Origin of the sequence: Actinocorallia longicatena, assembly GCF_039534125.1 — a bacterium.
Lineage (GTDB): Bacteria > Actinomycetota > Actinomycetes > Streptosporangiales > Streptosporangiaceae > Actinocorallia > Actinocorallia longicatena.
In genome coordinates, this window is record NZ_BAAAUV010000036.1 from 1 (window position 1) to 57,671 (window position 57,671).

General features: G+C 71.3%; 45 protein-coding genes (1 of these 45 running past the window's edge). 16 read left to right on the forward strand and 29 right to left on the reverse strand.

The genetic code is table 11. From position 1 onward, the window contains the following. Positions 1-159 precede the first annotated feature (159 nt). From ABD785_RS37050 to ABD785_RS37060, 3 genes are all read right to left on the reverse strand, one after another. On the reverse strand, positions 160-2,373 hold the full coding sequence (locus tag ABD785_RS37050; protein ID WP_344838278.1) for a HelD family protein: 2,214 nt from the start codon (positions 2,371-2,373) through the stop codon (positions 160-162). A 212-nt stretch (positions 2,374-2,585) separates the two neighbouring features. Continuing rightward, on the reverse strand, positions 2,586-3,263 hold the full coding sequence (locus ABD785_RS37055; RefSeq protein WP_344838281.1) for an acetoacetate decarboxylase family protein: 678 nt from the start codon (positions 3,261-3,263) through the stop codon (positions 2,586-2,588). A gap of 19 nt (positions 3,264-3,282) precedes the next feature. Further along, positions 3,283-3,768, reverse strand: coding sequence for an SRPBCC family protein (locus ABD785_RS37060; protein WP_344838283.1), 486 nt, complete (start codon positions 3,766-3,768; stop codon positions 3,283-3,285). Positions 3,769-3,799: 31 nt separating this feature from the next. On the opposite strand from ABD785_RS37060, the gene ABD785_RS37065 reads away from it, so the two are divergent. Beyond that, positions 3,800-4,390, forward strand: coding sequence for an HD domain-containing protein (locus ABD785_RS37065; RefSeq protein WP_344838287.1), 591 nt, complete (start codon positions 3,800-3,802; stop codon positions 4,388-4,390). On the opposite strand, the gene ABD785_RS37070 is transcribed toward ABD785_RS37065, so the two are convergent. The 3 genes from ABD785_RS37070 to ABD785_RS37080 form a co-directional block, all read right to left on the reverse strand. Further along, positions 4,367-5,287, reverse strand: a complete 921-nt coding sequence (locus ABD785_RS37070) for a glycosyltransferase family protein (protein WP_344838290.1) — start codon at positions 5,285-5,287, stop codon at positions 4,367-4,369. The two genes, ABD785_RS37065 and ABD785_RS37070, sit on opposite strands and share 24 nt — an antisense overlap. 58 nt (positions 5,288-5,345) lie before the next feature. Then, a complete protein-coding gene (locus ABD785_RS37075) occupies positions 5,346-6,170 on the reverse strand; it encodes a sulfotransferase family protein (protein ID WP_344838293.1) in 825 nt (274 codons plus the stop codon). 132 nt (positions 6,171-6,302) lie between these two features. After that, positions 6,303-7,850, reverse strand: coding sequence for an arylsulfatase (locus tag ABD785_RS37080; protein WP_344838296.1), 1,548 nt, complete (start codon positions 7,848-7,850; stop codon positions 6,303-6,305). A 162-nt stretch (positions 7,851-8,012) separates the two neighbouring features. Here ABD785_RS37080 and ABD785_RS37085 point away from each other — a divergent pair, with 162 nt between their 5' ends. Genes ABD785_RS37085 through ABD785_RS37095 form a run of 3 tightly spaced genes read left to right on the forward strand, consistent with a single transcriptional unit; the run spans position 8,013 to position 11,088 of the window. Beyond that, the gene (locus ABD785_RS37085; protein ID WP_344838298.1) at positions 8,013-8,975 is read left to right on the forward strand and encodes a hypothetical protein; all 963 of its coding nucleotides are present in this window, start codon (positions 8,013-8,015) and stop codon (positions 8,973-8,975) included. Continuing rightward, the gene (locus tag ABD785_RS37090; protein WP_344838301.1) at positions 8,972-10,147 is read left to right on the forward strand and encodes a DUF6716 putative glycosyltransferase; all 1,176 of its coding nucleotides are present in this window, start codon (positions 8,972-8,974) and stop codon (positions 10,145-10,147) included. Before ABD785_RS37085 ends, ABD785_RS37090 begins: the two co-directional genes overlap by 4 nt. A 26-nt stretch (positions 10,148-10,173) precedes the next feature. After that, on the forward strand, positions 10,174-11,088 hold the full coding sequence (locus tag ABD785_RS37095) for an acyltransferase family protein (RefSeq protein WP_344838403.1): 915 nt from the start codon (positions 10,174-10,176) through the stop codon (positions 11,086-11,088). Between the two features lie 3 nt (positions 11,089-11,091). Here ABD785_RS37095 and ABD785_RS37100 read toward each other — a convergent pair whose 3' ends face one another. The 6 genes from ABD785_RS37100 to ABD785_RS37125 all read right to left on the reverse strand — a co-directional run bounded on the left by ABD785_RS37100 (position 11,092) and on the right by ABD785_RS37125 (position 18,011). Continuing rightward, a complete protein-coding gene (locus ABD785_RS37100; RefSeq protein WP_344838304.1) occupies positions 11,092-12,042 on the reverse strand; it encodes a glycosyltransferase family 2 protein in 951 nt (316 codons plus the stop codon). Continuing rightward, entirely contained in the window at positions 12,042-13,442 is a 1,401-nt protein-coding gene (locus ABD785_RS37105; protein WP_344838306.1) for an alpha-2,8-polysialyltransferase family protein, read from the reverse strand. The genes ABD785_RS37100 and ABD785_RS37105 overlap by 1 nt, the downstream gene beginning before the upstream one ends. Further along, positions 13,439-14,398, reverse strand: coding sequence for a glycosyltransferase family 2 protein (locus tag ABD785_RS37110; RefSeq protein ID WP_344838309.1), 960 nt, complete (start codon positions 14,396-14,398; stop codon positions 13,439-13,441). The genes ABD785_RS37105 and ABD785_RS37110 overlap by 4 nt, the downstream gene beginning before the upstream one ends. A gap of 35 nt (positions 14,399-14,433) precedes the next feature. Further along, entirely contained in the window at positions 14,434-15,309 is an 876-nt protein-coding gene (locus tag ABD785_RS37115) for an N-acetylneuraminate synthase family protein (RefSeq protein WP_344838311.1), read from the reverse strand. Positions 15,310-15,315: 6 nt separating this feature from the next. Next, positions 15,316-16,434 carry a cytidylyltransferase domain-containing protein gene (locus tag ABD785_RS37120; RefSeq protein WP_344838314.1) on the reverse strand — a complete coding sequence of 373 codons (1,119 nt, stop codon included), beginning with the start codon at positions 16,432-16,434 and terminating at the stop codon, positions 15,316-15,318. 122 nt (positions 16,435-16,556) lie between these two features. After that, the gene (locus ABD785_RS37125) at positions 16,557-18,011 is read right to left on the reverse strand and encodes a glycosyltransferase family 39 protein (RefSeq protein ID WP_344838316.1); all 1,455 of its coding nucleotides are present in this window, start codon (positions 18,009-18,011) and stop codon (positions 16,557-16,559) included. A gap of 138 nt (positions 18,012-18,149) precedes the next feature. On the opposite strand from ABD785_RS37125, the gene ABD785_RS37130 reads away from it, so the two are divergent. After that, on the forward strand, positions 18,150-20,015 hold the full coding sequence (locus ABD785_RS37130; protein WP_344838319.1) for a glycosyltransferase family 2 protein: 1,866 nt from the start codon (positions 18,150-18,152) through the stop codon (positions 20,013-20,015). Here the strand turns inward: ABD785_RS37130 and ABD785_RS37135 are convergent. Next, positions 20,000-21,394 (reverse strand): glycosyltransferase family 39 protein, encoded by a 1,395-nt coding sequence (locus ABD785_RS37135; protein ID WP_344838322.1) that lies wholly within the window; start codon positions 21,392-21,394, stop codon positions 20,000-20,002. The two genes, ABD785_RS37130 and ABD785_RS37135, sit on opposite strands and share 16 nt — an antisense overlap. A 73-nt stretch (positions 21,395-21,467) precedes the next feature. Here ABD785_RS37135 and ABD785_RS37140 point away from each other — a divergent pair, with 73 nt between their 5' ends. The 3 genes from ABD785_RS37140 to ABD785_RS37150 are packed head-to-tail and all read left to right on the forward strand — an operon-like array spanning position 21,468 to position 25,674. Further along, positions 21,468-22,922, forward strand: coding sequence for a hypothetical protein (locus ABD785_RS37140; RefSeq protein ID WP_344838324.1), 1,455 nt, complete (start codon positions 21,468-21,470; stop codon positions 22,920-22,922). Positions 22,923-22,934: 12 nt separating this feature from the next. Then, complete coding sequence (locus ABD785_RS37145) at positions 22,935-24,431, forward strand: MptA/MptB family glycosyltransferase (protein WP_344838326.1); 1,497 nt, start codon at positions 22,935-22,937, stop codon at positions 24,429-24,431. Then, complete coding sequence (locus tag ABD785_RS37150; RefSeq protein ID WP_344838329.1) at positions 24,391-25,674, forward strand: FG-GAP-like repeat-containing protein; 1,284 nt, start codon at positions 24,391-24,393, stop codon at positions 25,672-25,674. The genes ABD785_RS37145 and ABD785_RS37150 overlap by 41 nt, the downstream gene beginning before the upstream one ends. A 10-nt stretch (positions 25,675-25,684) precedes the next feature. Here the strand turns inward: ABD785_RS37150 and ABD785_RS37155 are convergent, their stop codons facing one another. The 6 genes from ABD785_RS37155 to ABD785_RS37180 form a co-directional block, all read right to left on the reverse strand. Beyond that, the gene (locus ABD785_RS37155) at positions 25,685-26,938 is read right to left on the reverse strand and encodes an FG-GAP repeat domain-containing protein (RefSeq protein ID WP_344838332.1); all 1,254 of its coding nucleotides are present in this window, start codon (positions 26,936-26,938) and stop codon (positions 25,685-25,687) included. A gap of 27 nt (positions 26,939-26,965) precedes the next feature. Continuing rightward, positions 26,966-28,339 carry an FG-GAP and VCBS repeat-containing protein gene (locus ABD785_RS37160; protein WP_344838335.1) on the reverse strand — a complete coding sequence of 458 codons (1,374 nt, stop codon included), beginning with the start codon at positions 28,337-28,339 and terminating at the stop codon, positions 26,966-26,968. Next, positions 28,336-29,598, reverse strand: a complete 1,263-nt coding sequence (locus ABD785_RS37165; RefSeq protein ID WP_344838338.1) for an FG-GAP repeat domain-containing protein — start codon at positions 29,596-29,598, stop codon at positions 28,336-28,338. The genes ABD785_RS37160 and ABD785_RS37165 overlap by 4 nt, the downstream gene beginning before the upstream one ends. Continuing rightward, on the reverse strand, positions 29,595-30,941 hold the full coding sequence (locus tag ABD785_RS37170) for a VCBS repeat-containing protein (protein ID WP_344838340.1): 1,347 nt from the start codon (positions 30,939-30,941) through the stop codon (positions 29,595-29,597). Before ABD785_RS37170 ends, ABD785_RS37165 begins: the two co-directional genes overlap by 4 nt. After that, positions 30,941-32,272, reverse strand: coding sequence for an FG-GAP and VCBS repeat-containing protein (locus tag ABD785_RS37175; protein WP_344838342.1), 1,332 nt, complete (start codon positions 32,270-32,272; stop codon positions 30,941-30,943). Before ABD785_RS37175 ends, ABD785_RS37170 begins: the two co-directional genes overlap by 1 nt. A 72-nt stretch (positions 32,273-32,344) precedes the next feature. Next, entirely contained in the window at positions 32,345-33,529 is a 1,185-nt protein-coding gene (locus ABD785_RS37180) for a phospholipase D-like domain-containing protein (protein WP_344838345.1), read from the reverse strand. A gap of 159 nt (positions 33,530-33,688) precedes the next feature. Here ABD785_RS37180 and ABD785_RS37185 point away from each other — a divergent pair, with 159 nt between their 5' ends. Further along, positions 33,689-34,867 carry an FG-GAP and VCBS repeat-containing protein gene (locus tag ABD785_RS37185; protein WP_344838347.1) on the forward strand — a complete coding sequence of 393 codons (1,179 nt, stop codon included), beginning with the start codon at positions 33,689-33,691 and terminating at the stop codon, positions 34,865-34,867. Here ABD785_RS37185 and ABD785_RS37190 read toward each other — a convergent pair. The 5 genes from ABD785_RS37190 to ABD785_RS37210 all read right to left on the reverse strand — a co-directional run bounded on the left by ABD785_RS37190 (position 34,864) and on the right by ABD785_RS37210 (position 44,053). Next, positions 34,864-38,232: a bifunctional glycosyltransferase/CDP-glycerol:glycerophosphate glycerophosphotransferase gene (locus ABD785_RS37190; RefSeq protein ID WP_344838349.1), complete on the reverse strand. Its 3,369-nt coding sequence runs from the start codon at positions 38,230-38,232 to the stop codon at positions 34,864-34,866. The genes ABD785_RS37185 and ABD785_RS37190 overlap by 4 nt on opposite strands. Before the next feature lie 13 nt (positions 38,233-38,245). After that, positions 38,246-40,441 carry a bifunctional glycosyltransferase family 2 protein/CDP-glycerol:glycerophosphate glycerophosphotransferase gene (locus ABD785_RS37195; protein WP_344838352.1) on the reverse strand — a complete coding sequence of 732 codons (2,196 nt, stop codon included), beginning with the start codon at positions 40,439-40,441 and terminating at the stop codon, positions 38,246-38,248. 230 nt (positions 40,442-40,671) lie between these two features. Further along, positions 40,672-41,748 carry an acyltransferase family protein gene (locus ABD785_RS37200; protein WP_344838354.1) on the reverse strand — a complete coding sequence of 359 codons (1,077 nt, stop codon included), beginning with the start codon at positions 41,746-41,748 and terminating at the stop codon, positions 40,672-40,674. A gap of 125 nt (positions 41,749-41,873) precedes the next feature. Beyond that, entirely contained in the window at positions 41,874-43,307 is a 1,434-nt protein-coding gene (locus ABD785_RS37205; RefSeq protein ID WP_344838358.1) for an LCP family protein, read from the reverse strand. 17 nt (positions 43,308-43,324) lie between these two features. Continuing rightward, positions 43,325-44,053, reverse strand: a complete 729-nt coding sequence (locus ABD785_RS37210; RefSeq protein WP_344838360.1) for a TIGR03089 family protein — start codon at positions 44,051-44,053, stop codon at positions 43,325-43,327. A gap of 80 nt (positions 44,054-44,133) precedes the next feature. On the opposite strand from ABD785_RS37210, the gene ABD785_RS37215 reads away from it, so the two are divergent. Beyond that, a complete protein-coding gene (locus ABD785_RS37215; RefSeq protein WP_344838364.1) occupies positions 44,134-46,167 on the forward strand; it encodes a hypothetical protein in 2,034 nt (677 codons plus the stop codon). Positions 46,168-46,174: 7 nt separating this feature from the next. On the opposite strand, the gene ABD785_RS37220 is transcribed toward ABD785_RS37215, so the two are convergent. Then, on the reverse strand, positions 46,175-47,053 hold the full coding sequence (locus tag ABD785_RS37220) for a glycosyltransferase (protein ID WP_344838366.1): 879 nt from the start codon (positions 47,051-47,053) through the stop codon (positions 46,175-46,177). 59 nt (positions 47,054-47,112) lie between these two features. Next, positions 47,113-48,495: an LCP family protein gene (locus ABD785_RS37225; RefSeq protein WP_344838368.1), complete on the reverse strand. Its 1,383-nt coding sequence runs from the start codon at positions 48,493-48,495 to the stop codon at positions 47,113-47,115. Between the two features lie 250 nt (positions 48,496-48,745). On the opposite strand from ABD785_RS37225, the gene ABD785_RS37230 reads away from it, so the two are divergent. Both ABD785_RS37230 and ABD785_RS37235 read left to right on the forward strand, forming a co-directional pair. Then, on the forward strand, positions 48,746-49,654 hold the full coding sequence (locus ABD785_RS37230) for a glycosyltransferase family 2 protein (RefSeq protein WP_344838370.1): 909 nt from the start codon (positions 48,746-48,748) through the stop codon (positions 49,652-49,654). Next, entirely contained in the window at positions 49,654-50,706 is a 1,053-nt protein-coding gene (locus tag ABD785_RS37235) for a glycosyltransferase family 4 protein (RefSeq protein WP_344838373.1), read from the forward strand. The genes ABD785_RS37230 and ABD785_RS37235 overlap by 1 nt, the downstream gene beginning before the upstream one ends. On the opposite strand, the gene trxA is transcribed toward ABD785_RS37235, so the two are convergent. Together trxA and ABD785_RS37245 are read right to left on the reverse strand one after the other, a co-directional pair. Continuing rightward, positions 50,703-51,035, reverse strand: a complete 333-nt coding sequence (gene trxA / locus ABD785_RS37240) for a thioredoxin (RefSeq protein ID WP_344838376.1) — start codon at positions 51,033-51,035, stop codon at positions 50,703-50,705. The two genes, ABD785_RS37235 and trxA, sit on opposite strands and share 4 nt — an antisense overlap. Further along, a complete protein-coding gene (locus ABD785_RS37245) occupies positions 51,032-51,904 on the reverse strand; it encodes a lysylphosphatidylglycerol synthase domain-containing protein (protein WP_486303554.1) in 873 nt (290 codons plus the stop codon). The genes trxA and ABD785_RS37245 overlap by 4 nt, the downstream gene beginning before the upstream one ends. Before the next feature lie 151 nt (positions 51,905-52,055). Between ABD785_RS37245 and manB the strand changes: the two genes are divergently transcribed. From manB to ABD785_RS37265, 4 genes are read left to right on the forward strand one after another with little or no spacing between them, the layout of a single operon-like run. Beyond that, entirely contained in the window at positions 52,056-53,123 is a 1,068-nt protein-coding gene (gene manB, locus ABD785_RS37250; RefSeq protein ID WP_344838381.1) for a mannose-1-phosphate guanylyltransferase, read from the forward strand. Between the two features lie 45 nt (positions 53,124-53,168). After that, a complete protein-coding gene (locus ABD785_RS37255) occupies positions 53,169-53,597 on the forward strand; it encodes a GNAT family N-acetyltransferase (RefSeq protein ID WP_344838383.1) in 429 nt (142 codons plus the stop codon). Further along, entirely contained in the window at positions 53,594-54,460 is an 867-nt protein-coding gene (locus ABD785_RS37260) for a DNA-3-methyladenine glycosylase family protein (RefSeq protein ID WP_344838384.1), read from the forward strand. The genes ABD785_RS37255 and ABD785_RS37260 overlap by 4 nt, the downstream gene beginning before the upstream one ends. Before the next feature lie 57 nt (positions 54,461-54,517). Further along, positions 54,518-57,058, forward strand: coding sequence for a bifunctional FO biosynthesis protein CofGH (locus tag ABD785_RS37265; RefSeq protein ID WP_344838388.1), 2,541 nt, complete (start codon positions 54,518-54,520; stop codon positions 57,056-57,058). 60 nt (positions 57,059-57,118) lie between these two features. Here the strand turns inward: ABD785_RS37265 and ABD785_RS37270 are convergent, their stop codons facing one another. Then, on the reverse strand, positions 57,119-57,671 hold the 3' end of the coding sequence (locus ABD785_RS37270; protein WP_344838391.1) for a coenzyme F420-0:L-glutamate ligase. It continues 719 nt past the right edge of the window; only the last 553 of its 1,272 coding nucleotides appear in the window; its start codon lies off the right edge, out of view — the gene reads right to left on this strand; the stop codon is at positions 57,119-57,121.

Below are 57,671 nucleotides of genomic sequence, written 5' to 3' on the forward strand. Positions count from 1 at the left end.
TGGTACTGCACGGGAGACTGTGTGGGAGAGTAGGACACCGCCGCAATCAACATGCTGAAAGGCCCCGGACAAATGTCCGGGGCCTTTCGCATTTCTGTGGGCTTTCCGGTGCCGAGAAACGGCCCGATCCAGATGGATCAGGCCGTGGCGTGGAGCCGGTCAGTCCTCGGTGAGGGTGGTGTGCCATTCCTTGGAGGTGGTGAGGACGGTCAGGCGCTGGGTGGCGCGGGAGACGGCCACATAGAGGGTGCGCAGGCCCATGGGCGACTGGGTGGCGATCTCCTCCGGGGAGACGATCACCGCGGCGTCGAACTCCAGGCCCTTGGCCTCGAGGACGTCCAGGAGCTGGACACGATCGGGGACGTCCCATTCCTCCTGCGGCCAGCCGAGCGGGAGGATCACGCCGATGGTGCCCTCGACCTGGCCGAGGAGGTCGATGACGGCGTCGCGGGCCGAGTGCAGCAGGGCGGCCTGTGAGGCGTCGGGAAAGGTCAGCACGGCGGCGTCGTGTCCCGAGGTGCGGACGGCACGGGCGGGCCGGGCCTCGGGGACGGCGCGTGCCAGGACCCGGGTGGCGACGGCCGCGATCTCCACGGTGTTGCGGTAGTTCGTGGTCAGCTCGAAGGCGTGCTGCGGCCGGACGTTCTTGCGGTTCCCCGCGGTGCCGAGGGCGGCGGCCATGGCCTGGCGGGAGGAGTTGAGGTCCTCCCACGCGCTCTGGGCGGGATCCTCGACGACGGTCCAGGTGGCCTGGCGGCCGCGGCGGCCGAGCATCCGCCACTGCATGGGGGACAGGTCCTGGGCCTCGTCGACGACCACATGGCCGTAGTCGGTGGCCTCCTCGGCCTCGTCGTCGACCCGGCGGGCCCGGTCGTAGCGGTCGATCGACATCGACAGCTCACGCATCTCGGGCTCCCAGTCGGCGACCTCCTCACCGGTGATGATGTTGACGCCGTCGATGACGTACGGGTCGTCCTCGCGGACCTGACGGGTGGGGCGCGGTGGCTTGCCGAGCAGGGAGTCGATCTCGTCGAGCAGGGCGACGTCCTGGTAGGACCAGTCGGTCTCGTGCGCGAACGAGGAGGCGAGCCGGCCGATCTGGGCGGGCTTGAGGTCGCGGCCCGCGGCCCGGCCGAGCCGGTCGGGGTCGGCGAGGGAGCGCAGTACCTCTGCGGGGGTGCGGATGGGCCACCAGGCGGTGAGGAAACCGCCGAACTGGTCGCGGGCGTTCGCGACGAACTCGTGCTTCTTGATGCCGGGGGCGTCGACGAGGCCGCCGATCTCGACGAACCGGTCCCACAGGGCGTCCATGAGGGCGTCGGCGGCCTTGCGGCGGGCGGTGTTCGCGGTGCCCTGGCTGCGCTGGTGGACCTGGTTGCGGATCTTGTCGAGGCGGGGGCGGTCGAGGCGGACCACGACGCCCGCGTGGACGACCGTCAGCAGGTCGGGGGCGCCGGGCGGGTGGTCGGTGACGGCCCTGCGCAGCAGCCGGGTCATCGAGCCGGCGCCCTTGATCCGGGTGAGCTCGGGGGAGTCGTGCCGGGTGGCGGCCGCGCCGGGGACCAGATCGCCGAGCGAGCGCAGCACGGCGGAGCCCTCGCCGAGCGAGGGCAGGACCCGTTCGATGTAGGCGGTGAACCGCGCGTTGGGGCCGACGATCAGGACGCCGCGGCCGCCGAACCTGCGGCGGTGCCGGAACAGCAGGTAGGCCACCCGGTGCAGGGCGACCGCGGTCTTGCCGGTGCCGGGACCGCCCCGGACGATCACCGTGCCGTCGGCGGGGGCCCGGATGACCATGTCCTGTTCGCGCTGGATGGTGGAGACGATGTCCCGCATGGAGCCCTCGCGGGTCCGGGCGAGGGAGGCGAGGAACGCGCCGTCGCCGACGACCGTCAGGCCGTCGGAGAGCGACGGCTGCAGCAGATCGTCCTCGATGTCGATCACGCGGTGGCCGCGGGAGTGCAGGACCCGGCGGCGGATCACCGAGTGCGGGTCCTCCGGGGTCGCGCGGTAGAAGGCCTCGGCGGCCGGCGCCCGCCAGTCGATCACCAGCGAGTCGTGGTCCTTGGTGCGGACGCCGATCCGGCCCACGTACAGGGGCGCGTGGGCGGTGAGGTCGAGGCGCCCGAAGACGAGGCCGTCGTCGGCGACGTTCAGCGCCTCGGCCCGCAGGGACGCCTGGTAGACCATGGCGTCGCGGTCGACCAGGGAGCTCTTGGTGCCCGCCTGGGCCGTCCGGAAGCCCTCCTGGAGCATCCGGTGGGCGTCCTCGCGCATCTCCTCGAGGCGCACGTAGGCGACGTCCACGCGCTCCTGCTCGGCTGCGATCTCCGCATCCTTGACCTGCCCGTTGGCAGTACCGGTCGCAGACATCGATCTCCTTCAATTCGGGCAGAGAGCAAGCTTAATCGCCACGGCTCGCTCAGTCGCCCTGCACAGGCGCACAACCCTCGTCCGCCACCGCGCGGATTCCTCACGGCGGACGCCGGGGGCGGTGTCCTCCCTGACTCCTCCTCGAAGTCTGCCGTCACGGAGGTAGATCACTGGTCACGGGGCGCCCGGCGGCGCCGCGCGACCGTCCGGGCTCAGATCGGGACGGCGTCGCCGAAGCTCATGGTCAGATGGCCGACGGTCGTGCTGCTGAGCGCGGGAGTGCGGTCGAGGCCGAGGCGGCGGAGATCTTCGGCGGCGGGGTGGTCGCCGAGGCTGACCGTCGCGCCGCCGGGGCGCATCCGGACCGAGGAGGGCGCCATGGTCCAGGGGGTGCGGCGGGTGACGCCGTCCAGGCAGGAGTAGGCGTCGATCTTGGGTGCGCCCGCCCCGTCGGGGACGGGCAGGCCCGGCTTCACCTGGACGGACAGCACATGGCGGCCGTCCTGCCAGACGGCGGCGCGGTTCGGGGCCGACCAGTCGATCGGGAGGTGGGTGAGGACCTTGGGGAAGCCCCAGATCCCGCGCCCGGCGGCGAGGGTGAACTCGCCGTCGACCGGGAGCCAGTGGATGAACGCTCCGGGGGCGGGCGTGTCGTCCTGCCTCACCAGGAAGGCGACGGCGAGCTCGTGGTAGGGCCCGAGGTCGCCGTCGATGTACTCGACGAACGCCAGGGAGCACAGGGAGCGGCCGAGGGCCGCGGAGACCGTGAGGCCGCTGTAGTCGACGATCCGCTGGGCGGTGCGGGCGGGTACCGGGAACATCGCGGACGCCACACGGGCGCGGCGGATCTCGACCGGCATGGTGATCTTCTGGCCCTGGATCACGTGCATGCCTCTAGTAGAACAGGTTCTAGACTCGAGTCTCAAGGGCTGTCTTGATGCGGTTCAGGGTGGTGCGCATCCCCTCGCGGTTGAGCGCGGACCTGTCCTCGCCCTTCACCCCCGTGAAGATCCGGCCGAGCAGCGTCACGAACCACGCGGCCCGGTAGTCGCGGCGCAGGTCCTGCCAGTACTCGGTCAGCCGGGTGCCGTCGCCGACGGGCTCCAGACGGTAGCCCCACAGGGCGACCTCCATGCCGAAGCTGTAGACGCGGAAGGCGAAGGCGGTGTCCGGGACGGCCGCGGTCACGTCGCAGTTGGTGAACCACAGGAAGGGGCCGCGCCGGTTGAACCCGACGAAACGGCTGTCGACCTCGATCGGCTCGTCGCGGACCCAGACCCGGAAGACCTCCGGCGACCACTCGACGGCCCGCCGGGGATCGGCCACCGCCGCGTAGACGTCCGCGACCGGCGCCTCGATCAGGACGCTCTCCTCGATGACCCATTCACGTTCCACGGGACAGATCATCCCGCATACGGTGGGGTCCATGGACTACCTGAGCTGGCGGACCGTCGGCGAGGCCGAGAACGATCTCCGAAGGGAGCTCGATCCGGAGACGTTCGCCCTCGTCAGCCGGGCGGCGAGGGCGGCCGAGCGCTGGCACGGGGACCAGAAGCGGCCCACCGGCGAGCCCTACACGGTGCATCTGCTCGAGGCGCTGGAGATCATGGTCAGGGGCGCGGGCGTCACCGACGGGGAGGTGCTCGCGGCCGTGCTGCTCCACGACGTCGTGGAGGACACCCCGGTCACGCTCGCCGAGGTGGAGGCCGAGTTCGGGCCGGTCGTCGCCGAGTACGTGGACTGGGTGACCAAGCCGCCGGCCGCGTCCAGGAAGGACAAGCGCGCCGCGAAGGTCTCCTATCTGCGCCGGCTCCGCGACGCCCCCGAGCAGGCGATCTGGATCAAGCTCGCCGACCGGGCGAGCAACGTCCAGACCCTGGCGAACATGCCGAAGGACTTCCGGCAGCGCTACGCGGCGGAGACCACGATCTACGTGATGCCGCTCGCGGAGGGCCATCCGTTCTTCGGGCCGTGGTTCGCGGCCTGGGCCGGCTCAGGCGCGGGCCAGGGCCTCTAGCCCGGCGACGAACCGGGGGGCCTCGTCGGCCCAGTCGAAGCGGCGTCCCGCGGCCTCGTGGCCGCGCTTGGCGAGGTCGGCCCGCTCGGAGGCGTTACCGAGCAGGCGGGTGACGGCCGCGTGGGCGTGCGCGACGTCGCGGACGATCAGGCCGGAGCCGATCTCCTCCAGCAGGAAGGCCGTGGACGGCTCGGGCGTCGAGATCACCGGGACACCGTGGGCCATGTACTCCAGGACCCGGGTCGGCGCCTCGCCGCGGGCGGTACGGGGGAAGGAGAGCCCGGCGGAGGCGCCGGAGATGATCCTCAGGGCCCGGTCGTTCGGCACGTATCCGTACCAGCGCAGGACGCCCCGCCGCTGGGCGTCGCGGAGCAGGGGCCTGACCGCCTCGTCGGCGGGGCCGATCAGCTCGGTCGCCACGCCCTGCCCGGACAGCAGGTCCGCCAGCTCGATGATCTCCTCGGCGCCGCCGTCGAGGCTCAGCCGCCCGAGGTGGACGACCCGGCGGTCGTCGGGGGAGCGCAGCGGCGTCGGCGGGACGGGCGTGAGGGTGGGCGAGTCCACGGTGCCGGCCGCCCTGCGGGTGCTCCGCCCGTCCATGACCACCGGGACCCGGCGCGGCGCGACCACCCCGAGCTCGGGGTCGTGCAGCAGGACGAGGTCGGCGTGCGGGGCGTGCTCGTTGAACGCCCGCCGGACGAGCCGCAGGGCCCGGAACCGGTCGGAGAGCCGGGGCACGTCGACCGGGGTGAGGCCGGGCCAGGGCGTCACGTTGTGGGCGCGGAAGGGGGCGAGATAGGTGACCTGGTGGCCCGCGTCGAGCAGGGCCCGGATCTGGCGGTGCAGGATCCGGGCGTCCTCGGGGTGCTGCCCGGCGGTGCAGACACATACGCGCATGCCGGGCATTGTGACCTGCGGATATGGCCGGGAGCTGAACCCCGGCCATCCGGGCCGTTTAGTCCAGGTATCCCCAGGATCGGGTGATCTCCAGGAGGGGCTCGGCGATCTCGCCGGCCTTGGGGAGGGGGCGCGCGGCCTTGACCTCGCCGGACTTGATGTTGGCGCTCCAGTCGCCGAAGACCGGCTTGATGGGGCCGTGGTCCTGCTTGCCGTAGTCGAGCATCTCCGGCTCCCACTCGACCCCGAGGTAGTCGCAGATACGGCGGGTCTGGGCGGCCGGGTCGGCGGTCAGGTCCTCGTAGCGGACGGTCAGGCCCTCCAGGTGCTGGCGGGCCTCCTCGACGCCGGTGATGTAGCCGAGGATCTCCTTGACGACCGCGTCGGGCTCGCTGCCCTTGCGGCGGGTCAGGACCGACTCCACGACGGACTGCGGGTGGCGCAGCAGGAAGATGTAGCGGGCGTCGGGCCAGGCGGAGGAGATCCGCCGCCAGATCATCGCGTTCGCGGGCGTCTTGTCGACGACGATCTTCTTGCCGCTGCGCTCCAGCTCGTGGTGGAGGACGCGGTCCCAGAGCAGGTGCTCCAGTTCCTTGCGGGAGAGCCCGAGCGCCTGCATGACGTCCTCGGTGTAGTCCCGGTTGGGCCGGACCTCGAGGGTGCGCAGGTGCAGCTCGTGCGGGGCGCGGATCTCCGAGTGGGTGTTCATCAGGACGCGCAGGAGCGTCGATCCCGCCCGCACGGACGACAGCACGAAGACGGGCGAGGGGACGAGCCGCTCGGCGCTCCGGTCCGGGAGCAGCACCTTCTTCTTGGTCTTCACGCCGGGCGGACGCAGGGCCTCGGCCAGGTGCTCGCTACGGCGTCGGATGGCCCGCTTCATGGCAGTGCTGCGTTGTGCTTCCTGCATCCTCAGATCCCGGTTAGACGGCGCGTCCTAGCGACGATAGCGACAGATGGTGGTATTTCGGACCACTGTTGCTGAATATTAACTAAGAAAGATGCAACCTCAGCGTCACTTCGGGTGTCGCCAGGAGCTGATCGCGTAGGCCTTGGCCTCTTTCACCAGGTCAGGACGGTCGGCGGCGAGGTTGCGCTTCTCGCCGGGGTCCTTCTTGAGGTCGTAGAGCTCGAACTTCCAGCGCCGTCCGGGCTTGCTGTACTCCTTGCCGGGGGCGAATCCGACGAGTTTCCAGTGTCCCTTGAACCGGACCGCAACGGCAGCCCTCCGGCCCCGATTGTGATCTTCTTTCCGGTGCGTGGGGGTCTGCCCGGCATGGGTCCTGGCCCAGTAGAGGAACTTGTGCTGCGGGGCCTTGCCCTTGCCGGTGAAGACCCGGCGCAGCGACAGGCCGTCGTTGGCCGGGGCCTGGGCGCCGGAGAAGTCGGCCAGGGTGGCCATCAGGTCGTAGTGGGCGGTCGCGTGGGCGGTCTTCTTGCCCGCGGTGTGCTGGAGCAGCCGGGGCGACCAGACGATGAAGGGGACCCGGATGCCGCCCTCGTAGAGGTTGCGCTTGATCCCCCGGTAGGGGCCGTTGGCGTTGAAGAAGCCGACGCTGACGCCGTCCTCCTCGTGCGGGCCGTTGTCGCCGGAGAACATGACGATCGTGTTGTCGTCGAGGCCCTGCCGCCTGAGCTGGTCGATGATCAGGCCGACGTAGCCGTCGAGCGTCGTGATCTGCTCGGCGTGCGCCTTGTTCTGGGGCTTCCAGTCCTTGCCCGCGTACTGCCCGAAGGACGGCACCACGCTCGGCGCGTGCGGCAGCGGCAGGGACAGCATGAGGAAGAAGGGCGCCTGGCCGTTCTCCTGGCGCAGGAAGTCCGCCACCCGCTGCATGATCAGGTCGGGGCCGTAGATCGCGCCGAAGTCCCCGGTGTTGCCGGGCAGGATCACCTTGCGCTGGTTGTCCCACAGGTGGGTCGGGAAGTAGCTCTTCGACTGGTGGTGGGTCAGGTACCCGAAGAAGTCGGTGAAGCCCTTCTCGTTGGGGTGGCTCGGCTGGCCGGAGCGGTCGGGCCCGAAGCCCCACTTGCCGAACAGGCCCGTGCGGTAGCCGCGGTCGCGGAGCATCTGGCCGATCGTGACGTCCTGGGGGCCGAGCGGGATGTCGCCGGCGGGCGGTGGGTTCCTGCGGACCGTGGTGTGCCCGGTGTGCAGGCCCGTCAGCAGGGACGAGCGGGCCGGGGCGCAGACCGGGGCGGAGGAGTAGGCGTCGGTGAAGCGCAGGCCCTGGGAGGCCATCGCGTCGATCCGCGGAGTCTTGATCTTCTTCTGGCCGTAGCAGCCGACCTCGCTCCAGCCGAGGTCGTCGGCGACGATCAGGATGAAGCTGGGGAGGCCGCTCTTGCCGCCCGTCGTACCGGGCTTGGGCTCCACCGGGCGCTGGAGATCGCTCTGCGGGGTGACCACGGCGTCGGCCGTGGAGGCCTCGGTCGGGGCCGGCGGCGGGGCCGCGCTCTGCGCCTTCCGCGGTGAGCTCGAGGTCGGCCAGACGGCCGCGCAGGCCGAGGCCCCGACGGCCAGTGCTCCCGCACCGAACAGAAATCGGCGTCTGTCAGTCAAGGGAGCACTCCAATGGGGAATCCGGGGGGACCGGGAGGAAACTCTACCGACACTTCAAGCCCTGGGGATTCCGAACCTCCCGCGTCAGCTCATGTTGGTCTCGCGTTCATGCTCGCATGTGAGGCTGATTCCTCACTGAGCGTCAGGATCGAGACCTTTCCCATGACTGATCTGGCCTGGGCGGAGTCACCGCTCCAGTTGCTGTCGGCCGTCGAGGCCCGCCATGCCGGGCTGCTCGGCCCCGCCGAGATCCTGGTGCGCGCCGGGAGCGACGCGCTGACGGCGACCGCCGCCGAGCTGGTCCGGCTGGGGCCGCCCGCCGGCACCACCCTGGAGTTCGCCTCCCGTGCCCGTGCGGGCCGCCGGGTCTGGGCGGTCGGCGACGCGTTCTCCGGGCAGGTGCAGGCCAAGCTGCTGACCTCGCTGCCGTCCAGGATCGTGCTCGTCGACGACGGCCTGGCCACGATCCACCTGCTCGGGCTGCTGGCCGGGCCCTGGCGTCAGCCGCTGATCAGGGCGAGGGCCCGGGCGGGGCGGGTCCGGCGGATCCTCGGATCGGCGGCGGGGGCGCGGCTGCGCTCGGCCGCCCGCGAGGGCAGGGTCACCGTGTTCACCGGGCTTCCGGTCCCCTCCGCCGTGCTGGCCAGGGCGCACCGGGCCGGGATCGAGGTCGTCCAGCACGACTTCCCCTACCTGCGGTCGCTGGCCGCCGACCCGGCGCCGGCCGAGCGGACCGTCGTGCTCGGCACCTCGCTGGTCGCCAACGGGCTCGTCGACCGGGGCTCGTTCCTGGGCTGGATCAACGGGATCCTCGCCGGGGAGCGGGTCGCCTACTACCCGCACCGGCGCGAGGACCCGGAGATCCTGGCGATGCTGCGCGACGACCCCCGGGTGACGCTCGTCGAACGCGGTCTTCCGGTGGAGCTGAGCCTGCGCGGGCTGAGCCCGCGCCACCGGGTCCTCAGCCTGCCGTCGACCGCGCTGACCTCGCTGCGCGTCCTGCTCGGGCCGGACGGCCCCGCGATCGAGGGCGTCACGGTCCCGTCGGCCTGGTGGACCGACCGCGCCGACCAGTCGCTCCGGACCCACCTCAGCCTGTTCACCCTCGGACCGGAGCTCGTGTGAAGCTGCTCGCCATCGCCGATTCGGACTCCTATCTGAAGTGGGCGGCAGCGCTGCTGCGCGGGCTCCCGGCGGGGTACGAGCACCGGCTCGTGGTCGTCCGGTCGCCGATCGCCCCCTCGCGGGAGCAGCGGGCGGCGGCCGTCAGCGGCAGCGGCCAGGACGTCCCGCCGGTGCTCAGCGGCCGGGCCCTGCGCGCCCTGCTGCGGTCCTACGACCCCGACGCCGTGCTGCTGGCCTCGACCGGGCCCGTCGTCCGGGTGCTGTCGGAGTACGTGTGCAGGGACCGCCGCCGGATCCTGCTGACCGGGCTGCCCGGCATCTCGGTGCCCGCCAGCCCCAAGGCGTGGCGGTTCCGTTCGAGCTGCGACCTGTTCATCGTGCACAGCACCCGGGAGGTCGCCGAGTTCACGGAGATCGCCGCCGGGCTGGGCATCCCCGGCCGGGTCGTGAAGGCGACGCTGCCGTTCCTGGCCGGGGCCCCCGCGGACGACGACGGGGAGCGGGACCGGGTGGTCTTCGCGACCCAGGCCAAGGTGCCGGTCCTGCGCGAGGAGCGGGAGCGGATCCTGTTCGCCCTGGCCGGTCTCGCGGCCGCGCGCCCCGATCTCCGGGTGGTCGTCAAGCTCCGGGCCCGCGCCCACGAGGAGCAGACCCACCGGGAGTTCCTGCACTACGAGACCCTCTGGGGCGAGCTCGACGTCGATCGTTCGCTGCTGACCTTCGACGCCGGGCCGATGCACGCCCAGCTCGCGCACGCCGCGGGGTTCGTCACGGTCAGCTCGACGGCCGCGCTCGAGGCGATCGCCGCCGGGGTCCCGGTCAACGTGCTGTCCGACTTCGGCGTCAGCGCCGAAATGATCAATCTCGTGTTCGAGGACAGCGGCGTGCTCGGCACGCTCGGCGACCTCGCCCAGGGGACCTTCCGCGCGCCCGATCCCGCGTGGCGCGCCGCCAACTACTTCCACCCGGCGGCGGAGAACGACTGGGTGCGACGGCTCGAGGAGCTCGCATGCACGGAACTGCCGCCGGTGGTGTTGCACAGCCCGTCCCGCTGGGGACGGGCCAGGGCGGGACTGCGGGTGGAGCTCCCGCCGGTGGCCTACCGGCGCCTCGTCAAGGCCAGGAACGCCCTGCGCGGGACCCGCTCTTCGACAACGCCAAGTTCCTTCTGATCGTCCTGGTCGTCGTCGGCCACACCCTGGAGCAGGTCCGCGACATCCACGGGACGCTCGCCGCCTACACCTTCATCTACCTGTTCCACATGCCGCTGTTCATCATCGTCACCGGCTACTTCTCGCGGTCCTTCGGGGTCGCGAAGGACCGGTCGGTGAAGCTGGTGACGTCGCTGGTCGTGCCCTACCTGATCTTCCAGACGGCCTACATCTGCTTCGAGCGGTACGTCGGCGGGGCGCACGTGCGGTTCAGCCTCTACGACCCGTACGGGCTGATGTGGTTCATCCTCGCGCTCGTGGTGTGGCGGGCCTCGACGCCGTTCTGGCAGAGGGTCCGCCGGCCGCTGGCGATCGCGGTCGTGGTCTCGGTGACGTCGGGGCTGTTCCCGCTGCCGGGGGAGTTCGACCTGCACAACACCATCGGGATGATCCCGTTCTACGTGCTGGGGCTCTGCCTGCGGCCGTCGCACTTCGAGGTGCTGAGGGAGCGCGGGGTGCGGATCGGGTCGGCGGCGCTGCTGGCGGCCGTCGCGGTCGCCTGCTGGCTCTGGGTGCGCGAGGTGTCGATCAAGCCGCTGTTCTGGGGCGACCCCTACAAGGAGATGCGGTTCACCGCGCTCGAGGGCATGACCGTCAAGCTCGGCCTGCTGGCCGCCTGCACGGTCATCTCCTTCGCGGTCCTGGCGGTCGTGCCCCGGCGGCACACCTGGTTCACCCGGCTCGGCGCGAACACCCTCTACGTCTACCTGCTGCACGGGTTCGTCGTGTACTTCGCCCGCTACCAGGGGCTGTTCGAGGAGGACTGGACGCACACGATGCCCGGGGCCCTCGTCCTGGCGGCCGGGGCGGCGGCGCTGGCCGTCGCGCTGTCCCTGCCTCCGGTCGTCCGGGTCTTCCGGCCGGTCATGGAGCCGGAGCTCGGGTGGGCCTTCCGGCGCTGACGCTCAGACGCGGATGCCGAGGAGGCTGGCGAACAGGTCCTGGCGGTACTCGGTCATCGAGGGCAGGAGCTGGGTCCTGGTCTCCGGGGGCACGGCGGAGATCGTCGATCGGGCCCGGGCGGTGAGGACGCGCTGGAGCTCCGCGGGGAGGCGGTCGCGGCGGCTCAGATGGAAGGCGATCATCGCGAAGTAGGTGGTGAGGGCCTTCGCCCGGTAGCGGTCGGGCTCGGGGTCGTCGTCCAGGTCGCGCAGGACGCGGTCGAAGGCGTCGAAGAAGTGCAGCATCCGGGCGTCACCGCGCTGGGTGAGCGAGCCGGGGGTGCGCCGGTAGAAGACGCCGCGCAGCGCGACCGTGGCGTAGGTCGCCGGTTCGCGGTACAGCCGCCAGAACCACGGACGGTCCTCGGCGGTGTGCAGGGCCGGATCGAAGGTGAGCAGGCCCCGGTCGGCCAGCGAGCGGGAGTACACGCCCGCCCAGGTGTAGGGGTAGTCGACCATCGAGGGCTGGGTGACGGGCAGGATGCCGTCGCGGGAGCGCAGGACCTCCCGGCGCCGGCCCTGCGGGGTGCGCCTGACCACCCGGCCGGTGTCGGTGACCCGGACGTGGTCGGACATGACGAAGTCGCAGCCCAGCGCCTCGATCGCGGCCAGGAGTTCGTACAGGTAGCCGGGCCGGATCCAGTCGTCGCCGTCCAGGTAGGTGATGTGACGGCCGGTCGAGGCGGCGAGGCCGGTGTTGCGGGCGGCGCCGGGGCCGAGGGGCCGCGCGTGGCGCAGCAGGGTCAGCCCCGGGATCTTCGCGGCGGTCACGATCTCGGGGGTGCGGTCGATCGAGCCGTCGTCCACGACGATGAACTCGATGTCGTTGCGGGTGTTGCGGGCCAGGCTGAGGAGCAGGTCCGTGACGTAGCGCTCGACGTCACGGACCGCGATCACGACCGAGAGGGCCGTCATCAATCGTCTTCACCGGCGGGGCGGAGCGGGGAGCCGGGCAACCGGGTCGCGGCGAGCGTCGCCAGCCTGCGGCGCCTGCTGCCGCCCGGCAGGGCCGCCGACAGGAGCGTCGCCTTGCGCGCGGCGGCCGGCGGGAGCCCGCCGGGCAGGCCGAGCGAGCTCAGCCGCCGCTTCTTGAAGTAGCGGCTGAGCGGGCCGGTCCCGTGCTCGGCGAGCCACGCCTCGGCCTCCTTGCGGCGGTCGGGCAGGAACGCGGCGCGCATCGCGTACCCGACGGCCGTCAGCAGCGCGGTGAGCGCCGCCACGTCGTCGAGGACGGGCTCGGACAGCGTCCCGTCCTCGGCCAGGTGCGGCAGCGTCGCGTCGACGATCGTCACCGGGACGCGGTTGCTGTTCTGGTACGGCGCGATCACCTTCAGCAGGTTCCGGGTGCCGACGGTCGCCGCCGGGATCCCGTAGAAGTGCCGGGCGGTGACCAGGGCCGTGGAGAACGAGCCGACGATCAGGGACGGCCGTACCTTCGCGCACCAGGACTCCGCGGGGACCGGCTGGTCGATGACCAGGAGTTCGGCTCCCAGCCGCACCGCTTCCGCGGTGAGGTGCTCGGTCGCTCGCACCGGGCTCGCGGGGTGGGGCTTGAACAGCACCGTCGTGTGCCCTCGGGCCACGACGCCACGCAGCATCGCCACATGGAGTTCATCTTCCTCCTGTGCGGTGAGGATCTCCAGTGCCGCGAGGTACTGACCGACGATCAGTGCCGGGTTCTCGAGTTCGCCGACCGAGCCGAGCAGGGGGGACAGGGCCCCCGACATCTTGTCGAGCACGTCGACAAAGGCCTCGTCAGGGATGGTCTCGGGCGCCACTCCGTGCTCCGAGAGCAGCATCGGCGTCAGTCCCGGGACCAGATCGAGATGGAGCAGCCGGGTGATCCGGGTCCCAACGCCGTCCGGAAGTCCCTCTCTGGTCGGACCGTAACTCATGAGGCCCTCGGCGTAGACCGTGATCAGCGCGTCGCTGAAGATCGAGGTGAGGGCGCGGGCGGGACCCGCGGCGATCGTCTCGACGGCCAGTTCCAGCGGCTCGGCGCCGGGCTCGCCGAGATTCCAGCGGCCGCGCAGGAACCGCTCCCACACCACGAGGTCCTCGGTCCGCGGCATCCACCCCGACGGATGCAGGGGCGCGATCTCCTCGTTCCAGGAGATGATCTCGTCGTAGCGGCCGGCGATGGTGTCGAAGCCGGGCGCGGCGTCGAGCGGGTCGACCAGCTCGGGGATGGCCGCGTTGTTCGACACCAGGAGGATCCTGCGGCGCAGGCCGCGCGGGCCGAACCGGCCCGCGTCGATCGCCGCGGTCACGGTCATGGCCCCGTACAGGGTCGAGGCGAGGAAGATCTGAGTCACGCGCTGATTCCCAGGAGTTCGGCGAAGAGCTGACGGCGTTCGGGCCCGATCCCCGGCATGACCTCCTGGAGGTTGCTCTCGGGGAACGCCTCGAAGGTGGTGCGGGCCCGCTCGACCAGCCGCCGCCGCAGCGGCGGCAGCAGCCGTTCCCGCTCGGTCAGATGGAACGCCATCATCGCGAGATAGTTGCGGACGGCCTTGGACAGGAACCTGGCCCCCTCGTGGTCGCGCTCCAGCTCGGCGAGGACCAGATCGAAGGCGTCGAAGAAGTGGAGCTGCCGCTCGTCGCCGATCTGGGTCAGGGACCCGGCGACCTCGCGGCGGTAGAACACGCCGGGGAAGGGGACCACGGCGTAGGAGGCGGCCTTCAGGTGCAGCCGCCAGGTCCACGGCCGGTCCTCGCAGGTGAGCAGCCGCTCGTCGAACAGCAGGACGCCCGACTCGTACAGCTCCCTGCGGTAGGCCCCCGACCAGGCGTTCGGGTAGTCGACCATGGCCTTGCCGTGCGAGGGCAGGATCCCCTCGCGCGGGTCGAGCACGACGTTCCGCAGGCCCATCGGGGCCCGTTCCGGGACGCGCCGCCGCCCGTACACCTTGATGTGGTCGGCCTTGACGTAGTCGACGCCGAGGGCGTCCATCGAGGCGGCCAGCTTCGGGAAGTAGCCGGGCAGCACGTAGTCGTCGCCGTCCAGGAAGGTGAAGTGACGGCCCTCGGCCACCCGCATCCCGGCGTTGCGGGCCGCGCTGAGGCCCACGGCCTTCTCGTGCCTGACCACGCTCAGCCGGGGGATCCGCGCACGGTGGTCGTCGATGATCCGCGGCGTTCCGTCGGTGGATCCGTCGTCGACCAGGATGAACTCGATGTCCTCCGCGATGTTGCGGGTCAGGCTGAGCAGCATGTCGCCGACATGCCGCTCGACGTCGCGCATCGGCACGATGACCGACAGGGCAGTCACTCCGCGAACTCCTTCTCCTCTGGCTCCGGACGCGTTCAGGCCGTGGTGCGGCGCAGGCGCTCGCGCGGCTCGGCCTCGCCGGGGAAGACGCGCTTGACGCCGTCGCCGAGGGCGGACTCGATCACGCGGATGTCGCGGACCAGGTGCTGGAGGCCGGTCGGCTCCAGCGAGGCGGCGTGGTCGGAGCCCCACATGGTGCGGTCCAGGGTGATGTGCCGCTCGATCGCGCAGGCGCCGAGGGTGACGGCGGCGAGGCTGATCTGGAGGCCGCGCTCGTGGCCGGAGTAGCCGACCGGGACGCCGTAACGGCTCTGCAGCGTCGCGATGGTGCGGAGGTTGGCCTCCTCGGCGGGCAGCGGGTAGGTGCTGGTCGCGTGGAGGATGACCAGGTTGGAGGTGCCGAGGATCTCGACGGCCTCGTCGATCTCCTCGATCACCGACATGCCGGTCGACAGGATGATCGGCTTGCCGGTCGCGGCGAGGGCGCGCAGCAGCTCCTTGTCGGTGATCGACGCGGACGCCACCTTGTGGGTCACGACGTCGTACTCCTCCAGGAAGTCGACCGAGGGGACGTCCCAGGGGGAGGCGAACCACTGCAGGCCGCGCTCGGAGCAGTACTTGGCGATCTCGCGGTACTCGTCGGCGCCGAACTCGACGCGGTGCTTGTACTCGAGGTAGGTCATCTCGCCCCACGGGGTGGAGCGGATCTTCGACTGCTGCTCGACCGGGACGCAGATCTCCGGGGTGCGCTTCTGGAACTTCACGGCGTTGCAGCCGGCGTTCGCGGCGACGTCGATGAGCTGGCGGCAGATCGACATGTCGCCGTTGTGGTTGATGCCGATCTCGCCGATGACGTAGACCGGCTGGTCCTGGCCGACCAGGAGGTCGCCGATGGGAACTACCGAGGTCATATCTTTTCAACCCTTGCTGTCGAGGATGAGCTCGCAGACCTCGCGGACCGCGCCGCCGCCGCCGGGGCGGGACAGCACGAGCCGCGCGGCGGCGAGGACTGAGGGGTGCGCGTCGGGCACCGCGATCGGCCAGCCCACGAGGGCGAGGCAGCCGAGGTCGTTGACGTCGTTGCCGACGTAGGCGACGCGGGCGGGATCCCAGCCCGCGTCGTGGAGCCACTTCTCCAGCACGGCCGCCTTGTCGGCGATCCCGTGCAGGACGGGCACGCCGAGCTTGTCGGCGCGGGCACGGACCACCGGATTGACCTCGGTGGACAGGATCAGGACGGGGACGCCGGCCTTCTTCAGCAGCGCCACCCCCATGCCGTCCTCGCGGGAGACGGCCACCGACTCGTGGCCGTCCTGGGTGACCTGGGCGCGGTCGTCGGTGTGGACGCCGTCGAAGTCGGTGACGAGGGCGTCGACGTCCAGCGGTTCGGGCCGGTCGACGATCCGGGAGACGGCCCGGACCAGGTCGAGTTCGAGGGCGGTGTCGACCTCGACGGCATGGGACTCGGGGACGGGCTGGACCGCGATCCGGCCGAAGAAGCGGTGGCCGTGCTCCAGCAGCCCGGCCGTCCGCATCACGTAGAACGCCCCGGTCTCGCGGTAGTGCGGGGCCCGGTCCTGGCGGCGCGGCCGGAACGCGGCGCTGTGGCCGACCCCGAACACCTGGCCGTCGGACAGGGCCCACTGGAACTCGTGCGACTCCAGGGCGGAGAACACCACGTCGGCCTCGTCGTCGGCGACCCGCCGGATCGCCTCGGCCAGGTCGGCGGGGGCGATGAACGGCGAGGTGCACTGGACGAACACCGTGACGTCGGGCTGGTCGTCGAGCTGGGACAGCGCGTGCAGCAGGGCCGACTCGGAGGTGGCGGTGTCGCCGCTCAGTTCGTCCGGCCTGACCACGACCCGGGCGCCGGCGGCACGGGCCACCGCCGCGATCTCCGGGTCGTCGGTCGACACGACGACCTCGTCGACGACCCCGTGCGCCGCCTGGACGGCGCGGACCACCAGCGGACGGCCGCCGACCCTGGCCAGGTTCTTCCCCGGAACCCCCTTGGAACCGCCCCTCGCGGGGATCACACAGACCGCTCGCACACCCGTTCCCAACTCTTTTCACCCGGTGGTCGGGCAGAGGCCTCAAAAGCTAGGGAGTGCAGGTGGCCCGGTCCGAGAGGTCAGGTGAACGGGCGGCGACGAACCCTCTAAGACACGGTGCGGTCCTCGATCCAGCCGTCGCGCTCCTTGAGCCAGTCCTCGCGCATGAGACCGGACTTGAGGGTGAGCGGACGGCGTTCGAAGAGGTAGAGGGTGCCGCCGCGGAAGGTCCACTGGCCGATCCGCGACCAGGTCCTGCGGCTGGCGGACAGGAGGGCGTCGGTGGCGACGGTCTCGACGACGTCGGGGGAGCGGCTGTGGACGTAGAAGACCCGGTCGAGGCCCTCCAGCCGGGCGGCGTACTCGGTGACCGGGACCTGGTCGCCGTCCAGCCCGTCGCCCCGCGCCGCCAGGAGGGGGTCCTTGAGGCCCCGGTAGGCGGCGGGGTAGGCGCCCATGATCCGCCGGTAGTTGGGATGGTCGAAGACGATGGCGTCGCCGGGCCGCCGCTCCGCCGCGATCACTTGGGCCGGAAGGCGCAGATCGTCGGGGCGGTCGTCGCCGTCGCGCAGCCCGGTCAGGACGGGCAGGGCCAGCCCCAGCGCGACGGCCAGCGCCGGCAGGGAGATCAGGAGGCGGATCCGGGCGAGCCCGGCGCCGACCAGGATCGCCCCGGCCGGCAGGCAGAACAGCAGGTAGCGGAAGACGTAGTACGGCTCCTCGTTGACCGAGTAGAGGGTCAGGGCCAGCGGCGGCAGGACCAGCCAGGGCAGCGCCACCCGCCAGGCGTCCGCGCTGCGGCACAGGAGGATCGCGGCCAGGGAGATGCCGAGGAAGCCGGGGGTCCCGGCCAGCCGGTCGATCATGATCGTGATCTCGGTGGCGTCGGGAGGCTTGATCCAGTCGACCTGGCCGGTCTGCCCGCCCGCGACGGAGGCCAGGCACAGGACGGGGAGCATCGCCGCCGCGGTGGCCAGGGCCCAGCGCAGGAGGAGCCTGCGGCCGTCCGGGCGGGCGGCCGCGAGGGCGAGCACGGTCACGAGATGGGCGAGCAGGAGCAGCAGGGTGAACAGGTGGACGGCGCCGACCGCGACGAGCGCCACCGCGTACCAGCGGAAGCCCCTTCCCCGATCGAAGGCCCTGACCAGCAGCAGCGTCGCCAGGACGGCCAGCGCCGTGGTGATCGTGTACTGGCGCGCCTCCTGGGCGTACCGGGTGACGGCCGGGGCGATCGCGACCAGGAACCCGGCGAACAGTCCCGCCCTGGCCCCGGCGAGCCGGCTGCCGAGCAGCGCGGTCAGTCCCGCGGCGCACCCGGCGGCGATCACCGACGGCAGCCGCAGGACGGTCACGGATCCGCCGAACAGCCCGACGACCTGGTGCATGAGCAGGTAGTAGGCCCCGTGGACGGCGTCGACCGAGCCCAGCGTCGTGAAGATCCGGCCGATCGGGCGGGCCGCCATGCCCGCGGTGACGGCCTCGTCCCGCCACATCGGGGGCCGCTCCAGCCCGAGGAGATTGACGACTATGCAGAGCGCACCGGGGACCGCGAAGATGATCACGTCGAGAGGGCGTGGTCCAGGAGATTTCAAGGGGAAAGCGCGCACGTGCCAGAACCTTAATGGCGGGAACTTCGACTATCGTGCTAGGGCTCCCAGTTGACAGGATTGCTCGTTGTGTCAGACCCGATGGTCAGCGATGTGACAGTCAGTGTGATCGTTCCGGTGTACAACTGCCGGTCGACCATCGCCCGTTGCGTGGATTCCGCGCTCGGACAGACCCTCACCGACCTTGAACTCATATGCGTCGACGATGGTTCCACCGACGGCAGCGGCGCACTCCTCGACGCCCTGACCGACCCCCGGGTGACCGTCGTCCACCAGGCGAACTCCGGCGGGCCGGGAGCCCCCCGCAACGCCGCCCTCGAGGTGGCCCGCGGCGAGTACGTGTTCTTCCTCGACTCCGACGACTGGCTCGGGCCCGAGGCCCTGGAGCGGATGGTCGCCGCGGCCCGGGAGAACGACACCGAGATCGTCATCGGCCGGTACGTGGGCGTCGGGCGGCAGGTCCCGGTCAGGCTGTTCCGCGAGACCGTGGCCAGGACCACGATCGAGGCGCCGGTGCCCGACCTGTACGCGACCCTGGCGCCGCTGAAGCTGTTCCGCCGCGACCTGATCAAGGATCTGCGGTTCATCGAGGGCCTGCTGTCCCACGAGGACCAGGAGTTCACGGCCACCGCCTACTTCCGGGCCCGCGGCGTGACCGTCCTGGCCGACTACGACTACTACTTCTGGGTGGAGCGCGAGGACGGCACCAGCGTGCTGCAGCGCGGCGGGGCGCCCGACCACGACTTCTTCCCGGCGATCGAGCGCGTCATGCGGGTCGTCGAGGAGCACACCGAGCCGGGACCGGCCCGCGAGCGGATGCTGCGCCGCAACTTCCGGGTGGAGATCATGCCGCGCTTCGGAGCCGGCTACCTGGCCTCGGACGACGCGGACAGAAGGGTGACGGAGGAGGGCGCACTCGCCCTGGTCAGGGCGCACATGACGCCCGGGATCGCGGCACGGCTCTCCCCGTTCGTCCGGCAGGTCGCCCACTGCCTGGAGCACGGGTCGCGGGAGCTCCTCAGGGAGATCGTCGCCTTCGCCGAGTCGGGGGAGGTGCCCGCGCTGGACGTCAGGGACGGGCACGCCTACGAGAGGACGCCCGGCTACGGCACCCTGCCGGACTCCTGCTTCGACGTGACCGACCGGCTGCCCTTCAAGCCCGCCCTGAAGGCGCTGGAGTGGTCCGGATCACGTCTGGTGATCACGGGGGTCCTGGACTTCCCGCATGACGGCCTGAGCCCGCTGAGCCTCGTCCTGCGGGATCGCCGGCACCCGGAGCGGGAGCTGTCCTTCCCGCTGGAGGGGATCGCGGAGTTCCGGTACGGGCTGGACCTGGAGGGCGTCCGGCTGGAACGGGGCCTGTGGGACGTCCTCGTCACGGCGGACTTCCGCGGGATCCCCCTGGCCGAGCGGCTGGCCGAGGGCGAGGCCGGTGAGCCCGGACTGCGGTTCGCCCAGGTCGCCGGGGCGGGGCAGCCGACCGTCCGGCCCTACTTCACCAGGGTCTGGCGGAACCTGAGCATCGACGCGGGCGGGGCCCGCGGCCCCGAGGAGATCGCGGCGACCGCCCAGGTGGAGCGGGGCGAGCTGACCGTGCACGGCCGGATCCCGGCCGCGGGCCGCGAGGCGGTCACGCTGCGGCTGGTCGGCAGGCTGCGCGGGGACGGCGCGACCAGGGGCCTGGGCACGACCCTCGCCGAGGACGGCACCTTCACGGCCGTGACCTCGATCAGGGACTGGCAGATCGGGATCTGGCGGCTGGACTTCGAGGTGGCGGCGGGCGACGCGGCGGCCCGCGGGAGCTGTGTGCCGGTGGGCTCGCTGGAGTCGGGGTCGGCGGGCGTGCGCCGCAAGGGGATCCCGTATCTGACCAACGGCGGCAAGCTCGCGATCAAGATCGCCGACCGGCCGCTGATGCCCCGGATCGTCCGCCGGCTGACGGGTCAGCGCCGCCGGTAGAGGGACACGTAGCCGCCCTTGAACTTCCAGCCCTTGACCCGTCCGAAGTCCTGCTGGAGTGCGGCGACCCTGGCCGTGTCGACGTCCTGGCCGGGGGCGTTCGGGTTGACCTGGCGGGAGACCAGCCAGACCCGGTCGACCCCGGCGAGCCGCGCGGCCAGCGCCCCGGGCGGCTCCATGATCCCGGCCAGGGTGCCCGACCGCTCGCCCGGGACGGCCACGGCCAGATCGTCGAGGCGGGCGAAGGGACCGGGATAGGCGCCCATGATCATCCGCTGGGACGTGATCGCGAACAGCAGGCCGTCGCCCCGGTGCTCGTGCCGCCGCAGGATCCCGGCGAGCGCCCGCAGGTCGTCGGCGCGGTCGTCCTGGCGGTGCTGGGTCACATGGACGGGCAGTGCCGCGGCGATCAGCACGGCCGTGCCCAGCAGCGGCACCGGGCGCGGCAGCCGGGTGAGCCCGCCCGCCGCCAGCAGGAACAGGGCGGGTGCGCAGAACAGGACGTAGCGGCTGGTGTAGAGCGGGTGGACCAGGGAGACGAGGATCAGCACGGCCGGGGGGACCAGGAGCCAGCCGAGGGCGGTCCGCCGCAGGTCCGGCAGGGCCGCCCCGAGGACGGCCAGGATCAGGACGGGGGCGATCAGCCACCCGGCCCCCGACATGATCTTCACCAGATAGCCGACCTCGGTGAGGGTCGGCCTGGCCAGCCAGTAGACCTGCTCGTCCCGCTGCCCGGCGGCCAGCGCGACCAGCGGCAGCAGCGGGAGCAGGGCCGGGCCCGCGGTCAGCGCCCACGGCCTCCACCGGGGCAGCGCGGTGATCAGATGGGCGCCGAGCAGCAGCAGCCCGAAGACGTTGAACAGCCCCAGCAGGACGATCGCGGCGCCGTAACCGGCCCAGTCCCGTCGCCGGTCCAGCTCCAGCGCCCGCAGCAGGAGCAGGGTCGCGACGACCGCGGCGGCCGTCTCCATCGCGTACGGCCTGGCCTCCTGCGCGTACCGGATCAGCAGCGGGGAGGCGGCGGTGAGCAGCCCGGCGACGATCCCGGTCGCGTCGCCGCCGAGCCGGCGGCCGATCGCGGCGGTGCCCGCCGCGGTGACGGCCCCGGCCAGCACGGAGGGGAACCGGAGGGCGAGCTCGCCGTCTCCGAAGAGGGTGCCGAAGAGATGGACGACCAGGTAGTAGAACCCGTGCACCGCGTCGATGTGGCCGAGCAGGTCGAGGATCCGGGGGACCGTCCGGCGGGCGACCTCCGCCGTGGCGGCCTCGTCGCGCCAGAAGGACGGGCCGGTGACGCCCCACAGGCCGAAGCCGAGCGCCGCCGCCGCGGGCGGCGCCCAGACGAGGCCTCCGCGGGACGATTCCGGTGAAATTCGCACAGTGGTTCATACCGTACTCACGCCCGGAGATGCCCGGAGCGAAGCCGATTACCCACTGTTACGATGCGTGACCATGGTGACCAGGCGCCTCCTCCTGCCCGCCCTGGTGCTGGCGTGGGCCGCGCTGGTCACCCTCAGGCACACCTGGGCCGGTGACATGCGGCTGCACGAAGGGGTGCTGCACGCCCTCCTGCGCGACACCTGGTCGCCCGTCGACCCGATGGTCGGGGCCGTCGAGGGCAGCCCCTACTTCTCGCCGCCGATGGTCGCGCTCGCGGCGGTGGCCAGGCTGCTCCATCTGCGGGTCCAGACCGTCCTGGAGCTGTCCGGGCTGGTGAACGTCGCGGTCTGGCTGTGGGCGCTCACCCGCTTCTGCCGCAGGCTCGGCGGTCCGGCGGTCGCCGTCCTGGCCATCGTCTTCGAGCTGCTGCTGTGGGGGTTGTCGCCGCGGGAGTGGAGCGGCTTCCCCGGCCTGTTCTCGCTGTCGTGGACGATGGCCTACCCGAGCCTGCTGGCCACCGGGCTGATGCTGCTGGCCTGGGACCTCTACCTCGACCGGCGGTGGTGGCCGCTGGTGCCCGTCCTGGCGCTGATCGCGCTGACCCATCCGTTCACGGCCTTCAACACCGGGCTCGGGCTGGCCGCCTTCGCCCTGGCCCGGCCGGGGCGGCTGAAGGACCGGCGCGCCTACGCCGCCGCCGCGGCCGCCGCCGGGCTCGTGCTGCTGTGGCCGTGGTCGGATCCGGCGGCCCTGGCGGGGGCCGCGGGCGGGCTCTCGGAGATCCACCGCCGGCTCGCCCTCGACCTCGGCGGGGACTTCGGGTTCTCCCACTTCGGGCTGGCGCTCGCCGGGCTGCCCGCGCTGGTGTCCGGGGCGTCCCGGCGGCCGATGGGGCGCGAGCTGCTGCTCCTGTTCAGCCTGACGATCTCCGTGGTCGGGCTGGGGCTGGCCACCGGGACGTTCTCCCTGGCCAGGGCGCTGCCCGTCGCGGTGCTGCCGCTCCACCTGGCGCTCGCCTCGGCTCTGGCCGGGACGGGCGCGGTCGACGGGGTGAAGCGACGGGCCACGGCGGGCCTGGCCGTCGCCGCCTGCGCCGCGGGGATCGTCGGCAACAGCGGCGGGCTGGTCAGGGCCTGGCAGGGCCCGCTCGACCCGCGGACCCTGACGGCCTGGGGCGGCCGGTCCACCACGACGGTCTACGACCCGCTGGTCCGCCGGATCAGGGCGGGGACCGTGGTCCTCGGCGACCAGGTCTGGCCCGGGCGCCTGGTGGTGGCCAGGGGCGCCTACACGGTCGTGCCTCCGTGGCCCTACCCCTTCGTCGACGAGGCCGCCCGGCGCAGGGACACCCGGATCTTCTTCGCCCCCGCCACGACGCCCGCGCAGCGCGCGAAGATCGTCGAGAGGTACCGGGTGGGGTGCGTGCTGGCCGCCCGGCGGAGCCCGGCGTTGCGGCCCGGTGCCGTCGCGGGTTTCCGGAAGATCGCCGAGACCCGGCGGGGCGGGGTACGGCTGATATGCCGTTAATCTTGCCCAGCCATGTCGTACGTTTCCCCCCGGGCGGGGTCCGCCGCCCTCGCCCTGATCGCCGTCTCGGCCGGTCTCGGCGCCTGCGCGTGCCTGCTCGGGCCGTCGGCCGCCGTCCCCGAGACCGGCGGCTGGTCGCTGGGGGCGCGGCCCGGTTATCCGGCCGTCGTGTGGCTGACCTTCCTGATGGCCGGGACGGGGCTCGCGGGGATCCTGACCGGACTCGCGGCGGCCCGCGCGGGCTGGCGGCCGTCGGGCCGGTCGCTGCTGCTCGGTGGGCTGGGGCTGGCGCTGCTGCTGGCGGTCGTGCCGGTCGGCGGCTCCACCGACGTCCTGAGCTACGCGCTCTACGGGCGGATCGGCAGGCTCGGGCACGACCCCTACCAGTTCACCGTGCAGCGGCTGATCGACGCCGGGGACCCCGTCGCCGCCTACGCGCCGCAGTCCTGGCGGAACGTTCCCTCGGTCTACGGGCCGATCGCGAACTGGATGTTCGCGGGCGCGGCGGCCGTGGGCGGGGCGTCCATGGCCTCGATCACCGTGCTGCTGAAGCTGATGTCGTTCGGGGCGTTCGCGGCCGTCGCCGTCCTGCTCGACCGGCTGGCCGCCGACCGGGTCCGCGCCCACCTGCTGTGGACGCTCAACCCGCTCATGCTCTGGGTCTGCGTGGCGGGCGCCCACGCGGACGTGTTCGGCGCGGCCCTGCTCGTCGCGGCGTTCGCGGTCTTCCGGCTGCCGTGGCCCGCCTGGGCGACCGGGCTGGCGACCGGCGCGCTGGTCGGGGCCGCGGGCGGGACGAAGGCGCCGTTCCTGCTCGCCGGGTTCGGCTTCGCCTGGGCGGCCCGGCGCTCGCTGCCGCTGCTGTGCGGGCTGCTGGGCGGGGCCCTGGTGACGGGGCTCGGCTCCTACCTGGCCGCCGGCTGGGAGTCGGTCGAGGCGGTTCTGAACAGGTCCGAGCAGACCGCGCCCACCAACCCGTGGCGGTACCTGCCGGGCTGGGGGATCGACCTGAGCGGACCGCAGATGGCCAGGCTCGGGTTCGCCGCCGCCGCCCTGATCGCGGTGCTGATGCTCTGGCGGCTGACGCTCGCGGCGACCCCCGTCGAGTCCGCCGCCCGGGTGGCGTTCGCGGTGTGCGCGCCGGTCCTGATGGCCTCGCCCGTCCAGCACGCCTGGTACGACGTGCTGATCTTCCCGTTGCTGGTGCTCATGCCGGTGCCCACCCGCCTCGACGGGCTGATGCAGACGCGCCTGGCCGTCGGCCTGTGCGGTTACCTGCCGGGCGTCCCGCTGCCCGGCCCCGATCTGTGGCCCGATCAGGTGAGGTTCATCCGATTTACGGTGAACAACTGGTGGGTGTCCGCCGGACTCGGCATTATTGCGATCATCGTTGTGGCAGTCGTGGTGAAAGGGTCGTCGTTTGAAGCTCGGAGCCGTACTGGCCGCCTCACTCCTGATGATCCCGCTGGTGTCGGCCTCAGCCCAGTCGGAGGCGCTGGCGGGCCGTAAGGCTCCCAAGACGGCCAAGCCCGGCGACTTCGACGGCGACGGCCGCCGCGACCTGGCGATCGGCAGCCCCGGAAGCAAGATCGCGAAGAAGAACCGCGCCGGGCTCGTGGTCGTCCGCTACTCCAGGACCAAGAAGCTCCAGCGGATCAAGGCCAAGAAGCCGGTCCGCAACCTGGCCTTCGGCACCTCCCTCGCCTCCGCCGACTTCGACCGCGACGGCTACGCCGACCTCGCCGTCGGCTCCAACCAGGCGCTGACCGTCCTGTACGGATCGAAGAAGGGGCTGTCGGGGCGGGCGGTCTGGCTGAAGGCCGGGAGCAGGCTCGTCTCGGGCGACTTCGACGGCAACGGCAAGGCCGACCTGCTGGGCGTCCGGCACGGCAGGGTCTGGGCCTACCTCAACCTCGGCAAGCGCAAGATCAACCCAAAGACCGCGGTCATCAAGGGCGCGGGCGAGGCGTTCCCGGTCGCGGGCGACTTCACCGGCGACGGGAAGACCGACGTCGCCTACCTCGCGCAGGGACGCGTCAAGGGCGACCCCTGGACGGCCTCGCAGAACCTGCGGATCTCGCTCGGCACCGCCAAGGGGCTCGGCGCGGTCAAGGGCACCGGCTGGCCCGCCGGGACGGCCGGAGCCGTGGGCGACGTCGACGGGGACGGCGACGCCGACCTCGTCACCCAGGCCCCGTGGGGCGGTGACGGCCCCGGTGCGGGCGGCATCCGCGTCTTCCCCGGCGGCGGAAAGGGCCTCGCCGCGCCCGCCACGCTCACCCAGGACAGCCCCGGCATGCCCGGCAAGGGCGACCCGGGCCGGCCCGGCCGGTTCGACGGCGACGACTTCGGCGGTGCCGTCGCGGTCGGCGACGTCAACGGCGACGGCCTCGCCGACGTCGCGGCGGCGGCCCCCGGCAAGGACATCGGCGGAGCCCGCGAGGCGGGCGGCGTCTACCTGCTGTTCGGTTCGAAGCAGGGCGTGACCACGAACGGCGTCCAGGCGATCACCGAGAACACGCCGGGCGTGCCCGGGGCAGCCCAGAAGAACGACCTGTTCGGCTCCGGGGTCTCCCTGGCCGACGTCACCGGCGACGGCCACGCCGACCTGACCGCGGTCGCCCCGCGCGACGGGGGCTTCTACCTGTTCTCCGGCGGTAAGGCCGGGCTGTCGACGAAGGGCGTGAAGACCTTCAACCGCAAGCAGCTCGGCACCTCCGACGGCGGCCTCATGCCGTTGCGCAACGGCTGACCGCCGCGGATCAGCGGAGCCTGGCCCCCCAGTACACGTCGAAGTGGAACGGCTTGAGTCCGAAGGTCCTGCCGGTGATCGTGGTCACACGGCCGGTGGCCGCGCCCCTGGCGGTGCTGCGCAGGATGTAGGCGCTGCTCTTCACCGCGACCACGAGATCGGCCCGGCCGTCGCCGGTGACGTCGCTGAGACGGACCTGGACGCCGAACCTCCGGCCCTTGCCGCCCGGGACGCCCTTGGTCGACGGGGTGACGGACTTCTTGTATCGCAGGCCCTTGCGGCTCCCGTAGAAGAGGCGGACCTTGTCCTCGGAGGCGAAGCCGATCGCGAGGTCCGTCCGGCCGTCCTTGTCGAGGTCTCCGGTGGCGAGCGACACGGCCTCGGCGGGGAACGTGGAGACCGTGGTGAGCTCGGTGAGCGGGCCGCCGGCCTGGCCGTAGACCTTGACGGCCCCCGGGACGCTGATCGCCACCTCGAGGTCGCCGTCCCCGTCGTAGTCGGCGGAGGCCAGCCGCAGCTCCCGGTTCAGCGTGTACTCCGGGAGCGGGATCGGCAGGATCAGCGGCTTGGAGCGGAGACCGTCGCGGGAGCCGAAGAGCACCCGGGGCTCGTCGAGGCCGTCGTCGCCGATGGTGAACAGGTCGGCCTTGCCGTCGCCGTTGAAGTCGCCGGCCGAGACCTGGGTGAACTCCGCCTTCGTGCCGCTGACGGGCCGGGCCCCGGTCCTGCCGCCCTTGTGGACGTCGTAGAAGACCGAGGCGCCCCAGCCCAGGCCGAGCGCGAGGTCGGGACGGCCGTTGCCGTTGAAGTCGCCGACGGTCAGCCCGTTCGCGCTGAGGATGCCCGCCTGCGTGGGCAGCGCCGAGACCCGTGACGACAGCCCCTTCTTCGAGCCGTAGATCACGAACGGGAGGTTGACCCCCTCGGGCCCGGCGATCCCGGCGAGGTCGGCGTAACCGTCCCGGTCGAAGTCCGCCGAGACGGCCTGCGGGTTGAGGTCGAGGTCGTTGAGGAGGATCTTCTTCAGCCCGGCCGACTTCCGGGTGAGGACCTGGCGCCGTCCCGTCCCGTACCGGACGGCGATCAGGTCGGTGCCGGGCGTGGCCTGGAGGGCGCCGTCCGGGACGATGACCGAGACGTCCCGCCGCCCGTCGCCGTCGAAGTCGTAGGGCTTGGCGGGCTTCTTGGCGGCCTCCGCGGCCGTCGCGGGGGCGAGCGCCGCCGCGAGCAGGGCGGCGGAGACGAGCACGGGGGCGGATCTCATGGGTCCTCCAGTCCGGGAGCGGATGGGTCAGCGGCCGAAGTAGCCGAAGTCGAGGCCGTCGTAGCCGGTGGGGCTCTTGCCGGCGATGCCGAGGTTCCCGGCGGTGTAGGACCTCACCGGGGTGGCGACCTTCCCCTTGACGGTGCGGAAGACGAAGATCCGCGACTCGCCGGGGGCGCCGACGACCAGGTCGGCGGCGCGCGTGCCGGTGACGTCGAGGATCGTGACGTCGGCGCCGAAGTTCTCGTTCGAGTGCGAGGCGGTCGGGACCCCCTTGGAGTCCTCGGTGATCATGCGGGCGCCCCTGGTGGTGTAGCCCTTCTTCGCGCCGTAGAGGACCGTGACGCTGCCCCGGCCGAAGGCCCCGTACGACGGGTCGCCGATGGCGAGGTCGGCGCGGCCGTCGCCGTTGAGGTCGCCGAGGGCGATGGAGGAGCCGAACCGGTCGCCGAGGTTGGGCTCGGTCGTGCCCGGGACGCCCTTGGTCCGCTTGGAGAAGGAGACGGGCCTGCCGAGCCCGGCGGACGTGCCCGGATAGATCCGGACGAGCCCCGCCTTCCCGATGGTCGTGCCGACGACCAGATCGGCGCGGCCGTCACCGGTCACGTCGCCCGCCGCCGCGTCGTACCAGGTGGAGGAGTCGTCGAGCTGGCGGGCCGGGCCGAGCCCGGTCGCGGTGCCCTTGAGCAGCAGGACCCGCCCGGGGACGTTGTCGTCGAGGATCGTGGTGACGGCCAGGTCGGTGCGGCCGTCGCCGGTGAAGTCGCCCGAGGCCAGCCGGGACGCCGAGCCCGCCGCGGACACCGGGACCGCGATTGGGGCCGACCTGCCCTTGCCGACGGCGCGGAACAGCGTGACCCGCCAGCCGAGCTGGAAGCTCTCGGTCGGGGCGGCCACGAGGTCGGGACGCCCGTCGCCGTCGAAGTCGCCCGCGGCCAGCAGCGTCTTGTAGGCGGAGCCCTGGGCGGGCAGCGAGGGCATCGGCAGGACGGCCGTGCGTCGCGAGAGCCCCTTCTTCGACCCGTAGACCAGCACGACGGAGAGCGTCCGCACCGGGTAGGTGCTGCCGCCGGCCACGGCGACGTCGGCGTAGCCGTCCCGGTCGAAGTCGGCCGAGACCGCCTCCTTCACCTGCCAGACGCCGTCCGGAAGAGACAGCAGGCCGGGCTCGTCGGCCCCGTAGGCCTGCTTCTTTCCGGTGCCGCCGTACAGGACGCCCAGCACGCCCTGCGCGAGCTGCCCCTTGGCGAAGCCGTTGGCGGAGACGACGAGGACGTCGCGGCGGCCGTCGCCGTTGAAGTCGTAGGCCCTGGCGGGCTTCTTCGCCGCGTGGGCCGTGCCGGGAACGGCGACCAGGACGGTCGTGAGCATGAGCCCGGAGACTCCGAGGATCTTCTTCATCGGGCGACCACCGTTCCGTACCGGGAGGACGTGGGGAGGGTGAGGAACCGCGCGGTGAGGGCGGAGCCCCCGGTGACGCGGCGCTTGGTGAGCCGGAGGGTGAGGACCTGGCCGATCCCGGGAGCCCCGGCGATGATCTCCGGACGTCCGTCGGCGGCGAGGTCGAGGACGGCCAGGGCGCTCCCGAAGCCGTCGCGGGCCATCGCCCGGGCGGGAACCCCGTGGGAGTCCAGCGTGAGTCGCCGCGCGCCCGTGGCCGTCAGGCCGGAGCGGGATCCGAACAGGACGGTGACGCTCCCGGGAGAGGGGGCGCCGGTCCCGGCGGCGGCGTCGTCGGGGTCGCCGACGACGAGATCGGCCCTGCCGTCGTGGTCGAGATCGCCGACGGCGAGGGCGTCACCGAAGTTCTCGGCGGTCCCGGCGGCGGTCCGGCCGGGGATCCCGGGGCTGTCCTGGGTGAGGACCCTGCCGGCGCTGAACCCGTTCCGGCCGCCGTAGCCGACCTGGATCCCGGCCGGGCCGCCGCGGACCAGGTCGGCGTGCCCGTCGCCGTCGAGGTCGCCGGCCGCGCCCACGACACCGCCGCGGAGGCCGGTCCCCGCGGGCGCCTTCAGGCCCTTGGCCGAGCCCATCGCGATCATGATTTCGGGCTCCCCGCCGGGGCCGCCGTCCGGGAGGAGCACCAGGTCGGTGCGCTTGTCGCGGTTGAAGTCGCCCGCGACCGGAGCGTAGGTGATCACGGTGGGGCCGGTCCCGCCCGGGGTGGTCCCGGTGCGATGGAAGCGGCCTCCGCCCTCGTTCTCGAACAGCCAGTACCGGGGCCCGGCCGTCGCGACGAGGTCGGGATCACCGTCACCGTCGAAGTCACCGACGGCCAGGCCGCGGCGCGTGAGGGTCCCGCCGGAGGTCTTCAGGGTCTTCCTGCGCTTGCCGAGGCCGCTCTTCGAGCCGTGGACGACCGTGACGGCGCCCCTGCCCGCGACGGCGAGGTCGGCGTAGCCGTCGCGGTCGAAGTCGGCCGAGGCCAGGGAGGTGCCGAAACCGGCCCGGCCCCCGGTGACCTGCCGCTTCCTCTTCTTCTTCCGGCCGCTGTAGACGACGGCGACGATCTTCGCCCCGGGGGCGCCGAGCGCGAGGTCCGGCTTGCCGTTGCCGTCGAAGTCGTAGGCCTTGGCGGGCTTCTTCGCGGCGGCGTGGGCGGCGGGCGAGGCCAGGGCCGAGGCCAGCATGACGCCGGTGACGACCAGGGTCCTTTTCATCGGGAGACGACCGTTCCGAAGGCGGGGGCGCGGAGCTTGAAGGCGGAGGGCCTGAGCGCGGTGGAGCCGGGCCCGCTCAGGCGGCCCTTGAGGTTGCGGAGGATGACGACGGTGCCGATGCCGGGGGCCCCGGCGACCAGTTCGGGGCGCCGGTCCCCGCCCAGGTCGAGGAGTGCGAGCGCGGTGCCGAAACCGTCGCGGTCACGGCCCTTTCCGGGCACTCCCCTGGATCCGAGGGTGAACCGCTGGGCCCGCTTCGTCGTCAGGCCCGAACGGGAGCCGTACAGGACGGTGACGCTCCCGTAGCCCGGACGGTCGAAGCCGGTGTAGCCCTTCTTCGGGTCGTAGCGGCCGTCCTTGTCGAAGGGGTCGCCGACCACGACGTCGGCGTAGCCGTCCTTGTTGAGATCGCCGATGGCCAGGGCGTCGCCGAAGTTCTCGGACGTGTCGGGCAGGACCGCCCACGGGACGCCGGGCGTGTCCTGGTTGAAGATCCGTTCGCGGGTGAAGCCGTTCGCCCCGCCGTAGGAGATGATCACGTCTCCGCGGTCGGGGGAGTCCCAGCGGAGCATGTTGCCGCCGCGGACGAGGTCGGCGTAGCCGTCGCCGTTGAGGTCACCGGCGACGCCGGTGTCCCCCGCCGTCCGGCCGGTCGCGACCGCCGGGCCGAGCCCGGTGGGGGAGCCGTCGGCCCGCAGGATCGGGTCGCCGGACTCGCCGGGGCCGCTGCGGCTCGTGCCACCGGGAAGCAGGACCAGGTCGGTGCGCCGGTCGCCGTTGAAGTCGCCCGCGACCGGCGCGTAGGTGGAGGTCTGCGCGAGTTCGGCGTCGAGGACGACCGGGACGGTCCTGGTCCCCTGGAAGCGGCCGCGCCCGGTGTTGCGGAAGACCCAGTAGGCGTCGCCCGCGGTCGCGACGAGGTCGATGTTCCGGTCGCCGTCGAAGTCGCCGGTGGCGAGGCTCTTCGCCGCGATGGTCCCGGCGCCCACGGCGATGATGAGCTTCCGCTTGCCGAGCCCCTTGCTCGTGCCGTAGACGAGCGTCACGGCGCCCTGACCGGCGACGGCGAGGTCGGCGTAGCCGTCGCGGTCGAAGTCGGCCGAGGCCAGGGCGGTGCCGAACCCGGTCCGTCCCGAGGTGAGCTTCTGCTTCTTGCGGCCGTAGGAGACGGCGACGGTGCGCTTCGCCGGCACGCCCACGGCGATGTCCTGCCGTCCGTCGCCGTTGAAGTCGTGGGCCCTGGCGGGCTTCCTCGGGGCGGCGTGGGCGGTGGCGGGGAGGGAGATCGCGGTGGTCGCGGCGGTCACGGCGACCGCCGCGGTCAGCAGGCGGTGGCGGGTCATCAGAGGATGCCTCCGAAGAAGAAGGTGCGGGGCAGATGGAAGGAGCCGGGGCGCAGGACGCCGGGTCGGGCGGTCTGGAGCCGGCCCCTGACGTTGCGCAGCGTGTAGACGGCGTGGGGGCCCGGGGCGCCGATCACGAGTTCGGGCCGCCGGTCCCCGTTGACGTCGGTGAAGCGGAGGGCCGCGCCGAACTCGTCGTTGACGCCGGTGGGGCCGGGGATGCCGGGGGAGGCGGCGGTGATCCGCCGGACGCCCCGGGTGGTGATGCCGGTGCGGCCGCCGAACAGGACCGTCACGCTGTTGCGGAAGAGCCGGCGGCCGGGGCTCTCGGTCCGGCCCTCGGTGTCGGTGGGGTTCCCCACGGCGAGGTCGGCGCGGCCGTCGCCGTTGACGTCGGCGACCGCGAGGCTCCGGCCGAAGTTGTCGCTGCTGTCGCTGAAGTGCCTGCCGGGAACGCCCTTGGTCTCCTGGCTCAGGACGACATGGCGGCCGAAGCCGCCGAGGCCGCCGTAGTCGATGTACACCTCCGCCGCGAACGGCGCCTCGTCGACGTAGACGTCGCCGCCGTGGACGAGGTCGGTGCGGCCGTCGCCGTTGAAGTCGCCCGCCTTGCCGACGACACCGCCGGACAGGGCGGTGAAACGAGGGGCGTCCAGGCCGGTGGGGGTGCCCGGGGCGTAGGAGTAGGGCCACACCCTGGCGTGCCCGGTGGAGATGTCCCGGCCGAGGCCGCCCGCGGGGATGAGGACCGCGTCGAGGCGGCCGTCGCCGTCGTAGTCGCCGAGGACGGGGGAGTAGCCGTCCGGCTCGGCGTGGTCCCACTCGGAGCCGCCGAAGACCGGCGTGCCGATGAGCCGGTGGACCTTCCTGGGCCTGCCCCTGCCGACGCCGTAGAGCGTCCAGTAGCCGGTGCCGACGCCCGCGACCAGATCGGCGCGGCCGTCCTTGTTCAGATCACCGGCGGCCAGGCTCTGGCTCGCGATCGCGCCGGGACCGGTGGGCAGGAACACCCTGCGCTTGCTCAGCCCCTGCTTCGAGCCGTAGACGACCGTGACGCCGCCGGGGCCGTTCGAGGCGAGGTCGGCGTGGCCGTCCCGGTCGAAGTCGGCGGAGGCGTACGACCCGTCCCCCCGGATCGTGAGCTTCTGCCGCTTACCGGTCGAGAAGGCGACGAGCGTCAGGTTCCGGAACGCCGAGGCGATCACCGTCTCCTGGCGGCCGTCCCCGTTGAAGTCGAAGGCACGGGCGGCCTTCCTCGGCGCGGCGTCCGCCGGAACGGCGGGCGCGAGGCAGGCCAGGGCGGCCGCCGTAGCGATGACTCTCTTCTCCACGGACCATCCCCGTCGCGTTGACCTTGGTGCGACGTGAGATGGCCGTGAGTCCGGAAAAGTTCGCGCTGATTTTCAGCAGGAGATGCGCTGCCCGTAGAGGAACGCCCGTGCCTTGCGGAAGTTGCACAGGTAGAGCGCGTGGATCTTGGCGCTCTTGAGGGTGCCGACCCGCTTCAACTGGATCATCGTCTCGTCGCTGGAGCGGAGCGCGCCGAAGGTCATGTTGGCGCTGCCCGTCCAGATGAAGAATCCGGTCCGCTTGCCGACGCGGCCCTTCACGAGGATGTACTTGGAGTGCATCAGGTTCTGGGTGCGGTTGGGGTCGGCGTAGTCGGTGGTGATGCCGCCGGCCCGCAGGACGTTCAGGACGGCCTGCTCGGGGGCCTTCCGGGTGTCGATCGTCGTGAGGACCTCGACGACGCAGCCCTTCTTCTTCAGCTTGGTCAGCGCGCTCAGCACCCACTCGCGCTGGACGTTGATGTCGCTCATCGCCATCCGCACCTCGGTCGGGTGCTTGCCGCCGCCGTAGTCGACCCACGTGCAGCTGACCTTGTTCAGCATCCCCGCGACCGGGTCACCGGACGCCTTCGGGAAGAACTGGACGGTCACCCCGGCGCCGTTGGCCGGGCCGCCGAGGGTCTTCCAGATGTTCAGGTTGCTCTTGCCCGCCCACAGGGCGTTGAAGTAGCGGTTGTAGGCGTTGTAGGCGCCGGGGTTGTCGGCGAGGACGACGGCGTCGTTCCAGTCGGTGGTCAGGCCGCCGGTCTGCATGAGGTTCTGGGACGTCTGGATGACCACGTTCTTGCTGCCCCGGCTCCTGCTGAACAGGAAGAACTTGTTGTGGTTCATCTGCTTGCCGACGCAGCCGCGCCCGGCCGGGCAGGTCTTGGCCTTGCCGCCGACGGCCGCCGCGACCTTCTCGTAGGCCGTCGTCTTACCGCCCGCGCGCCACCGGTCGAGGCTGGTGTGGTCGGCGATGATCCGGACGTCGACGCCGCGCTTCTTCGCGGCGATCAGCGCGTTGGCGACGATGTAGGCGTCGGTGAACTGGTACATCGACATGCGGATCTTCGAGCCGCCCGGAGCACCCTTGATCACCGAGACGATGGCGTTCTCGACCTTGGTCGCTCCGGCCCGGGTCCGGGGGTCGTTGAACACGATCCCCGACTTGATCTTCTTGGCCGCGGCTGCCTCGACGGGCGCTGCCAGCGACACCACACATCCGAGCGTGACAAAGGCCGCCAGAATCCGTCGCATGTCTCTCCCCGGTCGCAGGAACCCCAACTGATCAACGAGGGATTCTACGGGAATACCTCCGACATTTCTGTCATCTCGCATGTATCCGAAATCGCACTGAACTTTTCTCTTCTGTTCCGCGTCTCACGGCGCACGGCATGAAGAATCGGGAGAAACCACGTGAAGCATCCTGTAGTTCCCGTCCTCGCCCTGGTCGTGTCCGCATCGGCTCTCGCGCCGCTCCCGGCCGAAGCCGCCGCGAAGAAGCCCGCCCGGGCGTTCGACTTCGACGGCGACGGAAAAACCGACGCCGTCCTGGCTTCGGGGGCCTCGCTGTCGATCTTCTACGGGCCCGCCCGGAAGAGGCAGCGCCTGCCCTTCCGGGCGGCTCTCACGACCTCGTGGGACTTCGACCGGGACGGATACGCCGACCTCGCCGCCGCGAAGGAGGACAGTGGCGAGATCGTCATCCGCTACGGAAGCCGCGCCGGGATCGGCGAGCGCCGGCGGGTCCTGCGGGTCGAGCGGCCGGTCGTCGAGCTCGACGGCGGCGCGGAGAAGGTCGAGGCGGCCATCGCATCGCTGGCGGGCGGCGACTTCGACGGCGACGGCAAGGCCGATCTGGCCTACGCGACACCGCTGGCCGCGGCGTTCTTCGTCGTACCGGGCCTGACCGGCAGCGGCAGGCGCTACGACGTCACCGGCTCCTTCGACGTGGGCGCCGATCTGCTCAGACTGTCGGCGGCCGACGTGACCGGCGACGGCAGGACGGATCTGTTCGCAGAGGTCCAGGGCTTCATGCCGGGGATCGGCGTCGGCCTCTACCGGGGCGGCGCCGCCGGGCTCACCCGGACGGCCGTCTCCGGGCTCACGGAGGGTTTCACCGTCGGCGACTTCGACGGCGACGGGATCGGCGACGTAGCGGCCCCCTCCGAGGGGCGGGCGGGCCGGGGCGAGATCAGGACGTGGCACGGCGGCCGGTCGGGGCTCACCGCCTGGCGGCGGATCACCCAGGACACCCCGGGCGTTCCCGGCAAGGGGGAGAAGAACGACGGCTTCGGCTCCACGCTCGCCGCCGCCGACGTCGACCGCGACGGCCGCGCGGACCTGATCGCCGGGACGCCCCGCGAGGACGTCGGGAAGATCAAGGACGCCGGTTCGGTGACCGTCCTGTACGGAAGCCGGAAGGGCCTGACCGGAAAGCGGTCCCACCAGTTCACCCAGGACACCCGCGGTGTTCCCGGCAGGGCGCGCCGGGGCGATCTGTTCGGCTCGGACGTCACGCCCGCCGGCGGGGCCTTCCTGGTCGAAGCCGCCGGCGAGCGGAGGACCTACGTCCTGAGAAGACTCACCTTCTAGAGCTTGAAGACCTGGTCCACCACGCGGGAGGCGGCCTTGCCGTCCTCGAGGGAGCAGAAGCGGTCGTAGAAGGCGTCGTAGGCGGCGGTGTAGCGGGCCGAGACCGCGTCGATGTCGCGGATCGCGGCGATGAGCTCCGCCGAGGTCTCGACCAGGGGGCCGGGGGCCTCCTTCTCGAAGTCGAAGTAGAAGCCCCGGAGCTTGTCGCGGTAGTGCGGCAGGTCGTAGGTGAAGAACAGCATCGGGCGGCGCAGGTTCGCGTAGTCGAACATGACCGAGGAGTAGTCGCTGACGATGAGGTCGGCGACCAGGTACAGCTCGGCGATGTCGGGATAGGTCGACACGTCGTGGACCAGCGGGTGGGCGGGGGCGCCGTCCACCACGTTCGGGTGCAGCCTGGCCAGCAGGACGTGGTCGTCGCCGAGCTCGGCGGCGAAGGCGTCCAGGTCGAGCCGCCAGTCGGCCTTGTAGCGTCCGCGGCCGTAGAACTGGTCGTCGCGCCAGGTCGGCGCGTACAGCACGACCTTCTTGCCGGCCGGGATACCGACCCGCTCGCGCACCGACTTCGCGATCGCGTCGGCGTCGGCGGAGTACAGGACGTCGTTGCGCGGGTACCCGGCCTCGATCAGCTCGCCGGTGAACCCGAAGGCCCGCTTGAGGATCTTGGAACTGAACCGGTTCGGCGACAGCAGGTGGGTCCACTCCGGCAGCGGCGGCGTCTTCGGCCCCGCCGACTGCAGCGCGCTCTTCATGCCGGGCGCGTACGCGAAGTGGACCTCCTTGACGTCCTTGCCGATCTTCTTCAGCGGGGTGCCGTGCCAGGTCTGGACGACCACCTGGTCGGGGTGGCGCTGGAACCAGTCGCCGAGCCGGTGGTTGGTGACGATGTACCTGGAGGAGGCGACGGCCTCGTGCCAGTCCTCGCCGTTCAGCCGGACGGCCTTCACCGTCGGCGGCAGCTCCACCTGGGCGTCGTTGACGACCCACAGCTGCTCCAGCGTGCTGCCGCGTCGCACGAGCTCCTCGTGGATGGCGCGGGTGGAGTCGGAGTACTGCTTGCCGTTGAAGCAGGAGAACAGGACCGCGTCGCGCAGCCCGTTCTCCTGGACGCGCGCCCGCGCCTCCTGCCGGAGCCGGGTGGCCGAGGACTGCTCCTCGGCGGTGAGGTCGCCGGTGACCGACACGACCAGCCGGCTGCCCTGGATCTCGAGCGAGTACCCGCGCAGGTCGGCCTCGATCGGGGCGGGCAGCTCGACCGCCGAGCCGAGGGCCGCCGCGAGGGCGGGGGCGTCCGGGTCGCCGGCCGGCTGGAACAGCACGTCCCAGCGGCCGGGACGCAGCGGCAGCAGGCCCGCCATCGTCGGGACGGACGTGACGGGCAGCTCGGCGGTCCCGTCGACGAGCGGACGGGGGTACTCCAGGCGGCGGCCCCGGCTGCGCAGCACCAGGGTGCCGTCGGCGTACACGGGGTGGGTGCCGGTGACGGCGACCTTCCCCTCCGCCCAGGCCACACCGGAGATCACGAACCGGGCGGTCCGCAGGCCGAACTTGAAGTAGCCGGAGGCGTTCTTGCCGGCCGTCAGCTCGCGCGTGCCGGACAGCTCGGCGGTCTCGCCGACCTCCTCGCCCACGACCAGGCGGACGCCGTCGACCTCGGCCCGCCAGGCCTCGGTGTCGTCGAGCCTGCCGGGGCTGATCGGGATCGGCGGCAGCTCTGACGGGTTGATCCGGACCGTGAAGTCCGAGCCGTTCGCGGTGAGGTCCAGCGGGACCCGGAACTCGCCGTTGATCATGACCATGCTCTTCGGCGTGCCCTCGGCGACCCGTCCGGTCAGCTCCAGCACCCCGTCGCGCCACAGCAGCGAGGTGACCCTCGCCCGGACGGTCTCGACCGTGATCCGCAGCTTCCCCTCGATGATCTGGGGAACGACGCGGACGTCGTCGGTGACATAGGAGTAGGGCGGGTTGGAGCCGGTGCCGCTGGAGCCGCCCTTGAGCAGCGCGTGCCGGTAGACGCCCGCGTTGAAGACCCCGGCGTCGACGTCCCAGACCCCGTCCTGCCAGCGGCCGAACCGCTTGAGCCGGGACGGGTTGAGGCTGAACTCGAAGCCCGTCCAGGCCTTCTTGACCTTGGTCTGCTTCGCCCGGACCGGGATCCGGCGGGACCCGTTGCGCAGCAGGAAGCCCTTGGTGGAGGTCCACCGGCGGCGCATGCTGACGGAGTTGATGTAGGTCTCGCCCTTGACGACGAGCCGGCCGTCGCGCCACTCGATCGAGGACGTGCGGCTGCGCAGCCGCACCTCGCCGCGCGCCCGGTAGATCTCCTCCGGGACGCCGACCTTCTCGTCCTTCCAGTACGGGTAGACCACGTACCGGCGGACGGGGTTGCGGATGATCGACGGGCTGGTCCGGCCGCGCTCGTACCGGACGACCTTGACCAGTTCCATGGTCATGCGGCGCTGGGCGAGGTGCCACTTGAGGCGGCTGAGGGCGGGCAGCGTGCCCAGCACCTTGGCGTCGATCTTCTCGGCGAAGGCGCCGGAGGCCTCGATGATCTGGATGCGCTCGTCGGGCTCGGCGTCGGGCATCGCGTCGAGGAAGCCCTTGAGCTCCCGGTCGAGCACGGTCAGCTCGAAGCGGCGGCGGTCGACCGCCCGCCACGTGCCCTCGAGGCCGTCGGTGACGTAGGCGATCGCGCCGTAGCCGTCCGCGACGTCCTGCGGGTCGGTGGTCGGCTCGATGTCGGTGGAGTTGCGGCGGCGCAGCACCATCGTGGACAGCACGTCGACGGCCTTCGCCCGGAAGTGGGCGGGGATCGCGACGGCCAGGTCCTCGAGATAGGAACCGTCGGGGAAGGACAGCCCCGCCCTGTCCCAGAAGGACCGCCGGAACACCTTGCCGGTGATGTACCGGTCGTGGAACAGCAGCCGGTGGCGGCGGATATGGGTGCCGGTCAGATCCTTGGCGAAGGCGTCGCGGTGGTACCAGGAACGCCAGTTGCGGCCCAGCTCGGTGATCTTCGAGACGTTGCCCGCCGCGAAGTCGGAGCCGGAGGCCTGAACCGAGCCCAGCAGCCGTTCGAGGGAGTCGGGCGGCAGCAGGTCGCCGTCGTCGAGGAAGGCCAGGAACTCCCCGCGCGCCTCCTGGACGCCCAGGTTGCGCGCGGCGCCGCGGGACAGCGCCCCGCCGCGGACCACGCGGAAGCGCTCGTCGGGCATCGGGACGTCGACCCCGGCGCCGTTGTCGACGACGAGGACCTCGAGATCGCGATGGGTCTGGCGGGCGACGGACTCCAGCGACTCGGCGAGGAACTCTCCGGTGTCGTGGGTGATCGCGATGACGCTGAGCTGCACGGTTCTGGCCAAGTGGATCGTCGTCCTAACGGGGGAGCTGCTCGCCGAGGAAGACGCGGCGCACGACCCGCTCGGCGGCGTGGCCGTCCTCCCAGACACAGAATTTCGCACGGAAGGCACCGCGCAGCTTCGCCGCCGCGTCACCGCCGAAGGCGCCGGTACGGAAGGTCTCGACGAGCTCGTGCTCGGTCGTCGCCACCGCGCCGGGCGGTTCGGCCATCAGGTCGAAGTTGACGCCACGGGTCAGCCGGTAGGTGTCCCAGTCGTTGGCGTAGATCACCACGGGCTGGTCGAGCACAGCGTAGTCGAACATGATGCTGGAGTAGTCGGTCAGCAGCGCGTCGGAGGCGATGGCCAGGTCCTCGACGGTCGGATGCGCCGACACGTCGATGACGCTGCCCTCGGGCAGCCCGAGGTCCTTCACCTTGTAGAAGTAGTGCGCGCGCAGCAGCAGCACGAAGTCGTCGCCGAGCGCCCGGGCGAACTTGGCCAGGTCGAACATCGGGGTGAAGTTCTTCTGGTAGTCGCGGTGGGTCGGGCAGTAGAGGATCGCGGTCTTGCCCTCGGGGATCCCCAGCTCGGCCCGGAGCCGGGCCCTCTCCTGCGGGGTCGCGTGGAACAGCCGGTCGTTGCGCGGGTAGCCGGTCTCCAGGAGCTGGTACTTGGCCGGGTAGCTGCGCACCCAGGCCTCGCTCATCAGCGGGTTGGCCGAGACGAGGTAGTCCCACTTGTCGGCCCGCTCGATGAGCTGGTCGAAGTCCATCTCCGCCGCGCCGACGGGGTGGTCCATCTGGTCCAGGCCCATCTTCTTCAGCGGGGTGCCGTGCTGGGTCTGCAGGTAGACCTGGCCGGGACGCTTCACCGGGTCGTCGGTGAAGTTGACGTTGTTGACGAAGTACTTCGCGCGGGCCATGGTCCGCAGGTAGGACCGCGTCCCGGCGATCACGTAGGGGACGCCCTCGGGCAGGTTCTTCACCGTGCCCTTGCGGACCACCCAGACGGACTTGATCCCCGGGGCGAGCCTGCGCTGCTGGGAGTAGATCGCGGCCGGGTTGCAGGCGGCGCCGCGCAGCCAGTAGGAGGCGTAGACGGCGAGGTTCTCGTCGATCGGGGCGCGGAGCTGGGTCTTGTAGTACAGGCCCTTCAGCTTGCCCTTGGAGGCGACCTTCGCGCGGCGGACCTGCTTCTTGCCGCTGCGGATCTGCTTCTTGACGCTGACGCGGACCCGATTGATCATCCGGGAGCGCTCGAACGCCGCGAAGGCGTCGCGCTCGACCAGCCGGTACTTCATGCCGTCGATACCGTCGGGCGGGGTGTAGCCCTCGGGCTTGTACTTGTTGTACAGCTCGGAGGTCCGGTGGAAGAACTCCGGCCGGATCTCCTTGGCGATGCGGTGCTCGAGCGCCAGGATGATCAGCAGGTGCCACATCATCCGATCGAACATGACCTTGCGCAGGCCGTGGCCGCCGAGGTTGCGCGAGTCGATGAAGCCGAAGATCGTGTCGTACTGGCCGAAGACGTCCAGGTGCCGGCGGTCCTGGGTCTTGGTGATCGACCCGGTGCGGCGCTGGCGGTAGGCGTAGCAGACCCGGTCGAGCATCGCGATGCGGTCGGCCGCGAACAGCACCGGGTAGGAGACGGGGGAGTCCTCGTAGAAGCCCTTGGTGAAGCGCAGGCCGAGGTCCAGCAGCCACTGCCGCTTGATCACCCGGTTCCAGGCGTAGGGCAGGATGCTGAGGATCTCGGGGCGGTCCTTGAGCTGGAACACCGCGGGCCTGGTCTCGTCCTCGCGGAACAGCTTGCGCTGCACGGACCGGTTGAACCGGCCGTTCCAGTAGGTGCGCGCGTAGTCGAGCATGAGGACGTCGAGGTCCTCGCCGCGGGCGAGCCGCTCCATGATCGCGGTGACGGATCCCTCGGTGATCCAGTCGTCGGAGTCGACGAACCAGACGTACTCGCCGCTGGCGAGCCCGAGCCCGACGTTGCGCGCCTCGCCGAGGCCCACGTTGACCTCGAGGTGCTTGACCCGCACCCGGTGGTCGGTGGCGGCGATCTCGTCCAGGATCTGCCCGCTGAGGTCGGGGGTGCAGTCATCGATCGCGATGATCTCGATGTCGTCCCCCTCGTACTCGAGGACGGATTCAAGACACTGACGAACGTACCCCTGCACCCCGTGGACCGGGATGACCACACTGAGGACGATCTTGTTACCGAGGCTCATGTACGACCTAGCAGACGACGACAGAACAGCGAAGACCGCCCAAGCCTACCGACATAGGCCCTTCCCCACGTCCCGTACCACGATCACGCTTTGATGTCCTCAACACGGGCAAGCCTCCAAGCTCGGGCGTCGGGAACATGAAGCCTCGGTGAAGCCCGTCGCGGCATACGAGAAGGCCGCCCCGGGCTCCTGCGAGCGGGACGGCCTTCTCGATGCCGGGCGAAGGGGGATCAGGACCCCGCGGGGGGCTCGATTCCGGCCTCGGGCTTGGGCTTCGGCTTGGCGGCCGGCCGGCGGAGGCTGGTGAAGGCCCAGCTCATGCTCGGCTCCACGGCCCAGTGGAACGCCTTGACGGTCGGCTTGCTGCACAGGAACGTCGCGACGCCCACGGCCACGACGATCATGAGGATCATGCCGGGCACGTTCTGCAGCCAGTCGACGTGGTCCCACTCCTTGTACTGCAGGTACTTCACCAGGAAGCCGTGCAGCAGGTAGGCGTAGATCGTCGTGGTGCCGAGCACGGTGAACCAGGTGCGGCGGCGGGGGACCACGGCGAGGAAGGCCGCGACGAGGATCACGGCGGACAGCAGCATGGCGATCCGCATCCCGGTGCCGACCAGGTTGTCGACGCCCAGCGCCTTGTTCGAGTCGCGCCAGTACATCCACTTGTAGTTCATGTGGTCCTTCGCGTAGAACGCGAAGGCGTACCCGGCGGCGAGCACGGCCGCGCCGCTGATGCGGACCCAGCGGCGGCGCAGGAACTCGAAGTGCTCGGGCTTGAGGCAGAGGCCCAGCACGTAGAAGGGGACCAGCCCGAAGACCCGGTGCATGTCGAGCTGGCCCGACAGCGGCCCGGTGTAGGAGATCAGCGAGATCGCCACGGCGACGGCGAGCGGCCAGCGGATCTGCTGCCAGACCGGGGTCGACAGGCGCCACATGAACAGCGCGAGCATGAACCAGGTCAGGTAGACCGGGTTGAGCAGGCTGATGCTGAACTTGTTGCCCGTGACCTGCCACTCGACGATCGAGTAGAGCGTCTCGAAGATGACGTACGGGACGCCGAGGTTGGTGATCAGCTTGCGGGCCTTGCCGCCGCCGAAGGTGAAGTTCCGCGAGAAGTAGCCGGTGATCACGATGAACAGCGGCATGTGGAACAGGTACACGTAGATGTAGGCCGCGTCAGCGGCCGGCACCTTGCTCCGCAGGCCGACGATCGTGTGTCCCGCGACGACCAGAAGGATGGCGAGGAACTTCGCGTTGTCGAAGAACGGGTCGCGGACCTTGGCGGGCTTCGGGGGGGTGGGCATCTCCTGTTGGGAGACGGGTGGTGCTACCTGGGTCACCGCTCATCCAAGTGGGAAATGGGGGAAATGTGAAGGACCTGTTAGAAGGTACATCCTTTTCCCCGCGGTTGCTCACCCGATGGTCAGGTTCATGTCGCTTTGCAGATGTTGTCCGTTGCCTTGATCTCGCCGTCGAGCTTCTTCGGCAGGGCCGAGCCGGTGGTGAGACCGGTCCAGTTCGGGCCGAGCACGAGGTCGACGACGCCCGCCGGGGTCTTGGTGGAGGGCACCGGCTTGGCGCCGGGCACGAGCACGGCCAGGGTCGCCGCCGCGTTCTCGCCGCCCTTGCCGTAGAGGATCTGGGTCTCCGGCGGGTTCACCTTCGGGTTGCCGAACAGCGGCACCTGGTAGCCCTTGGCCTTGAGCTCGTTGGCGACGCTCTGCGCCTTGCCGGTGATCTCGCTGCCGTTGTAGACGCGGACCTTGATCTGGGCCGGCGGGACGGTCACCGAGGGCTTCGGGTTCGTCTCGACCAGCTTCTTGTCGTTGGCGACCTCGGCGAAGAAGTCGTCGGCGTCCGGCTGGCGGAACGCGACCCGGTTGGGGTCGGGCGCGTAGGCCGTGTAGGGGACGGTGACGAACTTGACCTTCTTGACGTCCAGGCCCTTCATCTTCGTCCCGAGGTCCACCATGGCCTTCAGGCTGAAGTCGTCGTCGACCTTGATCGTCCGGGTCAGCGAGCGGAGCAGGGAGGTGAGCTTGAACGGGTCGCTGAGAACCGACTTGCTCATGGCCTTGTTCGCGACCGAGCTCAGGAACTGCTGCTGGCGCTTGACCCGGGAGAGGTCGGAGCCGTCGCCGAGGCCGTGCCTGGCCCGCACGTAGGCCAGGGCCTGCTCGCCCTTGACGACGTGCCTGCCCTTCTTCAGGTGCAGCTTGCTCTTGTCGTCGTCGACGTCCTTGGTCAGGCAGATCTCGATGCCGCCGAGGGAGTTGACGACGCCTTTGAAGCCGGCGAAGTCCACGACCGCCATGTGGTCGATGTGGATGTTCGTGAGCGTCTGGATCGTCTTCCAGGTGCAGGTCGGCCCGCCGATGCTGAACGCGGAGTTGATCATGTTCTTCTGCGGGGCCGACATGCCGCCGTTGGGCGTCTTGCAGGCCGGGATGTCGACCATGAGGTCGCGCGGGAAGCTGATGCCGGTCACCGCGCCGCCGCCGGGCGAGATGTGCATGAGGATCGTGGTGTCCGCGCGGGCGGCCTCGCCGACGAGGCTCTTGCCGTACTTGGCGTTGGCGCCGTCGCGGGTGTCGGAGCCCATCAGCAGGATGTTGACCGCGTTGTTCAGCTTCGGCACGGCCTTCTTGATCGAGTCGTCGACCTTCAGGTGCTCGAGCCCGCTGGTCAGGTAGCGGGTGTAGCCGTACGCGGAGATGCTGCCGACGACGAGCAGCCCGGACAGGGCGACGGACGTCCACCCGAGGAGCTTCCATCCGCGCGAGACGACCTGGGTGTCCTGGTCGGCCTTCGCGCGTTCGCTCTGGGTGTCGTCGACATAGTCGGTGTAGAGGGGGCTGTTCATCGCTCCACGAGATTAGGTCAGAGGACCCGTCGCACGTTGGCGTACGACGCATCCAGTCCCGCTACGGCTGTCACGCGCTCTGTTTCGGCCCGGTGGGTCACCAGATCCTGGCGAATGTTGCGACAAAGTATGACGGATCCCCCGGCGTGGAGGGGGGCGAGTAGCCCACTTACAAGCGCCTCGGCGGTGGTGTAGGCCACACCCACGAGAACCCTGTCAGTGCCGGTAATGCCGTGTCTCTTGGTGAATGTGACTATATCGGCATCAAGCTGTGACCTCGAAAATGTGGTGTTCGTCACAACGAGCGCGGGATCGGCCTCGCGATGGCCGCTGAAACGGTCGCCGTACGCCCTGACCTCGACCGCGTAGTCGGTCACCCAGGCGGGAGCGCCTTCGAGCGGCGCGCCCATCGCGTCGAGGGAGAGCCCGACGACCTCGGCCGCCGACCCCGGCGCGCGGGACGGGTCGTCGGTCACCCAGACGCCGTCCTCCTCACCGGTGGGCGAGAGCACCACGGTCTGCCCCGCGGCCCAGGCCGCGTAGACCCAGACGGCCGTCTGCCAGTGCGCCGGAAGATCGAGCACGACCCGGCCGCCCGGCTCGGCGTCCAGGCCCTCGACCAGCAGGTTCGCCGTCTTGGCCACCCAGTTGTCGAAGGTCCGGCGGGAGAACTCCTGACGCTCCCCGGTCGCGTCGTCGTAGAAGGTGACCAGCGGCTGCTGGGCCCTTCCCTGCGTCAGTTGCATGCTGCGAAGCGTACTGATGCGATCTCCCGCACGGCGCTTCACGGCTTTCTCACACGATCACCGTTACGCTGCTGGCTCGTATGGACGGTCCAGCTGCGCACAACACGATGCTGGCGCGGCTCACGGTCGCGCCTGCTCTGCTCGTCGTCGCCTGGCTCGTGGTCAGCCTTCCGCTGCTGCTGCTCGGCGAGTACACGATCGGCGTCTCCCTGGCGCTGTTCGTGCCCGCCGCGGTCGTCGCGCTGTCGATCGGCTGCAACGGGGCGGTGCGACGGCCCCAGTTCGACCTGGGCGAGGGCTGGCAGGCCTGGTTCTCGCTGGCCGCGACCCTCACGGTGACGATCGTCTTCTTCGCCTTCCAGCTCGAGTACAACTCCGAGCAGCTGATCGTCAGGCGGGATCCGGCGACCTACGCCCAGTTCGCGGCCTGGCTCCAGGACCACGGCAGCCTGCCGATCTCCAAGTCGCTGGCGGCCTTCGGCGGCCCCGACCCCGCGCTCCGGTTCGACAGCCCCGGCTTCTACGACGAGCCCGGCGGGATCGTCCCGCAGTTCATGGCGGGCCTGCCGCTCCTGCTGGCGCTCGGCGGCTGGATCGGCGGCACCGCCGGGATGCTCGGGATGGCGCCGCTGCTGGGCGCCGGCGCGGTCCTGTCGTTCGGCGGGCTCACCGCCCGTCTCGTCGGCCCCGCCTGGGCGCCGGTGGGGGCGCTGGCCTTCGCGCTGTCCTGGCCGCTGATGTTCGTGTCGCGGTCGACCTTCAGCGAGTCGGCCGCGCTGGTGCTGCTGCTGGGCGCGCTCTGCCTGATGCACGACGTCCGCGACCTCAAGGAGGGGCGGGCGAGGGCGTTCCTGGCGGGGCTGGCCTTCGGGCTCGTCGTGCTGGTCCGGATCGACGGGCTGCGCGACATCCTGCCCGTCCTGGTCTTCTCCGGGCTGCTGTTCGCCCGCAGGCGCCGGACGGGGCTGCCGCTGTTCGCCGGGCTCGCCCTCGGCGTCGGCGCGGGCCTGTACGAGGGGTTCACGCTCTCCGAGCCCTACTTCCGCTACCTGAGCGGGTCGCTGCGGCCGCTGCTCTACCTGTCGGCGCTGGCCCTGCTGGGGACCGGGCTGATGGTCCTGCTCCTGCGCCTGCGGGGCGAGTGGTTCAGCCGGGCCGGCGACCGGATCGCCCGCGGCTGGCTCCCGGACGTCGCGGCCGTGCTGACGGTCCTGCTGATGATCGGGTTCGCGCTGCGCCCGTACGTGCAGACCGTCCGGCGGATCCCGGTCAGCGCCGAGGACAGGTTCAACGCCGGCTACATCGAGTACCTCCAGGGGATCCTGCACCTGCCGATCGACGGTTCCCGTCAGTACACCGAGCTGTCGCTGTACTGGGTGGTCTGGTACCTCGGCATCCCCGCGCTGCTGCTGGCGACGTTCGGGGCGGCCCTGCTGCTGCGGCGGCTCCTGCGGCGCGGCTCGCCCGAATGGCTGCTGCCCTTCGCCGTGATCACGCTCACGACCGTCGCCACCCTCGTCCGGCCGGGGATCACCCCCGACCATCCGTGGGCGTCGCGGCGGCTCGTCTCGATCGTCATTCCCGGGGTGCTGCTGTTCGCGGTCTGGACGGTCGCCTGGGCCACCCGCAGGATCCGGCGGCTCGGCTACGGCAGGACCGTGACCGCCGTGTTCGGTTTCGCCGGTGCCTTCGTGCTGGCCGCCCCGATCGCCTACGGGTCGGGCGGGCTGATGTTCAAGGCGGTCGACCAGGGTGAGGCGAGCGCCGTCAGGGAGCTGTGCCGCTCCCTCGGGCAGGGCGCCAGCGTGCTGATCGTCGAACGGGTGACCGCGGACCGGTTCTCGCCGGTCGTCCGGAACTCCTGCGGGCTGCCCACGGCCCGTGTGGACGGCTCCTCGACCGAGGACGTCCGGCGGATCTCCGACCGGATCACCAAGCTCGGCCGCCGCCCGGTCGTGCTCGGCGCGAGCAGCGCGGACGTCGTCCCCTTCGGCACGCCCTCCCAGGTCGTCGACCTGCACTCCCGCCAGGACGGCCACGCCCTCGACAGCCGTCCGAAGAGCACCTGGTCGCTGACCATGACCGTCTGGATGGCCCAGCCCCTCATGGGCTGAGCTCTTCTCAGAGGGCCTGGAAGATCTCCTCGTTGCGGCGCGGGCGGGTGCGGAGCCCGGCCCGGAGCCCGCGCATGAACGTGACCCGGAGCGTGCCGCGGTCGCGTGAGCGCAGGTAGATGCGGAGCCAGCGGCGGGCGGTGGCGCCCGCGTACAGCAGGCGCTCCAGCGGGCCGAGCCCGGACGAGCGGGTGAACTGCCAGACCTTGTTGCGGACCTCGTAGAAGAAGGTCTCGCCCGGTTCGGGGTCGGTCGCGCCGAAGATCTCGGTCTGGTGGGTGACGACGCTGTCGCGGCAGAGCAGCCCGATGTGGCCGCGCAGCAGCCGGGTCGTGAACTCGAAGTCCTCGTTCTTGTCGAAGTAGTCGGCGACGGGCAGGCCCCGGTCGCGGACGGCCTGCGCGTCGACCAGCACCGAGACGAAGGACGCGCTGCGGATCGGCAGGCACCCGGCGCGGGCGGCCAGTGCCAGCTCGGCGGCCGAGGCCCAGGGCTTGACGCGCGGGGTGTTCATCGGATGGTCGCGGCCGTCGGTCCACACGACCCGGCTGGTGACCAGGGTCGCGCCGTCGGCGGCGTTCTCCAGCGCCTCCAGTGCGGTGGCCTCGGGCAGCGCGTCGTCGTCGAGGAGCCAGATCCAGGCGGCGCCGAGCTTCAGCGCGAGCGCGATCCCGGCGGTGAACGCCCCGGCCGGGCCCCGGTCCTCGGGCAGCTCCAGCAGGGTGACGTCGGGGAACTCCGTCCTGACCATCGCGGCGGTCCCGTCGCCCGAGCAGCCGTCGACGACCACGATCGCGTCGGGCTGTGCCGTCTGGTCGAGCACCCCGGTCAGGCATTCGGCGAGCAGCTCACGGCGGTTCCGGGTGGCGACAACGGCGACGATCACGGGCTTTGCTCTCTCCGGGGGGCGGGGGGACGCGTCTGCGGACTCATCATCGCACCCCCTCAGCCCGTCTTGCAGATGTCCTCCTTGGCGGTGAAGTCGCCGGCGCTCTTGGGCAGCGGCGTGGTGAGGCCGCTGAAGGCGGTGAAGTCGGCGCCGAGGTAGAGGTAGACGGTGCCGGGGGCGAGCTTCGGGTCGCCCTTCGGCCTGGTGCCCGGGAGCAGGGCGGCGACCTGGGCGGCGGCGGCCTTGGCGCCGGGGCCGAACCGCAGGAGCGTCCTGGGGAGCGTTCCGCCGGCGTAGGTGGTGGTGGAGCCGAGGGAGGCCTGGTACTTCTTGGCGGCCAGCGTGGTCACGGCCCGTCCGGCGAGGCCGCTCGTGAGCGTCCCGTTGTAGAGCCTCACCTTGATCTTCGACGCGGGGATCGGCCGGGTGGCGGTGGTCGCGGCGGGCTTCGGGGTGTCGGCGGGGGCGGGGACCTTGTTGTCCTGGCGGAGCGCGGTGAACAGGTCCTCGGCCTGCGGGAGCCAGAAGACGCGGCCGTTCCAGTCCTTGTGCGCCTTGCGCTCGGCGGGCAGGGCGTAGCGCCACGGGATGGTCTTGAACTCGATCTGGGCCAGGTTGAGGCCCTTGAGCTTGCCCGCCAGATCGATGATCGTCCCGCCGCTGAAGCCCCGGTCGGCCGACAGGGACTTGGTGGCGGCGTTCACGAACTTGGTCAGCTTGAGCGGGTTGGTGAGCACGCCCTGGCTGGTCGCCTTCTTGATGACCGAGCTGAGGAACTGCTGCTGGCGCTGGATCCGGCCGATGTCGGTGCCGTCGCCGATGTGCCGGACCCGCACCCAGCCGAGCGCCTGCTCGCCGTTGATCTTCTGGCGGCCGCTCTTGGTGATCGTCAGCTTGGAGTCGCGGTCGGTGAAGGGGTAGGGAGCGCAGATCTCGACGCCGCCGAGCGCGTCCACGATGTTCTTGAACCCGGTGAAGTCGACCTTGAGGTAGTGGTCGACCCGGATCTTGGTCAGCGCCTCGACGGTCTGGACGGTGCAGGTCGCCCCGCCGTAGGCGAACGCCGAGTTGATCATCCGGAAGCCGCCGGGCACGGTCTTCTTGCCGACCTGGCAGTCGGGGACCTGCACCATCGAGTCGCGGGGGAAGCTGATCGCGACGGCTCGCTGACCGCCCGCCGACAGGTGGAGCAGGATGGTCGTGTCGGACCGTTCCCCGTCCTCCCGGCCGTACCTGGTGTTGGCGCCCGCGCGGCTGTCGGTGCCCATGAGCAGGATGTTCATGGCGTTGTTCAGCTTCGCGGGCCGGGGCTTGCCCGGCGGATCGGGGATCTCGTCGATCGGCTTGATGTTGTTCCAGAAGTACTTGTAGGCGACGAATCCGCCGATGCCGCCCAGGGCCAGGGTGATGGCGAGGCCGATCGCCGTCCACTTGAGCACCTTGCCGCCGCGTCCCGGCGGCCTGCGTCTGTGACCTGGGGAGGGCGCGTCTCGGACGGTCTGCGTGGGGTCGTCGGTAGGGGAGGTGCCAGCGTCGACGGTGCCGTACATGATCCCCGCGTTTCCCCGTGTGTCTTTATGTGGCAGATGGCACATCTTGCCCGAAATGTAATACGTGCGCCATCTGAACCGTCGATCCCCTGACCGTCGGCCCCCGGTCAGCACGCGAGGGCGGCTACCCTTGGGCGGCGTGAGTCCTGAGCCGTCGTCCCCCGTGCACGTGTCGATCGTCCTGCCCTGTTACAACGAGCAGGACCATGTGGTCGACGAGGTGGCGCGCATCTGCAAGGCGATGGACGCCAGCGAGATGACCTACGAGCTGCTGGCGTTCGACGACTGCTCCTCCGACGGCACCCTGGAGCGCCTGCGGGCCGCGGAGCCGGACCACCCGCACCTCAGGGTGATCCCCCGGCACCGCAACGGCGGGTCGGGCACGATCCGGCGGCTCGGGTCCGAGCGGGCCCGCGGCGACGTCGTCGTGTGGACCGACGCCGACATGAGCTATCCGAACGAGCGGATCCCCGAGCTGGTCAGGATCCTCGACGAGGACATGACCGTCGACCAGGTCGTCGGGGCCAGGACGTCGGAGGAGGGCACGCACAAGGTGCTGCGCGTCCCGGCCAAGTGGATGATCCGGAAGATCGCGGAGCGGCTCTCCGACTCGAAGATCCCCGACCTCAACTCGGGCCTGCGGGCGTTCCGGCGCGACGTCGCCCGGCCCTACCTGCGGCTGCTCCCGGCGGGGTTCTCCTGCGTCACGACGATCACGCTGGCGTTCCTGTGCAACAACCATGACGTCCGCTACGTGCCGATCGACTACTTCAAGCGGGCCGGTACCTCGAAGTTCCACTTCACCAAGGACGCCTACCGCTACATCCTCCAGGTCCTGCGGATGGTCATGTACTTCAACCCGCTCAAGGTCCTGATGCCGCTGGCGCTGTGGCTGCTCGGCCTCGCGGTGCTGAAGGGGATCGTGGACCAGTTCGTCCACAACATCCTCTACTTCTCCAACAACACCATGCTGATGTTCATGAGCGGGCTGCTCATCGCGTCGCTGGCGCTGCTGGCCGACCTCATCGTGCGATCGCGCGTCGACTGATGCGGATCACCGTCGTCGGCCCCGCCTTCCCCTACAAGGGCGGCGGGGCGCACCACACGACCGAGCTGGCGCACCGCCTCGCCGCGGCCGGTCACGAGGTGACGCTCCTGTCGTGGAGCGCGCAGTACCCGGGCTTCCTCTACCCCGGGCAGCAGACGATCTCCGAGCCGGAGGGCGAGCCGTTCCCCGCGACGCGCCGGGAGCTGTCGTGGCGCAGGCCGGACGGCTGGCTGCGGGCCGGGCGGCGGCTGCGCTCCCGGGATCTGGTGATCTTCGCCGTGCTGTCGCCGGTGCAGGTCCCCGCCTACCTGGGCATCCTGCGCGGGATCGGCGGCAGGACCAGGGTCACGGCGCTCTGCCACAACGTGCTGCCGCACGAGCCGAAGCCCTACGACCGGCCGCTGATGCGGGCGCTGCTGCGGCGCGCCGGCTCGGTCCTCGTCCACTCGGCGGGCCAGGCGGAGCTCGCGCGCGGGCTGACGGAGCGGCCGGTGGCCGTCGCGGAGCTGCCGCCGCATCTGCCCTCGGCCGGGGGCGAGCGCGCGCCGGGCGTGCGCGGGCGGCTGCTGTTCTTCGGGATCGTGCGGCCCTACAAGGGCCTCGACGTGCTGCTGAGGGCCCTGCCCGAGCGGGTCTCGCTGACGGTGGCGGGCGAGTTCTGGGGCGGTCTCGACGACACGAGGGCGCTGATCGATTCCCTGGGCCTCGGCGACCGGGTCGAGCTGAGGCCCGGATACGTCCCCGCGGGGGAGATCAACGGGCTGTTCGACGCGGCCGACGCCCTGGTGCTGCCCTACCGGTCGGCCACGGCGTCGCAGAACGTCCGGCTCGGGTTCGAGCACGGCGTCCCGGTGATCGCCACCCGGGTCGGCGGCTTCCCCGGCCAGATCCGCGAGGGCGTCGACGGCCTGCTCGCCGACCCCGGCGACCCCGCCTCGCTCCGCACCGCGATCGAGCGGTTCTACCGGATCATGGAAGGGCGAGAGGGGTTCCGGATCGATCGGACCGACCCCGAACCCCTCTGGAAGGACTACCTCGCCGCCCTGCTCTAGGCGGGCAGATGCGGGTCGATCTCCTTGAGGATCACGCGCTTGGGCTTGGCGCCGACGATCTGGTTGACGACCTCGCCGTTCACGTAGAGGTTCAGCGTGGGCGCGCCCATGATCCCGTAGTCGCGGACGATCTCCGGGTTCACGTCGATGTCCACCTTGACGATCTTCAGCTTGCCCTCGTACTCGGCGGCGATCTGGTCGAGGACGGGGGCGACCATCCGGCAGGGGCCGCACCAGGTGGCCCAGAAGTCGACCAGGACCGGGGTCTCGGAGTTCAGGACCTCGTCCTTGAACGTCGCGTCGGTGACGTCGGGCGTCAGTGCGCTCACTGGGGGATTCCTCTCGGGCGGAGCTGTTCCTCGGGATCAAGTCCCGCGGGGGCCGTTTCATTCCCGGGACGGGGCTGGAGCGCCCCGATCCCCGCCCAGATGAGGTCGGCGGTGGTCAGCACCGCCCGCGACGCCAGCGCGGCCACCAGGGCGTCCGGCCGGGTGATCACCGGGGCCAGGGCCAGGACCAGGGCGGCCTCCCTGGCCCCGAGTCCTCCGGGGGCGAAGATCACCAGAAATCCGACGACGTAGGCCAGCGCGTAGGCGCCGGCGGCCAGGGCGGGGGAGCCCTCGGGCAGCAGCAGCCACATGTGGACGCCGAACAGGGCCCAGCCCGCGAGCGTCCAGAGGACGGCCAGGAGCATGGCCCGCCCGCCGACCGGCCGCTCCAGGGGCGGCCGCCGGACGGCCCGCAGCGCCAGGTTCAGCGCCCGGGTGACGATCGCGGGGTGCAGGCAGGCCAGCATGAACGGTGCCAGCGCGAGGGCCCACCAGTACCTCCCGGCGGCGTCGGCCGAGGTCAGCGGCAGTGCGACGGCCGCGGTCACGCAGCCGGTGGCCACCGTGGTGGCCATGGCCATGATCGTGGCACTGCCGCTGGACACCCGGCTCACGCCGTACGGGCGGGCCAGTTCGACCTGGCCGAGCAGCGCCCACACCGAGCCCGGCACGTACTTGCCGAGCTGCCCGAGGAACATGATCCGCGTCGTCGCGCGGACGCCCAGCGGAGCGCCGAAACCGGCCAGCAGCGCCCGCCAGCCGAGCATCCAGAGGCCGAGCCCGGCCATCCCGGCGGCCAGCGCCCCGATCAGGGCGAGCGGCGACATCCGGCCCAGCGCCTCGACGATCAGCGACCACTGCGAGATCACTCCGTATGCGCAGAAGCCCAGCGCTACTAGAAGAAAGATGATTCGCGGCGCCCGTGAGTTCACCTGACAAGACTATGGCCGGGGCCGGGCCCAGTAAGCTCTGCGTATTCAAAACGATGGTCATCACCGACATTTCCCGAAAGGCGTGGGTGTGGAAGCGATTCTGTTGGTCGGCGGGCGCGGGACGAGGCTCAGGCCTCTGACGATCTCGACTCCGAAGCCGCTGCTGCCGACCGCGGGCGTCCCCTTCCTGGCACATCAGCTGGCCAGGGCCAGTGCGGTGGGGATCACCCGAATCGTCTTCGCCACTTCCTATCGCGCCGAGATGTTCGAAGCCGCGTTCGGAAACGAGGCTTATGGGGTGGAACTCTGCTATGTGGTCGAGAGGCGTCCCCTGGGCACCGGCGGGGCGATCCGTAACGCCGCCCAGGCATTGAACAGCGACCCCGGCGACCCGGTTCTCATTCTCAACGGCGACATCCTGTCGGGGCACTCGATTCCCGATCAGGTCGAGCTGCACCGCAAGGCCGACGCCGCGGTGACCCTGCATCTGACCGAGGTCGACGACCCGTCCCGGTTCGGCTGCGTGCCGACCGACGGCACCGGCCGGGTGACCGCCTTCCTGGAGAAGACCAACCACCCGGTGACCAACCGGATCAACGCCGGTTCCTACGTCTTCCGCCGCGACGTGATCGACACCATCCCCCAGGGGGAGGTCGTCTCCGTCGAGCGCGAGACCTTCCCCGGCCTGATCGCCGCGGGCAAGACCATCATGGGCTTCGTCGACCCCGGCTACTGGCTGGACGTCGGGACTCCGGCCGCGTTCGTCCGCGGCTCCTGCGACCTGGTGCTCGGCGAGCTCACCTCGCCCGCGCTGCCCGGCGAGCCCGGCCCCTTCCTCGCCCTCGAGGACGCTCACGTCTCGCCGCGCGCCGTCGTGACCGGCGGGACGATCGTCGGCGCGGGCGCCGTGGTCGAGGCCGGATCGACCGTCTCCGGCAGCGTGATCTTCGACGAGGCCGTGGTCGCCAAGGGCGCCTGGATCCGCAACTCGGTCCTGGGCCGGGGCGCGAAGGTCGCCTCCGGCGCGATGCTGGACGGGGCGATCCTGGGCGACGGCGCCATCGTCGGCCCCGGCAACGAGCTGGGCGACGGCCTGCGGCTGTGGCCGGGGATCGAGCTCCCGCCGACGGCCGTCCGCATGTCGAGCGACGTCTGACCCCTCCTCTGAAAACCGGTGGCGCTCCGGATTAGCCTGACCTCTGTGGAACTCATCACAGAGCCCAGCGAGGGCCTGCGGCGCAGGCTCGGCGACGCGCTGAAGGCCCGGAACCTGCTGATGTCGCCCGAGCTCGCGGCGGCCAAGGAGCTGTACGGCAAGGACGACGTGCCGCTGGAGGTCTACGCGGTCGAGGACGGCGAGCTCGTCGGCGGACTGGCCGGCGAGACCTGGCTGAGCTGGCTGCACGTCGAGCTGCTGTGGGTGCGGGACCGGGGCGACGGCCTCGGCTCCCGGCTGCTGGCCACCGCCGAGGAGATCGCCCGCGGACGCGGCTGCACCGGCTCGCGGCTGGAGACCTGGAGCTTCCAGGCCCCCGGGTTCTATGCCAAACAGGGCTACCGGATCGTCGGAGAGGTCCCCGACCACCCCTTCCCCGGCTCCGTCGACTACACGCTGATCAAGAACCTGTGACCGGGCGGGTCTGGCGGGCGCCCTGGCCGCTGAGCCTGCGCGGCGTGCTGTTCCCGCTGCGGCGCGGACCGCATGACCCGGCCTTCAGGATCACCCCGGACGGGGCCGTGTGGCGCACGTCCTGGACCCCGGACGGCCCGGGCACGCTCCGGATCGTCCGCGACGGCGCCGACTTCACCGGGACGGCCTGGGGCCCCGGGGCCGGATGGCTCCTCGACGGCATGCCCGCCCTGCTGGGCGCCGACGACAGGCCCGAGGAGTTCGTCGCCCACCACGACCTGGTCAGGGAGTCCTTCGCCAAGCACGCGAACTGGCGGATCGGCCGGACGGACCGGGTCTTCGAGGCGCTGGTCCCGGCCGTCCTGGAGCAGAAGGTCGTCGGGGCGGAGGCCTGGCGGGCCTGGGGACATCTCCTGCGCCGGTTCGGCGAGCCCGCCCCGGGCGCACCGGACATGAGGGTGCCGCCGCCGCGCGAGGTGTGGGCGAAGATCCCCTCCTGGGAGTGGCACCGGTCGGGGGCGGAGGCCGTCAGGGCACGGACGATCATCCAGGCGGCCCGCCACGATCTGGAGAGCGCCCCGGACCGGCTGCGGCACCTCCAGGGCGTCGGCCCGTGGACGATCGCCGAGGTCAGGCAGCGTGCCCTGGGAGATCCCGACGCCCTGTCGGTCGGCGACTACCACCTGCCCGGCCAGATCGGCTACGCGCTCACCGGAGAAAAGACCGACGACGCGGGAATGCTGCGGCTCCTGGAGCCTTATACAGGTCAGCGGTACCGCGCGGCCGTGCTCATCCTGCTGGAGGGCAAGGGGCCGCCGCGCCGGGGGCCGCGGATGAGCGTCCGGGACTACCGGTCGTTCTGACCGCGCCGCGACGGCCCCCCTGTCGCCCAATATGACGCTTGGCATAGAGTGCGCCCTATGGAGAGCGTGAACGAGTCCGGAATGCGGCGGGCCCTGGCCCGCGCCCGGGACGGCAAGACCCTCGACCAGGCCGAGGCCACCATCCTCCTGCACGCACGCGGCCCGCAGCTCGAAGAGCTGTTCGGCTACGCCTCACGCACCCGGGACGCGGGGCTGGAGGCGGCCGGCCGGCCGGGAGTGATCACCTACAGCCGCAAGGTGTTCATCCCGCTGACCCGGTTGTGCCGGGACCGCTGCCACTACTGCACTTTCGCGACAGTACCCCACAAGCTCCCCGCCCCCTTCCTCAGCCCGGACGAGGTGCTGGAGATCGCCCGCCAGGGCGCCGCGATGGGCTGCAAGGAGGCGCTCTTCACGCTCGGCGACCGGCCCGAGGACCGCTGGGACGCCGCCCGCGAGTGGCTCGACGCCCACGGCTACGACGACACCCTCTCCTACGTCCGGGCGATGTCGATCAGGGTGCTGGAGGAGACCGGCCTGCTGCCGCACCTCAACCCCGGCGTGCTGACCTGGCGCGACTTCCAGCGGCTCAAGCCCGTCGCGCCGTCGATGGGGATGATGCTGGAGACGACCGCGACCCGGCTGTTCAGCGAGAAGGGCGGCCCGCACTACGGCTCGCCCGACAAGGACCCGGCCGTCCGGCTGCGGGTCCTGGAGGACGCGGGCCGCTGCAACGTCCCCTTCACCACGGGCATCCTCATCGGCATCGGCGAGACGATCGAGGAGCGCGCCGACGCGCTGTTCGCGATCCGCCGCACGATGCGCGAGTACGGCGCCACCCAGGAAGTGATCATCCAGAACTTCCGCGCCAAGCCCGACACCGCGATGATGGCCACCCCCGACGCCGACCTGTCGGAGCTGGCCGCGACCATCGCCGTGGCGCGGCTGGTCCTCGGGCCGAAGGCGCGGCTGCAGGCGCCGCCGAACCTGGTGGACTCCGAGTACTCCCTCATGATCCGCGCCGGCATCGACGACTGGGGCGGGGTCTCCCCGCTCACGCCGGACCACGTGAACCCCGAGCGTCCGTGGCCGCAGATCGACGAGCTCGCCGAGCGCACCGCCGCCGAGGGCTTCACGCTGCGCGAACGGCTGACGATCTACCCCGAGTACGTCAAGAAGGGCGAGCCGTGGCTCGACCCGCGGCTGTTCGCCCATGTCGAGGCGCTGGCCGGGCCCGACGGCCTGGCCCGCGAGGACGCCGTCGTCGAGGGCCGCCCCTGGCAGGAGCCCGACGGCGGGTTCGTCGCGGCCGGCCGCACCGACCTGCACGTCTCGATCGACACCGACGGCCGCACCAGCGACCGGCGCGACGACTTCGACGAGGTCTACGGGGACTGGAACGCTCTCAGGGAGCGCGTCCACGCCCCCGAGCGGTTCGACGCCGACGTCAAGGCGGCCTTGGCCGCCGCCGAGAAGGACCCCGGCGGGCTGTCCGACGAGCACGCCCTGGCGCTGCTGCACGCCGAGGGCCCCGAGCTGGAGACCCTGACCCGGCTCGCCGACGACCTGCGCAGGGAGGCCGTCGGCGACGACGTCACCTACGTCGTCACCCGGAACATCAACTTCACCAACGTCTGCTACACCGGCTGCCGGTTCTGCGCGTTCGCCCAGCGCCGCACCGACGCCGACGCCTACTCCCTGTCCCTGTCCCAGGTCGGCGACCGGGTCGACCAGGCATGGGAGGCGGGTGCCACCGAGATCTGCATGCAGGGCGGCATCCACCCCGACCTGCCCGGAACCGCCTACTTCGACCTCGCCCGCGAGGTGAAGAGCCGCGCCCCGGAGATCCATCTGCACAGCTACAGCCCGATGGAGGTCGTCAACGGGGCGTCCCGGACGAACCTGTCGGTCCGCGACTGGCTGATCGCGGCGAAGGAGGCGGGCGTCGACTCGCTGCCCGGCACCGCGGCCGAGATCCTCGACGACGACGTCCGCTGGGTGCTGACCAAGGGCAAGCTGCCCACCTCGTCGTGGATCGAGGTGGTGAAGACCGCCCACGAGATCGGCCTGCCGACGACCTCGACGATGATGTACGGCCATGTGGACACCTACGCCCACTGGGTCGCCCATCTGAAGCTCCTGCGCGAGATCCAGTCGGAGACGGGCGGCTTCACGGAGTTCGTCCTGCTGCCGTTCGTCCACCACAACAGCCCGATCTACCTGGCGGGCCTGTCCCGGCCCGGCCCGACGATCCGGGAGAACCGCGCGGTCCACGCCCTGGCCCGCATCCTGCTGCACGGCTCGATCCACAACATCCAGACCTCGTGGGTGAAGCTCTCGGACGAACTGTGCACCGAGATCCTCCAGGGCGGCGTCAACGACCTCGGCGGCACCCTCATGGAGGAGACGATCTCCCGCATGGCGGGCTCCGACAACGGCTCCTTCAAGACGATCTCCTCGCTGGAGGACATCGCCGCCCGCGCCGGCCGCCCGTCCCGCCAGCGCACCACCACCTACGGCACGCCCACCGCCGAACGCGTCGAGGCGGCCCGCCGCACCGACGGCGTCGGGCACTTCCTCCCGCTCGTCACCAAGTAGGACGCGCGCCCGGGGTGGGAGAAACCCGGCCCCGTCCGGCGGAGTTCCGCCGGACGGGGCTCAGCGGACGGTGATGAAGTCCGACGGGTCGCGCGGGGCCCGGTCGAGGGGGGCCGCGGCCGGGTGGCCGACGCCGACGGTGCCCATGGGGTCCCAGTCCTCGGGCAGGTCGAGCACGTCCCGGACCGTGGGACGGCAGAACATCGTGCTGGAGACCCAGCAGGAGCCCAGGTCCTCGACGGCCAGCGCGACCAGGAGGTTCTGGACGGCCGCGCCCGCCGAGACGACGAACATCTCGCGTTCCGCGGCGGCGCGGCGGCCGTCGGGGTAGGCGTGGGCGCCGCCGGCCGTGGTCAGGCAGGGGATGACCAGGTAGGGGGCGCGGCGCAGGACGTCGCCCCTGCGCAGGCGCTTGGTGATCGACTCCTGGGTGAAACCGTCGCGCTCCAGGTCGGCGCGCCAGGCCTCGCGCATCGCGTCCAGGAGGCGGGTGCGGGTCTCGGCCGACTCGACCAGGACGAACCGCCACGGCGTCGTGTGGTGCGGGGCGGGCGCGGTGATCGCCGCCGCGACGGCCCTGCGGACGGCCGCGGGATCGACCGGGGCGTCGGTG

Coding starts and splice junctions, on each gene's coding strand:
- ABD785_RS37050 (WP_344838278.1), bottom strand. CDS start 2,373: ATGTCTGCGACCGGTACTGCCAACGGGCAGGTCAAGGATGCGGAGATC.
- ABD785_RS37055 (WP_344838281.1), bottom strand. CDS start 3,263: ATGCACGTGATCCAGGGCCAGAAGATCACCATGCCGGTCGAGATCCGC.
- ABD785_RS37065 (WP_344838287.1), top strand. CDS start 3,800: ATGGACTACCTGAGCTGGCGGACCGTCGGCGAGGCCGAGAACGATCTC.
- ABD785_RS37070 (WP_344838290.1), bottom strand. CDS start 5,287: ATGCGCGTATGTGTCTGCACCGCCGGGCAGCACCCCGAGGACGCCCGG.
- ABD785_RS37075 (WP_344838293.1), bottom strand. CDS start 6,170: ATGAAGCGGGCCATCCGACGCCGTAGCGAGCACCTGGCCGAGGCCCTG.
- ABD785_RS37085 (WP_344838298.1), top strand. CDS start 8,013: ATGACTGATCTGGCCTGGGCGGAGTCACCGCTCCAGTTGCTGTCGGCC.
- ABD785_RS37100 (WP_344838304.1), bottom strand. CDS start 12,042: ATGACGGCCCTCTCGGTCGTGATCGCGGTCCGTGACGTCGAGCGCTAC.
- ABD785_RS37115 (WP_344838311.1), bottom strand. CDS start 15,309: ATGACCTCGGTAGTTCCCATCGGCGACCTCCTGGTCGGCCAGGACCAG.
- ABD785_RS37140 (WP_344838324.1), top strand. CDS start 21,468: ATGGTGACCAGGCGCCTCCTCCTGCCCGCCCTGGTGCTGGCGTGGGCC.
- ABD785_RS37145 (WP_344838326.1), top strand. CDS start 22,935: ATGTCGTACGTTTCCCCCCGGGCGGGGTCCGCCGCCCTCGCCCTGATC.
- ABD785_RS37155 (WP_344838332.1), bottom strand. CDS start 26,938: ATGAGATCCGCCCCCGTGCTCGTCTCCGCCGCCCTGCTCGCGGCGGCG.
- ABD785_RS37160 (WP_344838335.1), bottom strand. CDS start 28,339: ATGAAGAAGATCCTCGGAGTCTCCGGGCTCATGCTCACGACCGTCCTG.
- ABD785_RS37165 (WP_344838338.1), bottom strand. CDS start 29,598: ATGAAAAGGACCCTGGTCGTCACCGGCGTCATGCTGGCCTCGGCCCTG.
- ABD785_RS37170 (WP_344838340.1), bottom strand. CDS start 30,941: ATGACCCGCCACCGCCTGCTGACCGCGGCGGTCGCCGTGACCGCCGCG.
- ABD785_RS37180 (WP_344838345.1), bottom strand. CDS start 33,529: ATGCGACGGATTCTGGCGGCCTTTGTCACGCTCGGATGTGTGGTGTCG.
- ABD785_RS37195 (WP_344838352.1), bottom strand. CDS start 40,441: ATGAGCCTCGGTAACAAGATCGTCCTCAGTGTGGTCATCCCGGTCCAC.
- ABD785_RS37200 (WP_344838354.1), bottom strand. CDS start 41,748: ATGCCCACCCCCCCGAAGCCCGCCAAGGTCCGCGACCCGTTCTTCGAC.
- ABD785_RS37205 (WP_344838358.1), bottom strand. CDS start 43,307: ATGAACAGCCCCCTCTACACCGACTATGTCGACGACACCCAGAGCGAA.
- ABD785_RS37210 (WP_344838360.1), bottom strand. CDS start 44,053: ATGCAACTGACGCAGGGAAGGGCCCAGCAGCCGCTGGTCACCTTCTAC.
- ABD785_RS37215 (WP_344838364.1), top strand. CDS start 44,134: ATGGACGGTCCAGCTGCGCACAACACGATGCTGGCGCGGCTCACGGTC.
- ABD785_RS37235 (WP_344838373.1), top strand. CDS start 49,654: ATGCGGATCACCGTCGTCGGCCCCGCCTTCCCCTACAAGGGCGGCGGG.
- ABD785_RS37265 (WP_344838388.1), top strand. CDS start 54,518: ATGGAGAGCGTGAACGAGTCCGGAATGCGGCGGGCCCTGGCCCGCGCC.